The sequence below is a fragment of the Bradyrhizobium sp. GW821-FHT13H05 genome, from assembly GCF_058804065.1.
The window spans coordinates 1-56,813 of sequence record NZ_JBXAPO010000010.1; the positions used below are offsets into that span (position 1 = coordinate 1).

A 56,813-nucleotide genomic window follows, 5' to 3' on the forward strand; every position below is an offset into this window, starting at 1 on the left:
CGCCCGCACCCGCACCCCATCCTGCGCCAAGGTATCCAGGTCGACGAGGCCGGCCTTGGCCAGCGCCGCCAAGTGTTTGGCGAGCAGCCGGTCAAGCAGAACGGAGTGTTCAATCCGGAAGTCCGCCAGCGTATGGTGGTTCACCGACACGCCCCCACACAGCCAGCGGTACACATCGTGGCTCCCGCAAAGCCGCTCCAGCGCACGCCCGCTGCCGACGCCCTCGCTGGTGGCATAGAGCCACAGCGCCAGCAGAAGCCGCGGCGAGGTGGCGGGATGACCGGGGTGCTCATCCCGCGCCTTGATCCGATCCTCAAGTTCGCTCAGATCGAGGTTTTCGACATAGGCCCAGATCACGCGCGCCGAATGCTCTTCCCCGATCAGGCTCTCGATATCCACTGCCCGCAACTCGATCTGGTCGCGCTTCGGTTCGCGCAGGCGCGGTGCTCCCGAAGGCCTCGCATCAGTCCGCGGCGTCGGCTGCTCAGGCAGTTCTCCAAAAAGCTTGTCGTCAGCCATCCCGCGCCCCCTCCAAATCAACCCTTGCAGGGAATCACACCAGGACAGCAACGGCTACGGTCTGCGCCGAAAAAATTCACACCCTCTGAGGTGGCCGCTCCTTCAGCGGCCCTCGAAGGGCGACGGCCCGGCTGCGCATCTCGGCCGTTCATCCTTCGAGGCTCCGCATGCGATGCCTTCGCATCGCCTGCCTCGCACCTCAGGATGACGGATCAAGTTCCAGCGGTCTCGGGAAGCTGCTACGGCCGCCATGATGACACCCTACACCTGTTTTGCCCGACGGGTCAAATGGAATTCGAAAAATCAGCAATTGCGCGACGTGTCGTCCTCAAGTCGTTGATTTCGCTGGTCCTTGCTACTGTGCATGGGGTTGTTTTCGCATTTTGTGTTTTGAGCGCCGTTTACTCCGCCGCTTTTTCCCTTAAGCGCTGCGCATAGACGTTGATGATCAGCGCCGCCAGCAGGATCAGGCCGCGGATCAGGATCTTCAGGAAGCTGTCGATGTTGACGTGGTCGAGGCCGTTGTTGAGGACACCGAGCACGAACAGCCCGACGATGGTGTTGCCGATGCCGCCGCGGCCGCCGAACAGGCTGGTGCCGCCGACGACGACGGCGGCGATGGAGTCGAGCAGATAGGTGTCGAACTCGTTCTGCTGCGCGCTGCCGAAATGGGCGACACCCAGCATGCCGCCGATGCCGGAGCACACGGCCGAGATCACCATGACGCTGCCCAGGATGAGCTTGACGTTGAGGCCGGAATATTCGGCCGCCTCGCGGTTGCCGCCGACCATGTAGACGTAGCGGCCGAAGCGCGTGTAGGTCAGCACCAGATGTCCGCCGAGCAGCATGATGGCGGCGACGATGACGATCCAGGGAATGCCGCCGATCGAGCCGGAGCCGAGCGTCGTGATCACATCAGGTACCTTGTAGGCGATCTGGCCGCGCACCAGCAGCGCCGAGATGCCGGCCGCGATCTGCATCATCGCCAGGGTCATGATGAAGGAGGGGATGCCGATCACGGTCAGCCCCAGCGCATTGACGAGTCCGAGAGCTGCGCAGAGCAGGATGGCGAGCAGGATCGCGGCGACGCCGGGCAGGGGGATGTTGGGAATGTTGACGTAGGATTCCTGCAGCGTGAAGTAGGCGACGGCGATGCCGGTGACGTTGGCGATGCCGGCGATCGAGAGGTCGATCTCCGCGCAGAGGATCACGAAGGTGAGGCCGACGGCGATGATGCCTGTGACCGACACCTGCGTCAGGATGTTGCCGAGATTGTCGAGCGTCGCAAAGGAGGGGCTGGCGAGCGCGAAGAAGGCGGAGAGGAAGATCAGCGTCAGGAACGGTGCGATGTTGCGCATCTGTGAGCGCAGGAAGGGTGCGAGGCCGCGCGCCCGCGCACCCGTCGCTGGAACTGTCTCACTGCTCGCCATGGTGCTTCTCCGTCACGCCGCTTCCAGCAGGCGGTCCTTGCTGACCGGCTCGTTCCTGAATTCCCGCACCACTTCGCCGCGCTTGAGCACGAGGATGCGGTCGGCCAGCGACAGCACCGTTTCCGGCTCGGTCGAGAGCACGATGATCGCAAGCCCCCTGGCGCGGAGATCGCGGACGATGTTGATGACGTCGTTCTTGGCGCCGACATCCATGCCGCGGGTCGGCTCGCACAGCACCAGCAGCTTGGGCGGATAAGTCAGCCATTTTGCCAGCGCAACCTTCTGCTGGTTGCCGCCCGAGAGCATGCCGAGATCGAGGCCGACCACGGGCGGCCTGATCTGCAATTGCTCGACCTGGCGCTGTGCGATATCGCGCTCCCGCGCCGGCTTGAGCAGCAGCGACGAGATGCGGTCGAGAATGCTGATCGAGATGTTCTTGTAGACCGGCTCCTGGTGGAACAGCATGTCGCGCCGGCTCTCCGGCACGAGCGCGACGCCCGCGCGCCGCGCCGCGGCCGTGCTGGCGAAGGTCTTGGGCGTGCCGTCGACGGCGAGCGTGCCACTATCAGGCTTCAGCTTGCCAAACAGAATGCGCGACAGCTCCTGCTGGCCGCAGCCCATGAAGCCGTAGATGCCGAGCACCTCGCCGGCACGGGCCTCGAAGGAGATGTCCTTCAGGCTGCGGGCCAGCGAGAGCTGATCGACCTTCAGGATGACGGAGCTGTCGCTCGGCTGCGGCAGCATCAGATCGTCGCTATAGCTGTGCTCGAGCACTTCGCCGCCGCGGCCGATCATGGCCTCGATCAGCGCGCCCTTGCTGGTGGCTGTGCTTGCGGTCTCCGCAACCTTTCGGCCGTTGCGGAACACGGTCACCGTGTCGGACACGCGAAGAATGTCCTCGATGAAATGCGAGATGAAGACGATGGCGGTGCCTTCCTCGCGTAATCGTCGAAGGGTCGAGAAGAGGCGCTCGACCTCGGGCGGGGAGAGCGCGGAGGTCGGCTCGTCCAGGATGACGATGCGCGCGCCGGAGAACAGCACGCGGGCGATCTCGATCAACTGCTGAAGCCCGATGGGTAAGTCACCCAGCCTGCTCATCGGATCGACGTCGATGCCGAAGCGGGCGAGCTGCTCGCCGGCCTCGCGCGCCATGCGCCGCCATTGCACGAGGCCGAGGGCGTTGGTCGGCTGGTTGCCGAGGAAGACGTTCTCGGCGACCGTGAGGTCGGGCGCGACGCTGAGCTCCTGATGCACCATGGCGATGCCGGCCGCATGCGCGTCGCGGGCCGAGCGGAAATGGGTCTCCTTCCCGTCGACCAGGAAGCGGCCGGAGAATTCGGTGTGCACGCCGGCGATGATCTTCATCAGCGTGCTTTTGCCGGCGCCGTTCTCGCCGACGAGGCCATGGATCTCGCCGGGGCGGAGCGCGAAGTCGACACCACGAAGCGCCTCGACGCCGCCGAAGCTCTTCGTGATGCCCTGCAGTTCCAGGATGGGCGAACGATCCTCGCGCATGGAGGCTCAGATCAGGAAATGATCCTGCATCCACTGCATCCCGGCGGCGTTGGCCTTGGTCACGACAGGACCGTCGGTGACGACGTTCTTGGGAATGCCCTGTCCGCTCTTCTCGCCGCCGACCACGGCGGAGACGCCCGCGATGATCGCGCCGCCATGGATGCGGCAGGACGGATTGCGGACGGTCGCGAACATGCGGCCTTCGCTCACCGCCTGGATCGCGGGCGGCATAGCATCGACGCCGCCGATCAGGATGTTGGTGCGGCCGCGCGCCTTCATGATGTTGGCGGCGGCGAGCGCCATGTCGTCATTGTGGAAGAACGCCGCGTCGATCTGGGGATATTTCGTCAGGTACGTTTCCCAGAGGCGGGCGGTCTTGGAGACGTCCCAATCGGCCGGCTGGGTGTCGAGCACCTCGATCGCCGGGAATTGCTTCACGACATTGTTGAAGCCCTTCGCGCGCCCTTGTGCGCCGGTGTGGCCGAGTGCGCCCTGGGTCATGATGATCTTGCCCTTGCCGCCCATCGCATTGCACAGCGCCTGCGTGACCGAGGCGCCCATGAACTCGTTGTCGGGGGCGAGGAAGGAGTGGACGTTGATCTGGTCGAGCGGCGCAATCAACGTGTCCATGTCGATCACGGGCGTGCCGGCGTCGATCATCTTCTGCACGGGCTGGGTGAGGGTGCCGATGCCGAACGCCTGGATCGCGACGAAGTCCCATTTCTGCGAGGCCATGTTGTCGATCGCCGCGCGCTGCTTCACGGCGTCGAGCTGGCCGTCGAACCAGGTGACCTCGACATTGAACAGCTTGCCCCAGAACTCGGCGGCCTGCTTGCCTTGCGCGCACCAGGTCGCCTGAAGGCCCGCATTGGAGAACGCCGCCTTCAGCGGCTTCTCGCTGCGTCCGACTTCGGCTGCCAATGCGGGGTTTATGCCCATGCTGCCAAGAATGGCAGCCCCGGCGCCGGCGGTTGCTGCCGCCTGAAGAAGATCGCGCCTCGTCGTCGAGAAATCTTTCGTCCCGGACATCGCTCGCTCCCATGTATTTTATCGTCGGCGCGTCATTGCTTGCGCGACCGATACGGAAAGTCTCTCACAATCGAAGAGTTCACGCCACCCAATCTGCAATCGCGCGCGGCATCGCCGCGGGCGCGTTGGTGCAGCGCAAAGCGTTACGCTGCGATGCCAGCGAAGGCGTCGATATCCGCGAGCAGTTGGTCCCATGTTCGCGCAATCTCGGCTGACCATTCATCGCCGAGCAGGTCGCGCAGTGTATCCCTGATGATTGCGAAGAAGGCGATAAACAGCTCGCGCGGCGTGCCATAAGCATCGTGTGAGACGACCTCGCAGGCGATCAGCCGGAAATGTCCGCGACGTTCGCCCGCGAAATCGAGAATCGCCTCGATCGTCATCGCCAGCATCGATCCCTTCACGAGCTCGCTGCCCTGCGAGCGGAACATCGCCCGCGTTTCCGGATGCTGTTCGAACAGTCGCTGATAGACCAGCGGCGTGAGATCGGCGCAGCGCGCTGCCGCAAGCTCGAAACTGTGTTCGATCGGATGAGGGGAGGCGTTCATCAGCGCATCAGTCACGCAGACAAAAAAAGAGCGGGGCCCTAGCCCCGCTCGAAAATTGTGTCGACCCTATTATCCCCGATTCTAAGATTTGCTCTTGATTGACGGGGCGACGCTGCGTTTTGCGCGCCAGGGGCTCCTCCCGAGACTTGGACCACCAGACTTCGACCTCGCGGTCACGTCTGAGCAAGAGGGATGCTAGATCAACTTTTCTCACTTGTCATCATTTTCGGCAACGATTGTTCAAAATAAGAGCAGTTAACGAAATGATCGGGCTTTTAGCCATGTAAGCATATGACAAATATAAGAAATCTGTGGATGGGCGGGGCGGTTGGGCTGCCTCAAATGCCGAACCTGGCGCCGCGGTGGGGCGCTCCGACCACAGTTTTCGAGAAATTTGCGCTGGGCCAAGCGGGCGGCGGAACTGACCTCGACTCAGGTCCCGGCGAGGTGTTTAGTTAGCGCACGAACGAATGGTTCGGTGGATGCGCGGACGGCTGCAAAAATTCCTACCGCTGGTCCTGCTTGCTTTGGCGATGCAGGTGCTGGCGCCGATTGCCGCCTGTCTGGCGGCCGGCCAAGCCGTGGCCGATCCGTTGTCTGCCGCCGTCATCTGCCACAGCGCGAGCGAGCAGGGTGGTCTGAACGACCAGACCGGCACGCCGACCGCACATGGCGCTGCGTGCGCGCTGTGTTGCCTGGCGCAGGCGGCCGCCTCGCTCGATTCGCCGCCGCACGTCGCGCCCGCTATTCCGGTCCGCCACGCCGAACGTGTGGTGTGGCACACGGCGGATGCATCCAGTGTGTCCGTGCACAAGGGCTCAAACGCCCAGGCTCGCGCGCCTCCTCGAATTTCCTGACGACCCTCAGTGTCGCCGCGGTCCGTCCGCTGGCGATCGATGCCGTCGAGCAGCCGGGAAGAAAGCCGGCGTCAGGAATGCCCCATGTTACGTTGTCATGCCCGCCGTGGCGTGAGCGTCGTTGCCGTTCAGGCCGCGCTGCTTGCGTCGTCGAGCGGAGTGCTCGCCCAAAGCAGCAGCGCAGTGCTGCCACCGGTCACCGTCGATGCGCCCGCCATGGCGAAACCCAAGCCGCGCAAGCCGGCGGTGAATACGGCTGCCACCAGAAGCCGGTCGACAAGTCCCGCCAGCGAGCGGGCGGCGCCCGCCGTCGTCCGCGAACAGGGGGCGGGCAGCACCCGCCCGTCGCTGGATCCGCCGGCCGCCGTCGCGCGCTATCAATTGCCGCAGCGCTCCTTCAGCATCACGGCGAAGGAGGTCGACGAGACGATCAATCTCAAAGATCCCGAGGACGCGGTCAAATACATGCCGAGCCTGTTCGTGCGGAAGCGCAACGACGGCGATAACCAGGCGGTGCTGGCGACGCGAAGCTGGGGCCTGAACTCCAGCGCGCGCACGCTGATCTATTATGATGACCTCCTCATCTCGGCGCTGATCGGCAACAACAACACGAACTCCTCGCCGCGCTGGAACCTGATCTCGCCGGAAGCGATCGGGCGGGTCGATTACCTCAACGGCCCGTTCGCGGCCGCCTATCCCGGCAACTCGATCGGCGGCGTGCTGCTGATCACGTCAAAAATGCCGGACAAGCCGTTCGCGGTCGCCAAGGAAACGGTCTCGGTGATGCCGTGGAATCAATACGGCACCAAGGATACGTATGTGACGAGCCAGACCAGCGCGGCCGCGGGCAATCGCGACGGCAAGCTGTCCTGGCTCGTCAGTGCCAATTATCTCGACGGCTATCAGCAACCGCTGACCTATACGACGAGCAGCACGATACCGGCCGGCACGACCGGAGCGTTTTCCGCGCTGAACAAGCAGGGCGTTCCCGCCAACGTGGTTGGCACAGGTATCCTCGCGCATTCGCAGCAGACGTCAGGCAATATCCGCCTCGCCTATGACGTGACGGCGCAGGTGCAGGCGACTTATTCATTCGGGATATGGAATAACCACCAGGTCTCCGATCCCCAGACCTATCTGCGGTCGACGGCAACCGGGCTGCCGACCTTCAACAACATCACGACCTTCGCGAACGCCAAATATATCTGGGACGAAACCCATGTGAGCAACGCGGTCGCGATCAAGAGCGACACCAAAGGCATATTCGATTTCGACCTGTCCGCCTCGAGCTACAACTATCTCGAGGATACCCAGCTCAATCCCTACACCGTAACTCCTACCGGCGTCGGCTTCTCGCAGAACGGCAAGATCCAGCGCATGGATGGCACCAACTGGCAGAACGCCGATGCCAAGGGCATCTGGCGTCCGCTCGGTTACGGCGGCGCGCATGAGATCAGCTTTGGCATCCACGGCGACCGGTACCGCTTGGAGAACCCGACATATGGCTCGACGGTCTGGTATCAGGCCTCGACCGGCACGGGACAGCTTTATGCAAACAGTCAGGGCGAGACCCGCACCGGCGCGCTGTGGCTGCAGGATGCCTGGAAGATTGAGCCCAATCTGAAACTGACGCTGGGCGGGCGGCTGGAGACCTGGCAATCGCTCGATGGTCAGAACGTCGTGACCCTGGCCAATGCGGCAGGTGTCATCACCTCGTCGTTCACGGGCAACCAGCCGGGCCTGGCATCGACCAATTTCTCGCCAAAGGCCTCGCTCTCCTACGATCCGAACAAGGATTGGAACATCACGGTCAATTTCGGCGAGGCCTATCGCTACCCGACGGTTCTCGAACTCTATCAGAACGTGACCGTCGGCAATACGATCACGGTGGCCAACCCCTTCCTGAAGCCCGAGCAGGACTTTACCGGCGAGCTCAACATCGAGCGTCACTGGAATGACGGCCGCATCAGGTTGACCCTGTTCAGGGAGCGGACCAACAACGCGATCATCGCGCAGACCAACATGATCAATGCGACCCAGAGCGCGACCACATTCAGCAATGTCGATGCGATCAGGATGCAGGGTGTCGAGTTGTCCGCCGACAAGGACAACGTTCTCGTCAGCGGTCTACAGCTGTTCGGCAGCGTGACTTATGTCGACTCGCGAATCCTGGCTGACGCGGGCTGGGCCGGCTTTGATCCTCTGACGGGCCTGGCTACGGCCGCGGTCGGCAAGCGCGTCCCTTACGTCCCCGACTGGCGCGCCAAGTTCGGCGTCACCTATCGGCCAAACGAGAACTGGGCCTATACCGTCGCCGCACGCTACAGCGGCAAGCAATATTCGACGCTGGACAACACCGACAGCGTCTCCCACGTCTATGGCGCGTTCGATAACTTTTTCGTTGTGGACTTGAAGTTGCACTATAACGCGACGAAGAATTTCGCGTTCGACTTCGGCGTCGATAATCTCTTCAACGAGCAGTATTTCCTGTTCCATCCGTTCCCGGGGCGAACCTTCGTCCTCGCCGGCAAGTATACGTTCTGACGGGTGGAATAATGTTCACGACGACAAGAAAGGCAAACGACATGAACAAGCTCTCACGCATCCTCGCGCTCGCAGCGCTGTCCACCGCAATGCTTGCAGCCCCGGTGCGCGCCGACGACGTCAAGGCCGGCGATCTCGTCATCTCGCAGGCGTGGAGCCGGGCGACGCCTGGTGGCGCCAAGGTCGCGGGCGGCTATCTCACCATCGAGAACAAGGGGACGGCGGCGGACAAGTTGGTCAGCGTTTCCGCCGATATCGCGGGGAAGGCCGAGGTTCACGAGATGGCGATGGACAATGGCGTGATGAAGATGCGCCCGCTCGACAAGGGCCTCGTGATCGACCCCGGAAAGACGGTGAAGCTCGCGCCCGGCGGCTTTCATCTGATGCTCCAGGAGCTGAAGGGGCCGTTCAAGGAGGGCGAGAAGGTGCCGGTGACGCTGGAGTTCGAGAAGGCCGGCAAGGTCGCCATCTCTCTGGACGTGCAGGGCGTCGGCGCGCAGGCGCCCGGCGGCGGTGCAGGCATGATGAAGAAAATGCCTGACCATTCGGGAATGAAGATGTGATGCGCATGATCTGGACCTTCGGGAGACCGAATATGGCGAAGCGAGCCGGGCTGATTCTTCTGGGCGTACTTGCGGCAGCGCCGGCGAGTGCGCACGTCTTCCTCGAAGGCAAGCAGGCGACGGTCGGCGCATCCTACAAGGCCGTGTTCGCCGTGCCGCACGGCTGCGCCGGCTCGCCGACGGTGAATATCCGCGTGCAGATTCCGGAAGGGGTGATAGCAGTGAAGCCGATGCCGAAGACGGGTTGGAACGTCGATGTCGTCGAGGGCAAATATGCCAGCGAATACGACTATCACGGCAACAAGCTCTCCTCCGGCGTCAAGGAGGTCGCGTGGTCCGGCGGCAAGCTGCCGGACAAGAACTACGACGAGTTCGTCATGCACACAGTGCTGACCGATACGCTCAAGCCGAACACGACCCTGTACTTCCCCGTCGTCCAGGAATGCGAGACCGGCGTCAGCCGCTGGATCGAAATTCCGGCCGAAGGGGCAGGGCATTCGCATGAGGGCAAGTCGCCGGCGCCCGGCGTGAAGCTATTGCCCAAACCCTGATGCGCCTTCTCGCCGCGCTCGCGACGTTGCTGCTCGTCGCCGGCCTCGCGACCGGCGCGTCGGCGCATGCGGCGCTTGTCACGGTCGAGCCGGCAAGCGGCAGCATGCTCGTCAGTGCGCCGAAGGCCGTGGAGTTCCGCTTCAACGAGACGGTGACTCCCGGCGCGATTCTGTTGATCGACGGTGCGGGCCGGGCGCGGGACGACGCGCGCGTCACCGCATCGGGCGAGACGATTTCGGTCGTGATGCCGCCGGAGCTGCCGCAGGGAACGGCTGTGGTCAGCTATCGCGTGATCTCGCAGGACGGTCATCCGGTCTCGGGATCGGTGATCTTTTCGATCGGGACGCCGACTGCGACAAAGCCTCCGGTCACGGCGGATGCCGGGTTGAACGTGCTGATCTGGCTTGCGCGGGTCGGCCTCTATCTCGGTCTGTTTGTCGGCGTCGGCGGCGTGTTCTTTGCGCGCTGGATTGCGTGGTCGATGATCGGGATGACCGTTCCGCGCTTAGCGCTCGCCGCCGGTATTCCCAGCGCCGCGGCCTCCGTTGGCGCGTTGGGCCTCGATCTCCTCGGGCTGCCGCCGTCGGCTCTCACGACGGCTGCCCCCTGGAAGGTCGCGTTCGCGACCAGCGCCGGCCCCGCGCTGGTGTTTGCCATCATTGCGATGCTGTTCGCGTTGATGGCACTGCGCAGTGCGCGGTATGCGCGCGCTCTTGCGGTCATCGCGCTCGTCGGCGTTGGTCTGTCGCTCGCCATGACCGGGCACGCTGCAACCGCCCCGCCGGAGGTGTTGACCCGGCCGTCGATCTTTCTCCACGGCCTCGGCGTTGCGATCTGGATCGGTGCTCTCGCGCCGCTGGTCGCGCTGGTGTCGAAGCCGACGATCGCGACACGCCCCATCGTGAACCGCTTTTCGCGCATCGCCGCGCTGGCGGTCGGCGTGCTGGCCTTGACCGGCCTCGCACTCGCGATCATCCAGCTCGAAAAGCCGGCAGCGCTGGTCGAGACCCGCTACGGACTGATCCTCTCGACCAAGCTCGCATTGGTCACAGGATTGCTCGCGCTTGCCGCACTCAATCGGTTCCGGCTGACACCGGGCCTGGCTCGGAGTGAGAAAGGGGCGCCTGCACTCAAGCGCTCGATCCTGCTGGAAGGTGCGATCGCGCTCACTATCCTCGCAATCGTCGCCGGCTGGCGCTTCACGCCGCCGCCGCGGACGATCGTTCCGGAGACACCGCTGGCAATCCACATCCACACCGACAAGGCGATGTTCCAGGTCCTGGTCTCACCGGGCAAGGCGGGTGTCGACGACTTCGTGCTCCAGCTCATGACCGGCGAGGCGACACCGCTCACGGCCAAGGAAGTGACGCTGACCCTGAGCCTGCCCGAGCGCGGCATCGAACCGATGGAGCGGGGCGCCTCCCTCGGGCCCGACGGCTACTGGCATGCGCGCAAGGTCGAGCTGCCCTTTGCCGGCCGCTGGCATGTGCGGATCGATGCGCTGGTGACCGATTTCGACAAGATCACGCTCGAGGACGACCTTGAAGTGGCGCCGCCTTAACGCGCACACGGTTCAAGTCGAACCTGAAGGCAACGGAAAAATGACAGGAATTTCGTCGCGTTAGCGGCTTTTCCTCATTCCCGGTCTTGTGTTTTCGCTCCCAATCCGGTTTCACTGCAGGCCATCACTGATTCCTTGAGTATTGCCATGCGGTTGTCGCGGTTCTTTCTGCCCATCCTGAAGGAAAATCCGAAAGAGGCGGAGATCGTCTCGCATCGCCTGATGCTGCGCGCCGGCATGATCCGGCAGGAGGCCGCCGGCATCTATGCCTGGCTGCCGCTCGGCTTTCGCGTGCTGAAGAAGATCGAGCAGATCGTGCGCGAGGAGCAGGACCGCTCGGGTGCGCTGGAGCTGTTGATGCCGACGCTCCAGCTGGCCGACCTCTGGCGCGAGAGCGGCCGCTACGACGCCTACGGCCCGGAGATGCTGCGCATCGCCGACCGCCACAAGCGCGAGCTGCTGTACGGGCCGACCAACGAGGAGATGATCACCGAGATCTTCCGCGCCTACGTGAAGTCCTACAAGAGCCTGCCGCTCAATCTCTATCATATTCAATGGAAATTCCGCGACGAGCAGCGTCCGCGCTTTGGCGTGATGCGCGGCCGCGAGTTCCTGATGAAGGACGCCTATTCCTTCGACCTCAACGAGGCCGCGGCACGCGTCGCCTACAACAAGATGTTCGTCGCGTATTTGCGTACCTTCGCTCGGATGGGGCTGAAGGCGATCCCGATGCGCGCCGAGACCGGCCCGATCGGCGGCGATCTCAGCCACGAATTCATCGTGCTGGCCGAAACCGGCGAATCCGGCGTGTTCATCAATCGCGACGTGCTGGACCTGCCGGTGCCGGACGAGAACGTCGACTATAACGGCGACCTCACGCCGATCATCAAGCAGTGGACCTCGGTCTATGCCGCCACCGAAGACGTCCACGACGCCGCGCGCTTCGAGCAGGAAGTGCCGGAAGAGAAGCGGGTGAATACCCGCGGCATCGAGGTCGGGCAGATCTTCTATTTCGGCACGAAGTATTCCGACGCCATGAAGGCCCTCGTGGCGGGACCGGACGGCGTCGACGTGCCGATCCATGGCGGCTCCTACGGCGTCGGTGTCTCGCGCCTGCTGGGTGCCATCATCGAGGCCTGCCATGACGATGCCGGCATCAAATGGCCGGAGGCGGTGGCGCCGTTCCGCGCGGTGGTGCTCAACCTCAAGCAGGGCGATGCGGCGGTCGATGCGGCCTGCGAGAAGCTCTATGCCGAGCTCACCGCCAAGGGCGTGGACGTGCTCTACGACGATACCGACCAGCGCGCCGGAGCCAAATTCGCTGCCGCCGACCTGATCGGCATCCCCTGGCAGATCATGATCGGCCCGAAGGGGCTGGCCGACGGCAAGATCGAGCTGAAGCGGCGTGCCGACGGCTCCCGCGAGAATCTGTCGCCTGCGGACGTGGTTGCCCGGCTGGTCGGCTGAATAGTGTTCATCGCGCGATAATGGGCCGGCAATCCGGCCACAATTGACCCCGAATCATGGGATTATCAAGCGATGGATGAAACCATGACCGAGACCAAGCCAACCGCGCCTTTTGCGCCCTTCGAGTGGATGCTGTCGGCGCGCTATCTGCGCGCGCGCCGCAAGGAGGGATTCATCTCGGTCATCGCCGGGTTCTCGTTCCTCGGCATCATGCTGGGCGTGGCGACGCTGATCATCGTCATGGCGGTCATGAACGGCTTCCGGAAAGAGCTGCTCGACAAGATCCTGGGGCTGAATGGCCACATCCTGGTGCAGCCGCTGGAATCGCCGCTGACGGACTGGAAGGACGTCGCCGACCGCCTCAGCCAGGTCCAGGGCATCCGCCTTGCGGCACCCGTGGTGGACGGCCAGGCGCTGGCGTCATCGCCGTGGAACGCCTCGGGCGTCCTTGTGCGCGGCATCCGCTCCGACGACCTCAACAACCTCACCTCGATCGCCAAGAACATCAAGCAGGGCTCGCTGGAGGGCTTTGACGACGGGCAGGCCGTCGCGATCGGCCGGCGCCTCGCCGACCAGCTGTCGCTGCACGCCGGCGACAGCATCACGCTGGTGGCGCCGAAGGGCGCCGTGACGCCGATGGGCACGACGCCGCGCATCAAGCCCTACAAGATCGCCGCCGTGTTCGAGATCGGTATGTCCGAATATGATCTCGGCTTCGTGTTCATGCCGCTTGCCGAGGCGCAGGCCTATTTCAACCGCAGCAACGACGTCACCTCGATCGAGGTGTTCACCACCAACCCCGATCGCATCGCAGCATTTCGTCAGGCGGTGACGGAGGCCGCGGGCCGCCCGGTGTTCCTGGTCGACTGGCGGCAGCGCAACTCGACTTTCTTCAACGCGCTCCAGGTCGAGCGCAACGTGATGTTCCTGATCCTGACCATGATCGTGCTGGTCGCGGCGCTCAACATCGTCTCCGGCCTGATCATGCTGGTGAAGGACAAGGGCAGCGACATCGCGATCCTGCGCACCATGGGCGCCTCGCAAGGCTCGATCATGCGCATCTTCCTGATCACCGGCGCCTCGATCGGCGTGGTCGGCACGCTGGTCGGTTTCATCGTCGGCCTCGTGATCTGCCTCAACATCGAATCCATCAGGCAATTCCTGTCCTGGCTGACCAGCACCGAGCTGTTCTCGCCGGAGCTCTATTTCCTGTCGAAACTGCCTGCCGAAATCGACGTCGGCGAGACTGCGGCGGTTGTCATCATGGCGCTGACACTGTCGTTCCTGGCGACGCTCTATCCGTCCTGGCGCGCCGCGCGCCTCGATCCGGTCGAAGCGCTCCGGTACGAGTGAGGGGCTGATGGAGCGGCAGCAGGGGGCGGAAGATGTACCGGTCATTTATCTCCACGAGATAAAGCGGCAGTACTTGCAGGGCGAGGCGGCGCTGACGATCCTCGACAACGCCAAGCTCGCGCTGTGGGCGGGCCAGTCGGTCGCGCTGGTCGCGCCGTCCGGTTCGGGCAAGTCGACACTGCTGCACATCGCGGGGCTATTGGAGGCGCCGGATTCCGGCGAGGTCTACGTCAACGGCGCGCCGACATCGCAACTGCCCGACATCGAGCGCACCCAGCTTCGCCGCACCGATATCGGCTTCGTCTACCAGTCGCACCGGCTGTTGCCGGAGTTTTCCGCGCTGGAGAACGTGATGATGCCGCAGATGATCCGCGGCCTGAAGAAGTCCGAGAGCGTCAAGCGCGCCAAGGAGATCCTCGGCTATCTCGGCCTCGGTGACCGCATCACCCATCGCCCGGCCGAGCTGTCGGGCGGCGAGCAGCAGCGCGTCGCGATCGCGCGTGCGGTTGCCAATGCACCGCGCGTGCTGTTTGCGGACGAGCCGACCGGCAACCTCGATCCGCACACGGCGGATCATGTGTTCCAGGCCCTGATGCAGCTCGTGAAGGCGACACAAGTCTCGATGCTGATCGCGACCCACAACATGGAGCTCGCCGGCCGGATGGACCGGCGCGTCTCGCTGTCGAACGGCCAGGTGGTCGAGCTCGACTAAAAACTGCGAAAACAACCCCATGCACAGTAGCCGGCCCTTGTCGGCGCTGGTCGGGGGTGACACGTCTCAGCCCTTTGACATGTCATGCAAACCCGCTGCGACGGCGCATCGCGCAGCGGGCAGGCCGATTACGGCCTGATCACCGTCAATTTGAACGGCCCGCCATTGGCCGCGGCGTGCGCCACGGCGTCGTTGGCATGGTCGAGGTCGAAGGCCGTGGTCTCGTACTCCTCCAGCCGCAATAGCCCTGATCGCACCAGCGCGATCAGGCGGCTTGCGGCATCCGGCGGATACATCCAGACGCCGTGGATGCTGATGCAGTTGCGCATGATCCAGGGGTAGGGCAGCTCGAGGCCCGCACCGCCGGCCATGCCGACGCCGCCCATCAGCACGACGCGGCCGTAAGCGCGCACCGTCATGATCGCCGCGCGCACGACAGTCGCGCTCACCGAGGGCGGCATGATGTCGAACACGCAGTCGATCGGCCCGGGCGCGGCGCGCTTCATCGCTTCGCGGTCGTCGTCCTCGTTGCCGGTGAGCCTGACCGGCTTCACGCGGTTGCCGAAGCGGCGGACGAGATCGGCCAAAATCCTCTCGTTGCGGCCCGGCGTCACCACGCAGGCCGCTCCCATCGCCAGCGCAACCGACACCGCCGCGCTGCCAAAGTTGCCGGTGGCCCCGCTCACCAGCACGGTCTCGCCGGGTTGCAGATTGGCGGCGAGGAAGCCGCCATAGGGCACCAGCAGCGTCCCCAGTGCGCACCATTGCGTGGCCTGCTCGGACGTGATCGTGCCGAGGCGTTTGACGTTCTCGGTCGGCACCCGCATCTGCTCGGCGAACGAACCGTGGCGAAAGTGCTGTTGCAGGCGCATGCCGCCGGGACCGGCGGCGGTGAGGCCTTGCAGCGCGATATCGGGCGCAACGGCATCGTCGCGCGAACGCACCGTCGGGTCGCAGAACACCCAGTCGCCGACGCTGAGCTTGGTCGCGTCCGGACCGATCGCGCGCACCCGGCCGATGCCGCCCGGGCCGGGGATAACAGGCAGGTCGAGCGCGTAGTTGCGCATCCCGCTGAAAACCTCGTTCATGTAGGAGAGGACGCGCGTGGCGACGACATCGACGATGACCTCGCCGGTGCCGAGCACCGGTTCAGGGGCAGTCTCGATCACCAGCGGTGATCCCAGGGTTTTGAGTACGGCAGCTTTCATGTGTTCACCTCAAGGTCGGGTGAAGCTCATATGCGCCGCCCTTGAAAGGACAAGAAGGCCTGGTATTATCCTAGTATTCCCCAAACCCTCCATCGTGGGAGTGAGCCATGGCCGATCCTCGCCGCGTCGAATTCGGCGATTTCCTCAGATCCCGCCGCGAAAAGCTGTCGCCGAAGACCGTCGGGCTTCCTGCAGGGGCACGGCGGCGCACCGCGGGCCTGCGCCGCGAGGAGGTCGCCCAGCTCGCCGGCATTGGGGTGGACTGGTACATCCGGCTCGAGCAGGGCCGCACCGTCAGCCCGTCGGTCACCACCGTCGATGCGCTGGCCCGCGCGCTGCGCCTCACGAAGACCGAGCACGCTCATCTCAAGGCACTGGCGCGCGACGGCGACAAGCGCGCATTCACGCGCGAGATCGTGCCGCCGCCCATTCGGCGGATGATCGAGAGCCTGAAGCAGCCGGCCTACATTGTCGGACGGCGCTGGGACGTGCTGGCCTGGAACGACGCAGCCGAGGAGGTGTTTGCGTTCGGGCAATTGCCGGAGCAGGACCGCAATACGCTGCTGCTGGTGCTGACCAACAAGCAGACGCGAAAATTCTACGGCGCGGGCTGGGCGGACGTGGCCAAGAGCATGGTCGCGATGTTTCGCGCCACCCACGACGTCTGGGCCGGCGATCCCGCCTTCGCCGAATTGCTGACGCGGCTGCGGCAGGGCAGCCCCGAATTCGTCAAATGGTGGGAGGCGCACGAGATCCGCAGCACCTCGTCGGGCCTCAAGACCATGAACCATCCGACCAAGGGCCTGCTTCGGTTCGAACACACGAGCTTTCAGGCCAATGACGATCCGGCGCTGAAGCTGGTGATCTACACGCCGGTCTAGGTAGTTCGAAGGCTCGGTCTGACTTGCGTCAGGGCCACGCCGGAGATCGCGAGCAAGCCGCCGGCAATCAACTTCGGGGTCACGCGGTCGCCGAGGAACAGCACGCTCGACATCAGGGCGAACACCGGAAGCAGCAGACCGAAGGGCGCGACGCGGCCCATTGAGCAGCGGGCGATCAGCCAGAACCAGAGGCCAAACCCGATGATACCGCCGATGAAGATCGTGTAGGCGAGTGCCAGCCAGCCACGTCCATCCGCCGTGGCGAGGCTCGCCAGTTGGCCGTATTCGAGCAGCAACGACATCACCATGACTTGCGGCACTGTGAGCAGCGACGACCACCCCATCAACATCAGGGGATCGAAAGGGCCGTAGCGTTTTGTCAGCACGTTCGAGACCGCGAATGCGAAGGCCGCGCCGACCACCAGCAGCAGCGGAAGCGGTTTTGCCGACAAGCCGGGCTCGGCGGCCAACACGACCACGCCGACGAACGCAAGCACCACACCGGCGGACGTGGTGAGAGACGGCTTCTCCGCGAGCAGCGGCCAGGCGAGCAGGACGGTGAAGGGTGTGGCGAGTTGATAGGCGATCGCCGACATGCTTCCCGAGCCGAGCCCAAGCCCAACATAGAACAGCCCGAAGTTCAGCCCTCCCAGGAAAATCGAGATCGCTGCGACGGGGCCGATCTGTTGACGCGTGGGCCTCTTGACGAACGGCACGAGCAGCAGCGCGATGGCCAGGAAGCGCAGCGCCAGGAAGAAGAGCGGCGGAAACTCCGTGACGCCCACCTTGATGGCCACGAACTGATAGCCCCAGAGCAGGGGAACGGCCATCGCGCAGACGATCTGGATCGCAGACATGGCATTGTTCCTTTCAAGACCGATCAGTCCAAATATCGGCGCGCGCCAATGGCGCCGGGCGCCCGTGGGGTGGTTACCTCATGAAGCGGTCGAGCAGTGCGTCAGCGGTGGCTTGCGATGCGGTCCGCGCCGGTGCCGTCTTGCCGACCACGCGCAGCCCCTCGACGAAGCAGACGAGAATTCGGGCGGCGCTTGAAGGCTCGACGCCATCGGCCAGCTTTCCGGCCGTCTTCGCCCGGGACAGTGCATTCGTCAGTTTGGTTTCCATGGCCTTGAAGAAACCCGCGACGCGACGGCCGACTTCGGCATCCTGGCCAGCCAGCTCCATGGCGGTGGCCACCAGCAGGCAACCGCGCCGGCCATTGGCACCGCCGGTGCGGTCGACATAGCCGGCCAGGAAGGCTCGGAGGCCGTCGATCGGTTCTTTGGCGGGAGCGAGTTCGCTATCCATTCGGGCCACGGCATCGGCAATGTAGCGATCAAGCGCAAGCAAGAAGAGCGAGTGCTTGTCGCCGAACGCAGCGTAAAGGCTGCCGCGCGAGAGCTTGGTCGCGCGAAGCAGGTCCGGAAGCGCCGTAGCGTGATAGCCGCGCGACCAGAACACGCCCATCGCGCGTTCGACGGCGGCGTCCATGTCGAAACTTCGGGGGCGGCCGCGGGGGGACGGCGCTGGGGTTTGACGGCTCATTGCTCATATATAGACCGATTGGTCCTTAAATCGCAAGGAATGGTTTTGGGGCGCGTTCGAGGAAACTCAAGGCTATTGCGTATGAAGGAAAAAGCGGCGAGGAGCTCGCTTGCGGCGCATCCTTCGAGACGCCCGCCTACGGCGGGCCCTCAGGATGAGGTCGCGTTTTGCGGCGGGATTTTTAGACCCTCATGGTGAGGAGCCCGCCAAAGCGGGCGTCTCGCCTACGGCGCCGGCACGGCCGGGGGCGTTGGGCTGACGTTCGGCACCGTGGCCGGCCAGGGGCTGATCGGGTTCAGCGCGGACAGCGCGCAAGATGATTTGAGCTGCGTCCACGTAGACGCCAGGCCCGTCAAGTCGATGTCGAATCTCGTCGTGTTCGTCTTGTCGTCCTGTAGCGTCGTGGTCTGGCGGACATGCATGGCGCGGGACGCCAATATCGCCTTGATCGTGTCGGCATCGATGCTGCCGCGCCAAAATTCGTACTTGCCGGACCGTATTGCAGACCCTCCGGTCTCGTTGCCGGCCTCGGCATCCGCCGTCATCAGGATCATGCTCTTGCTGGCGGACGCCTCGTCGATCTCGCCTGTGAACGTCAGCGGCACGCGCTTGTTGCTTTCGCAAGACAGGCGCCACTCCATCATGCGGAACGACGTGCCGCTGTCCTGCTTCATGACCGCGAATTTGCGGACGAACGGCCGCGCCTCCTTCTCCAGCGTCCACATCGTTTCGGCCAGCGGGCGGGTGTCAATGCCGAAACGATAAAGCTCGGCGCGCGTCAGCATGTGCAGGTTCTCGAACTTCACTGTCCGGATCAGTTCATCGAGTTCGTGGCTGATCCCCATCGCCGCGATGAACGCGGTGCGGTCGCGGTCGCCGCTGGCTATGCGGCGCCGCCGGGCTTCGGCGACCACCTGTGGAGGCGGATTGCCGCGAAACTGGAGGATCAGCCTGGAATTATGCACCGCCAGCACCGCGTCGGGGGCCACCTCGCGGGATGTCGCCCCGATAAATACAAAGCCGCAGGCCGAGTTGCACATGGCGTGGTAGGTGGTGAGCCTGGCCTCGATCTCGCCGCCTGCGTTCTTCACCTTGAGGCACGCCGTGTCGATCTGCGTGCCCGCGGCGCACGCCGTCACCATCGTTCTGCCGACGCGCGCGATGGCCTTGCGGCTGCGCAGCAGCCGTCCGATCTCGTAGGACGGGTCGACGCTGCCGCCGGGCGAATACAGGTAGATCGGACGCTGCGTGTCCTTGACGCCGGCCAGGAAACGGCGAACGCGCGGCGCGGCGTCCCGGTCGATCTGGCCCTCGATGGCGATCCAGCGGTCGCAGCCCGGTCCGCACGCGTCGGGCGCTCCCTTGGCAAGATAGATGATCAGCGTGGAGGCAAATCCGGCTTTCTCGGCCGGGGTTTCTGCGCGCAAGGCGCCGGCGCCGGGAAGCAAGAGCGAGGCAATGAGAAGCAGGATACGGACGAGCATGAAGCGATCGGCTACGCGCAGTGAAGACCGATCCTGACGCTATACGATGATCGACGTGGTCACAACTTGCAGTGGCATGCCGGAGTCTGTTTTATTTCGCCGGCGTCCAGATCGGCATTTCCGCTTGCGCGCAATTGCTGCAATCGGCGCCGCCAGAAATGGGGGACGGCAGCATGCTGGAGGTCAGCGTGCGTCTCCTTGTTCCGCTTTGCTGACACACGACTGACATGCCTGATGATTTTGCGTGTGTCGCCGGTACGATGCTCTTGTCAATTGAGAGGGGGCGGGTAGAGTTTGCTGCGCCTGCACTGCGAGGACATCGCCATGAGGTCTTTGTCTAGCCTAGCCGCTGCTTGTTCATGCATCGTCCTGATCGGCGGCACGGCGGTCTCGCAAGCGGCGACGTCGCCGGCCAGTCCCGCCGGTACGCTTCCCAGCATCACGGTCGAAGCGCCGAAAGAAGTCCCCAGGCACAGTCAGCCGAGGCAGCGCGGAGTTGGCAGGGCCGTGCCGCGCCGGACATCGCCGGCCAGTGAACCCTCACTGACAACAACATTGGCGGCACCGACGTCGGTCATGGCGAAGCTTGCGAGCCTCGAACGGATCTCGGGCAGTTGCGTCGACGGCTGCCAAACGAGCTTCAGGACCGGCAATGCACCTTGGCGCGGATGCTCGTCTTCCGGCTGGCCTGCGTTGTCGTCAACGTGCAGAAACATCTACCATTTCAAGACCTACGCCGAGTGCACGGGAACCGGAATGTTGCTGGGTTGGCAAAGCCGAGAACTCACCTGGTACTGCACCAGCCTGGCCTTGAAGTAGTCCGTGACCGAACTCGCGACGTCCGACGCTTACACCAGCCAGAGCGTGTTCACCGGTCCCGGCGCTTACGCGGCCCTGATCGGCGGACTGCCGCAGGATATTGCAGCGTTGTGCCGCGCCTTGCAGGGCCTGTTGATCCACGAAGCATGGATCGAGAGGCAGGGATTGGACCCCGCTGAGTTCTCGGGTCAAAGCCGCGCCACGTTGCCTGTGGCCCGGCGCCTGGAGCAACTTCTGGCGATCGACCCGAGGCCGCTGAGCATCGCCCGGCCGGGCGCGTCGCGGGCGCTGGCGACGTGCCGGGACTTTGCATTGATGTTGTGTGCTGTGCTGCGGCATCACAGCGTGCCTGCTCGCATACGCTGCGGTTTCGGCAGGTATTTTGCCGGGCATTCCTTCGACGATCATTGGGTGTGCGAGTATTGGGCGAGGTGTGAGCAACGCTGGGTGCTGGTCGATGCTCAGCTCGACGAGCTGCACCGCAGTCTCCTCAAGTTCGATTTCGAGCCAACGGATGTGCCTCGTACCGAGTTCATCACGGGCATCGAGGCGTGGAAGCGATGCCGAACCGGCGCCATCGACCCGGCGCAGCTCGGTCACGGGGCGACGACCGGCCTGTTCTTTGCCCGCGTCAACCTGGCGCGCGATCTCTTGGCGCTCGCTGGGATCGAGACCTCGCCATGGGATAGTTGGCGCGCGGCGCGCGAACCGCATCGCGCCTTGGATGATGCTGCTCTGTCGTTCTGTGACGGCATGGCGGAGCGTGGCGAGGAAGCGGCCATCAACATTGCGCCATCGCTACGCGCACCACCCTGGCAGTAAACGGTTCAAGGCCGGTGCCGGGCTGCTTTTCGGCGCGTGCTCGCCCGTTTGCAAGCCGGCCTCACAAGCGTTATGTCCGGCTGTTTCGATGAGAGCCCTGACATGACGATCTCTGATGACAATGACCTCGCGCGCCTGAAGGAGATCGGCCGCATCGTCGCCAACACCCTGGAGGCGATGGGCAAGGCGCTCGAGCCGGGCATGAGCACGGCCGAGCTCGACCAGATCGGACGACAGCTCCTGGAAGCGGCCGGGGCCCGTTCGGCGCCGGAGCTGGCCTACGACTTTCCGGGAGCGACCTGCATCAGCGTGAACGAGGAGATCGCTCACGGCATTCCGGGGGAGCGGCGGATCGCGCGCGGCGATCTCGTCAACATCGACGTTTCAGCCGAGAAGAACGGCTTCTTTGCGGACACAGGCGCCTCGTTCGCCGTTCCGCCCGCCACCCGTGCGATCGAACGCCTTTGCAGGGATGGCCGGCGGGCGATGTGGACGGGCCTGCAGCAGGTCGGCGCCGGCAAGCCGATTGCCGGCATTGGTAACGCCATCGGGACGTTTGCGCGGAAGAACGGCTACAGCCTGGTCAGGAATCTCGCCAGTCATGGTGTCGGCCGCTCGCTCCACGAGGAGCCGACGGAGATCGCGACATGGCCCGATCGCTCTGAACGCCGCGTGATGAGCGACGGCCTGGTGTTTACCGTCGAGCCGTTCCTGTCCATGGGCGCCGAGTGGGCCCAGGATGGTGGCGATGATCCATGGACCCTCTACAGCAGCCCCGAAGCGCCGACCGTTCAGTACGAGCACACCGTGATCGCGACCCGAAACGGACCTTTGATCGTAACACTGGCCGGCTGAGGTATCCCGGGCCAGAACTCCGGACGTCTTACGCGTCGCGCGACCAGTGCTGACATCATGCCACCGGATCGCTGGCCGAATCCGAGCGGCTTCGGTCATCCGGGGCAAGCGGCGGGGATCGTCTTGCGGGAGCGCTCTCCGGTGAAGCAGCCGCGCGGGGCGAGGTGATTTCGGCCGGAGCAGGTCCGGCGTCGCGCCAGGCGACGATCCAGATCAGGAAGCCGAGCAGCGCGAGCGCCGCGCCGACGGGACCGGTGGAGGTCCAGCCCAGCCCCTCGCGAATGGCAAGGCCGCCCAGGAACGGGCCGAGCGCATTGGCGGTGTTGAAGGCGGAATGGTTCAGCGCGGCGGCGAGCGCCTGCGCATCGCCGGCGACGTCCATCAGCCGGGTCTGGAGGATGGCGCCAAGCGAGACGCTGGCGCCGATGGCGAAGATGTCTGCCGCAAGCAGCCAGGGATTGCCGGCGGCAAGCGGAAACACCAGCAGCGCAACCGCAGCAAACAACAGGATGATGCCCGCCGTCGGCATCAAGGCCCGGTCGGCAAAGCGCGGCACGAACAGATTGCCGAGCGTGGCGCCGACGCCGAACACGGCCAGAAAGAACGGGATGACTGCGGTGCTTACCCTGGTGACCTCGATCAGCGTCGTTGCGAGATAAGTGTAGACGGCAAACATGCCGCCAAAGCCGATCGCACCGATCGCAAGCGTGATCCAGACGCGGCCGCTCTTCAAAGCGCCGAGCTCGCGCAGCGGATCCGATCTGCCGGCCCGGTCGCGTGGCGCGAACAGGGCGCACAGCAGAACCGTGAACAGCGCCAGCACCGACACGAGACCGAAGCTCGCGCGCCAGCCGACCGCCTGGCCAATCAGATTGGCCAAGGGCACGCCGATGATGGTGGCGCAGGTCAGGCCGAGCATCACCTGGCCGATCGCCTGCGAGCGGCGCTGTTGCGGAACGAGGGAGGCCGCGACCAGCGCGGCAATGCCGAAATAGGCGCCGTGCGGCAATCCCGACAGGAAGCGCGCTGCGATCATCCAGCCAAAGCCGGGTGCAAGCGCGGTGAGTGCGTTGCCGAGCGCAAACACGGCCATCAGGACCAGGAGCTGCGTGCGCCGCGCGAAGCGCGCGCCCAGCACGGCGATCAGCGGCGCGCCCAGCACGACGCCGAGCGCATAGGCGCTGATGGCGTGTCCCGCGGTCGGCTCGTCGATATGGAGGTCGGCGGCGAAGAACGGCAGCAGGCTCATCGATGCGAATTCGGTGGTTCCGATCGCAAAGCCGCCCATCGCGAGCGAGATCAGGACGATGGCGAGGTGAGGGGGCGCCGAAGCCACGGTCGAATTGGCGCGGGGCGCGGTCGCGTGAGGCGAGGTCGTCATGTGTCCTGCATTGGTGGCGTCAACGGGAACCAGCCCAGCGAACGTCGCCACCCCTGCAAGATTTGTCTGTCGTACTTAAACCCGGATCAGTCCGCGTCAACACTGAAGCTGCGCAGCAGAGCGGTTGCATATCAGCGTCCCGCCTGCGCCACCCCTAATCAGCGCGCCGCGATGAACGCGCGGGTTTCTTCGCCGCGAAATACGGGTTCGCAACACAGCTCGCCGAACGACCAACCGCGAGAAATCTGCACTGCGCGAGCGAGGTGTAGCGGCAATCGAAATAGCCGACCTGGCCGTAGATCTGCATGCAGACGGGATAGCTCGGATCATAGGTCTGCGCACGCGCAGGCGCGCTCGCCTGAAGCAGGCTGATCGCAACCAGCGCGAGGCAAGCGCTGCGCATCTCAGCGCGGCAGGTAGGTGCTTGGTGAATAACCCGGCACCTGCGCGCGGGGACGATTCTGATACGCGTAGGGATCATCGCTCTGGCCTGCGAAATACGGGTTGGCGATGCAGGTCAGCGCGCGGCCCGACGAGCTCGCCTGACACTGTGCGTAAGTGTCGAATGTGCAATTGCTCAGCCCCGGCCATTCATCGCCGGTCAGGCAGAACGCATGATGCGTACCGAATGCGTGTGCGGGCGTGCTTGCGCTCAGCGTGAATGCGAATGTGGCGAAGGCGAGCGAAAATGTGGCGACAATGAGGGAGGCAATTCGTTCACGCATTTCGATTCTCCAATCACGCGATCGTGCGCGCGACGATGTTACGCGCGCATGCACTGCATCTCGTGTAGTCGACATTGGAATTGCTGAAAACTCTTGTTTCAAAGGGTTTCCAGCGCGCCTCGCTAAATCTTCATTAATGAAGCGCGGCCCTTTGGAGTGAACTGTTGCGTCGAGGTTACAGCAATTCCGTCGATCGCTGGTATGACGACGCCACGGCCCGGGGGCCTACTGAAGAAACTGGAACGGGATTCAAATGAAGAAGAACTTGTTGCTTGCCGCTGTGAGCCTCGTCGCGCTGAGCGCGGCTGCACCGGCGCTGGCTGCTGATCTCGCGGCGCGGCCTTACACCAAGGCTCCTGCGATGGTCGCCACGATCTATGACTGGAGCGGCTTCTACATCGGCATCAACGGCGGCGGCGGCTCCTCGCACGCGACCTGGGATCTGGTCGGCTTCGGCCGCGACGGTTCGCACGATGCGACCGGCGGCACGGTCGGTGGCCAGGTCGGCTATCGCTGGCAGTCCGGCCAGTGGGTGTTCGGCGTGGAAGGCCAGGGCAACTGGGCCGACTTCTCCGGCAGCCACGTCGGCGCGATCTCCGGCTTCACCAACAACACCAAGATCGACTCGTTCGGTCTGATCACGGGTCAGGTCGGTTACGCCTGGAACAACGTGCTGGTCTACGTAAAGGGCGGTGCGGCTGTGGTCGGCACCAAGTACGACGCCTCGTTCGCCGGCGTGTCGCTTGCTTCGGCCAACGACACCCGTTGGGGCGGCACGGTCGGCGCAGGCCTCGAATACGGCTTCGCTCCGAACTGGTCGGTTGGCGTCGAGTACGACCATATCTTCCTGGGTGGCAAGGATCAGACCCTGACCGGCGGCCTCGGTGCTCTGGCGATCCATACCAAGCAGGACGTCGACATGGGCCTCGTCCGCGTGAACTACAAGTTCGGCGGCCCGATCATCGGTCGTTACTGATACAGATCGCTCATTTCGAGCGGTTGCGGAAAGCCCCGGCCTCGTGCCGGGGCTTTTTTGTTGCGTGAATTCAGCGAGTTAACCATCGCATTTTGATGTGGCCGAGAGTGCTTGACTCCCGAGAACGAAATGAGAACAATGTTCTGCATACGTTCCAGAAAGGGAGCAAACCATGTTCAGGATTTTCGTGGAAGAAGCCGCCGCACTCGCCTCGATCTCGCTGTTCGTCGGGATGATCGCAATCTGGGCGCAGGTGATTCCGCAGCTCTAGTGCGGCGACTGATGATGTTCCCCTCAGTACCCCCTGGGGAAAAGCGGGACGACGCGGCCGTTCCGTAGCTCCGGCGTGGACTCTCGCGGCCCGACGCCCCACCATTGTGAGGCGAGTCGGCCGAGCAAGCGCAGGATGCGTTGAGGAGCCGGCGACCGCTCCATCTCATCTGCAAGAGGCCGTCACGCGACCATGCCGAGCGCCGGATTTGTCCACCTTCACGTTCACTCGGCCTATTCGCTGCTCAAGGGCTCGATCAAGATCGCCAAGCTCGCCGAGCTCGCGAAGAAAGACCACCAGCCGGCCCTGGCGCTGACCGACACCGACAATCTGTTCGGTGCGCTGGAATTCTCCGACAAGATGGCGGGCTCCGGCATCCAGCCGATCGTCGGCTGCGAGCTTGCGATCGATTTCGGCGATCAGGATCCGAACGCGCGCAATGCGATGGGGCCGTCGCGCATCGTGCTGCTGGCCGCGCAGGAACGCGGCTATCGCAGCCTGATGCGGCTGAATTCACGGGCATTCCTCGAATCGCCCGACAGCCATGCCCCGTTCATCAAATTCGACTGGTTCGACGGCGAGACCGAGGGGCTGATCGCACTGACCGGCGGACCGGACGGCCCGATCTCGCTGGCGCTTGCCGGCGGCATGGCCGAACTTGCGGCGACGCGCTGCGAGCGTCTCGCTCATCTGTTCGGCGACCGCCTCTACATCGAATTGCAGCGCCACAACATCGACAGGGAGCGGCGCGTCGAGAGCGGCTTGATCGACATCGCCTATGCGAAGGGCCTGCCGCTGGTCGCGACCAACGAGCCGTATTTCGCCGCGACCGACGATTACGAGGCGCATGACGCGCTGCTCTGCATCGCCGGCGGCCGGCTGATCGCCGAGACCGATCGCGTTCAGCTGACGCCCGATCACCGCTTCAAGACCCGGGCCGAGATGGCGCTGCTGTTCGCCGACATTCCGGAGGCGCTGGCCTCCACGGTCGAGATCGCCGAGCGCTGCTCGTTCCGCCCGATGACGCGCAAGCCGATCCTGCCGTTCTTCACGGTCGGCGCCGCCGCGAGCTCCGATGCCGCTGCGGTCGAGTCGGCCGAACTGAAGCGCCAGGCGGAGGAGGGGCTCGCCAACCGTCTGCGCGTGCACGGCCTGTCGCAGGGCACGACGGAGGAGGACTACAACAAGCGCCTGGCGTTCGAGCTCGACGTCATCATGCGCATGAAATACGCGGGCTACTTCCTGATCGTGTCGGACTTCATCAAATGGGCGAAGTCGCAAGGCATTCCGGTCGGGCCGGGCCGCGGCTCCGGCGCAGGCTCGCTGGTCGCCTGGGCGCTGACCATCACCGATCTCGACCCGATCAAGTTCGGCCTGCTGTTCGAGCGCTTCCTCAATCCGGAACGCGTCTCGATGCCGGACTTCGACATCGACTTCTGCCAGGACCGCCGCGGCGAGGTGATCAAGTACGTCCAGGAGCGCTACGGCCGCGACCAGGTCGCGCAGATCATCACCTTCGGCACGCTGCAGGCGCGCGGCGTGCTGCGCGACGTCGGTCGCGTGCTGCAAATGCCCTATGGCCAGGTCGACAAGCTGACCAAGCTGGTGCCGCAGAATCCGGCCGCACCGGTGACGCTGGCGGCTGCGATCGAGAGCGAGCCGAAGCTTCAGGCCTTCCGCGATGAAGACCCGGTGGTGGCGCGCGCCTTCGACATCGCGCAGCGCCTCGAAGGCCTGACACGCCACGCCTCGACGCACGCGGCCGGCATCGTGATCGGCGATCGCCCCCTGAGCGAACTCGTGCCGATGTACCGCGATCCCAAGTCGGACATGCCGGTGACCCAGTTCAACATGAAATGGGTCGAGCCGGCCGGCCTCGTCAAATTCGACTTCCTCGGCCTGAAGACGCTGACCGTGCTCGATGTCGCGTGCAAACTGCTCAAGCCGCGCGACATCCATGTCGATCTCGCGACGCTGCCGATCGACGATGCCGAGAGCTACCAGATGCTGGCGCGCGGCGAGGTGGTCGGCGTGTTCCAGGTTGAAAGCCAGGGCATGCGGCGTGCGCTGGTCGACATGCGCCCGGACCGTTTCGAGGACATCATCGCGCTGGTGGCGCTCTATCGCCCCGGCCCGATGGCGAACATCCCGACCTATTGCTTGCGCAAGCACGGCGACGAGGAGCCGGAATATCTCCATCCGGTGCTGGAGCCGATCCTGAAGGAGACCTTCGGCGTCATCATCTACCAGGAACAGGTGATGCAGATCGCGCAGGTGATGTCGGGCTATTCGCTCGGCGACGCCGACCTCTTGCGCCGTGCCATGGGCAAGAAGATCCGCGCCGAGATGGACAAGCAGCGCGACATCTTCGTCGCCGGCGCGGTGAAGAACGGCGTGCCGAAGGCGCAGGCCGAAACCATCTTCGAGCTGCTGGCCAAATTCGCCGACTACGGCTTCAACAAGAGCCACGCGGCGGCCTATGCGCTGGTGTCCTACCACACCGCCTACATGAAGGCGCATTATCCGGTGGAGTTCATCGCGGCGTCGATGACGCTCGATCTGAACAACACGGACAAGCTGTCCGAATTCCGCTCCGAGGCGCAGCGTCTCGGCATCAAGGTCGAGCCGCCGAACATCAATCGCTCCGGTGCGACCTTCGAGGTCGGCGAGAAAACCATCTACTACGCGCTCGCAGCCCTCAAGGGCGTCGGCATCCAGGCGATCGACCAGATCATCGAGGAACGGACGAAAAACGGTCTGTTCACCTCGCTCGCCGATTTCGCCGCGCGGGTCAGCCCGCGCGCGATCAACAAGCGCATCATCGAGAGTCTCGCCGCCGCCGGCGCCTTCGACACGCTGGAGTCGAACCGCGCCCGCGTCTTTGCCGGTGCGGATGCGATCCTCGCCGCCTGCCAGCGCGCGCATGAGGCTGCGACCGTCGGCCAGAACGACATGTTCGGCGGCTCGGCCGACGCGCCGACGATCATGCTGCCGCAGATCGAGCCATGGCTGCCCGCCGAGCGCCTGCGCCGCGAATATGATGCGATCGGCTTCTTCCTGTCGGGCCATCCGCTCGACGACTACGCCACCGTCCTGAAGCGCCTGCGGGTGCAGAGCTGGGCCGAATTCTCGCGCGCGGTGAAGACCGGCGCCACCGCCGGCAAGGTCGCGGCGACCGTCGTGTCGCGCATGGAGCGGCGCACCAAGACCGGCAACAAGATGGGCATCATGGGGCTTTCTGATCCCACGGGCCATTTTGAGGCGGTGCTGTTCTCCGAGGGCCTTGCGCAATATCGCGACGTGCTCGAGCCAGGCGCCGCCGTGCTGCTTCAACTGGGGGCCGAGCTCCAGGGCGAGGATGTGCGCGCGCGCGTGCTGCATGCCGAGCCGCTCGACGATGCCGCCGCCAAGACGCAGAAAGGCCTGCGCATCTTCGTGCGCGACACCAAGCCGCTCGACTCGATCGCCAAGCGTCTCGCCGGCCCCGACATGGCGGCGTCGAACGGCGCCGCGCCAAAAGTCGGCAGCCCCGGCATCGCGCCGCGCGGAAGCGGCGACGGCGAGGTCTCGCTGGTGATGATGCTCGACCTCGAGACCGAGGTGGAGATGAAGCTGCCCGGCCGCTTCAAGGTCTCGCCGCAGATCGCCGGCGCGATCAAGGCGGTCGCGGGCGTCGTGGACGTGCAGCAGCTCTAGCCGCCGCGCTGCGGCCGTCCCGGCATTTCATCAGGTTGTCTTACTGGGGCGGTTGCAACTTTTCGCTGTTTCCGGTTAGCATGCTCCCGGGGAAGTTTGAGGGGCGTTTGATGTTTCTGCGTGGGCTGGTGCTGCTGATGGCGGCGGCATTGCTGTGTGGCTGTGAGACCGCGAGGAGCGGGCTGGATTATTCGGAGACCTTGCGAAAGGTCGGGCCGCCAAGGGCGGGGCAGGCACGCATCGTCGTGCTGCGCGAAAAAGGCTATGGCGGCCTCGCCGATGGAGCCTTCGACTTCACCCTCGATGGTGCGCCGCTCACGGGCCTCAGGACCGGGACCTATGTCTACGTCGATCGCCCGGCCGGCCCGCACCAATTCTTGGCGCAGGAGATGGGTTTCCCGGGCGTCACGCGCGTCGATTTCGCAGCGCAATCGGGGCAGACGCTGTTCTTTGTGGCGCGCTTCAGCGATCGCAAGAATGCCGTGATCGCCAATGCCAGCACGGGATTGCTGGGCTATGGTCTCACGCTCGCGATGACGGCCGGCTACAAGAATCAGGGGCCGATGGATTTCCTGGCGCTCGATGACACGGCCGCGCGAACGACGATCGCGGAGTTGCGGCTGGCGCAGTAAAGGCGCATCAAGGCACCTCGTTTCGTGACGCTGTCGCAGCCTGCAGATCTGTGCTGATCGTCCAACCACCGAGGCGAGGAGCGTACCATGTGCGCCAAGTGCTCTGAAAGTCCGTTTGATTGTCGCAGTCCCACGCGGCGGTCGGCCTTGTTTCTCGCCGCCTCCGCTCTCAGCGTGGCCTTTGCCGGCGAGGCCCTTGCCAAGGATACCAAGTCACCGCCCAAGCCGCAGAACGTGCTGTCGCCCGATGCGGCGTTGAAGCGGCTGATGGAGGGCAATGCGCGCTATGTCGACGGCGTGTCGCGCCGTCATGATTTCAAGCATGAGCGTGAGGCGCTGGCCGGTGGGCAGAACCCGTTCGCAGCCGTGCTGAGCTGTGCCGATTCACGCATCGCGCCGGAATACGCCTTCGACACCGGCCGCGGCGATCTCTTCGTCTGCCGCGTCGCCGGAAATTTTGCCGGCACCGAAACCATCGCGAGCATGGAATATGCGGTGGCCGTGCTGAACGCGCCGCTGATCCTGGTGCTCGGCCATGACAGTTGCGGCGCGGTCGATGCGACGCTGAAGGCGATCAAGGACAACAAGCCGCCGCCGGGACACATTCCCTCGCTGGTCGATGCGATCACACCCGCTGCCAAGGCTGCGATGCAGCAGGGCGGCGAGGTGCTCGACAAGGCGATCCGGCAGAACGTGATCGACAACGTCGCCAAGCTGAAGTCGGCCGCGCCGATCCTCAATGCGGCGGTGGAGCAGGGCAAGCTCAAGGTCGTCGGCGGCATCTACCGGCTCACGACGGGAACGGTCGATCTGATCGCGCAGGGCTGAACGAGCCGACTGGTCTTTCGCTCGTCTGCCGCCGCGAAGCTTACGCGGAGCTGACGCAACAGGCTGGGGTCGGAGGGTGCCATGCCACCGCCTCAATCCAAGCCTTTCGTGACAAAGTGTTTCGTTCAAGTGTCATTCAGCTGGCCGCGCGTTTCATGCGTGTTGGCACCTCAACAACAAAAGCGGGCAAGCAAGCCATGCGTGGGACGCTCAGAATCTTCATCTGCCTTCTCTTGCCGATTGTGGCCCTTGCCGCGAGCGCGCCGGATTCGGCGCGTGCGCAGCAGCAGGAAAAGCGCATCGCGCTCGTGGTCGGCAACGGCGCCTATGCCAAGTCGCCGCTGGCGACGACCGCGAACGATGCCGGCCTGATCGCGCAGACGCTGCAGGCGGCGGGCTTCGATGTCGTCGGCGCGCGCGATCTCGACGGCGACACGCTGCGCAAGAGCTTTCGCGACTTCATCCAGAAGGCGCAGGCCTCCGGCCCAGGCACCGTCGCGATGATCTATCTTGCCGGCTATGGCGTGCAGCTGGCCGGCGAGAACTATTTCATCCCGGTCGATTCCAACATCAGCCGCGACACCGATATTCCGACCGAGGCGTTGCGCATCAGCGACTATGCGCGCCAGCTCGCGTCCATTCCGCTCAAGGCCAACATCGTCGTGCTCGATGCGGCGCGCGCGCAGCCCTTCGTCGAGGGCGGACAGCCGATCGCGAGCGGGCTCGCGCTGGTCGAGCCTGACCCGAACATGCTGATTGCATTCAATGCGGCGCCGGGCACGGTGGCGCCGGAGGAGCCCGGACCCTACGGCATCTACGCGCAGTCGCTGGCCGAGATGATTCGCACCGGCGGCCTGCCGCTGCCTGATGTGTTCGACCGCGTTCGCCTGCGCGTCAACGAGGCCAGCAAGGGCGCCCAGGTGCCGTGGAACGAGCAGAAGATATCCGCGCCATTCTCGTTCTTCGAGCGCGGGCCCGACGCGCCGCCACCGGAGAACACACCCGACCAGGTCGCTGCGGTCCGCGACAAGCCGATCCGTGATCTCGGCGTGCAGGATGCCTATGCCGCTGCGCTCCAGCGCGACACGCTGCCGGCCTACGAGGAATTTCTCGCCGCCTATCCGAACGATCCGATGTCGAAGCGCGTGATGGCGATCGTCGCGGCGCGCCGTGAAGCCATCACATGGCGGCGGACTTATCGCACCGACACGCCCGAAGCCTATTGGTCGTATCTGCGCCGCTATCCGCGCGGCCCGCATGCGGGCGATGCGCGTCGTCGCCTCGCCATCCTGACCGCGCCGGTCGAGCCGCCGCCGACTTTTGCGATGATCGACTATGACGTGCCGCCGCCGCCGCCGGAGGAGATCGTCTATGTCGATCGTCCGGTGCTGCTGTTCGGCGATCCCGTGTTCGGCTTTGCGCCGCCACCGCCGCCGCCGGTCTACTATCTGCCGCCGCCACCACCCGACTTCGTCGTGCTGGCGCCACCGCTTGCCGTGGTCGGCCTGTTCGTGCTGCCGCAGCCGGTGTTCGTGCCGATCCCGGTTTTCGTCAGGCCGCCGGTCTATGTCGCGCCGCCGCCGAACAACATCATTTATGCCAACATCCATAACACCACGGTCATCAACACCGTGATCAATCGCCCCATGTCGCCTCCGCCGGGGCCTGGCGCGGGACCGGGTAATCTGGCGCCCGCCGTTGCCGGCCGCGCCAACGCGGTAGGGCCGGCCGTGCCGCAGGCGGTCGCGCAACGCGCGGCCCTGATCCAGCAAGGCAAGGCGCCGATGCCGCCGAGCGCGGCGATCCAGCCGACGGCGAGGCCCGGGACACCGCCGGTGACGCCGGCCAATGTCGCGCCCAATGCGGGACCAGGAGCAGGACCCGGTGCCGTCCCAGGTGCAGCTCCAAGTGCCGTTCCAAGTGCGGCGCCGACCGCTGCGCCGCAGACCAAATTGCCCGCCGCCAACACGTTGCCGGTTCCAGGAACCCATGGTGGCCCGCCGGTGCCGCCAGCGGGGGCGGGGCCTTTGCCGGGCGGCAGGCCCGCGCCGACGGCGACGGCCCCTGGTGCAACGCCGCCGGGCCATCCGGTTGCACCGACCGCGGCGGCTCCGGCAATTGCCGCGCCCAATGCGACAAATCCGGCCGCTGTGCCTGGCCAGCCGCCGAAGCCGCCGGTCGCACAGACACCGCCTGGGGCCGGACCTGCCGGTCGCGCCAAGTCCGCAACGCGTGAGCCGGCCGGCCCGCCGCCCGCCGCCGCGGGAAAACCGGTTGCCCAGCCGCCGTCAGCTGCGCATGAGCCGATCAGGCCGCAGGCCAGGCCGTCGGCCCCGCCGCAGGCGGCAAGACCAGCTGCACCGCCGCCGCCGCGGCCCCAGGCTGTGGCGCGGCCGACGCCGCCGCCTCCACCGCGGGTGTCGGCGCCGCCGCCCCGGATGGCTGCGCCTCCGCCACGACCGGCCCCGCCGGTCGCTGCGGCCCGGCCCGCGCCACCGCCTGTCGCTCGGCCGGCCCCGCCACCGCCGCCACCCCGGGTGGCCGTCGCCCCACCGCGGCCGGCAGCACCGCCGCCACGCCCCGCGGCGCCGGCGCCCAAGAAGTGTCCACCCAACCAGCCCAGGTGCTAGGGGGAGGGCGAGGGGGCAGGGTATTTACGGAAGGGGCCTCTCGCGGGCGAAAACCGCCCCCGAAAGGCCCTTATTTCCTTGCTTCTGGCGGCAATGGCGCTATATAGCGCCGCATCTCACACGGAAGCATGGCTCACAAGGCCGTCCGGTGGCAGCCGGGGCGACAACGCTCCGTCTTGCTCACACGCTTCCGGAGGAACAACCGGAGAATTAGAACGATGGCGCTACCCGATTTCACCATGCGTCAGCTGCTTGAAGCTGGCGTGCACTTTGGTCACCAGTCTCACCGCTGGAATCCGAAAATGGCTCCGTTCATTTTCGGCGCCCGCAACAACATCCACATCGTCGACCTCGCGCAGACCGTGCCGTTGCTGCACACCGCCTTGCAGGCGGTCAGCGACACCGTCGCCAAGGGCGGCCGCATCCTGTTCGTCGGCACCAAGCGCCAGGCGCAGGACGGCGTCGCGGACGCTGCCAAGCGCTGCGCGCAGTACTTCGTCAATTCGCGCTGGCTCGGCGGCACGCTGACCAACTGGAAGACGATCTCGGCCTCGATCAAGCGCCTGCGTCACCTCGACGACGTGCTGGCCGGTGGCGAAGCCAATTCCTACACGAAGAAGGAGCGCCTGACGCTTCAGCGCGAGCGCGACAAGCTCGACCGCTCGCTCGGCGGCATCAAGGACATGGGCGGTCTGCCCGACCTGATCTTCGTGATCGACACCAACAAGGAAGACATCGCGATCCAGGAAGCCCAGCGGCTCAACATCCCGGTCGCCGCGATCGTCGACACCAATTCGGACCCGAAGGGCATCACTTATGTGGTCCCGGGCAATGACGACGCCGGTCGCGCCATCGCGCTGTATTGCGACCTGATCGCGCGTGCCGCGATCGACGGTATCTCGCGCGCCCAGGGCGATTCGGGCATCGACATCGGTGCCTCGACCCGTCCGCTGGCCGAAGAGCTGCCGGCGGCATCGTCGAGCGGCTTCCAGGGTCTTGCCGGTCCGCGCGGCACCGCCGACGACCTCAAGAAGCTCCCGGGCGTGTCGGGTGCGATCGAGAAGAAGTTCAACGACCTCGGCATCTTCCACTACTGGCAGCTCGCCGAGCTCGACCACGACACCGCGCACAAGATCGGCGAAGAAGTCGGTCTGCCGAGCCGTGCGGATGCCTGGGTGGCCAAGGCCAAGGCGCTGACCGCGGAAGCGGAATAGTCAAAACGGGCGATCGGTTGGCCGGATACGATCCGGCCACCATTTCATTCAGTTGACGCGAATTCCTGAGATGGACCGCGGCGGGGCGATTGGAGCCACGCCGCGGCAAACCGGCAGGCAAGAAGGATTTTCAACGATGGCAACGATCACAGCTGCGATGGTCAAGGACCTGCGCGAGTCGACCGGCGCGGGCATGATGGACTGCAAGGCCGCGCTGACCGAAAACGACGGCAACATGGAAGCGGCGCAGGATTGGCTCCGCAAGAAGGGCCTGTCGAAGGCCGCCAAGAAGTCGGGCCGCGTCGCGGCCGAGGGCCTGATCGGCGCGCTCACCAAGGGCAACAAGGGCGTCGTGGTCGAGGTCAATTCCGAGACCGACTTCGTCGCGCGCAATGGCCAGTTCCAGGGTCTGGTCAAGATGATCGCCCAGGTCGCGTTCGACGTCGGCGCCGACGTCGAGAAGATCAAGGCCGCCAAGGTCGGCGACGTCACGATCGAGACTGCGATCAATGATGCGATCGCCACCATCGGCGAGAACATGTCGCTGCGCCGCGCCGCTTCCCTCGAAGTGAGCCAGGGCGTGGTGTCGCACTACGTCCACGGTGCCGTCATCGACGGCGCCGGCAAGATGGGCGTGATCGTGGCGCTGGAATCGCCGGGCAAGGCCGACGAGCTCGCCGCGCTCGGCCGCCAGATCGCGATGCATATCGCGGCCACCAACCCGCTGGCGCTCGATCCGTCCGGTCTCGATCCGGTGGTCGTCAAGCGCGAGAAGGACGTGCTCGCCGACAAATATCGCCAGCAGGGCAAGCCCGAGAACGTGATCGAGAAGATCGTCGAGTCCGGCCTCAAGACCTACTACAAGGAAGTCTGCCTGCTCGAGCAGGCCTTCATCCACGACACCGGCAAGTCGGTGGCGCAGGCGGTGAAGGAAGCCGAGGGCAAGGTCGGCGGCGCTGTGAAGATCGCGGGCTTTGTGCGCTATGCTCTCGGTGAGGGAATCGAGAAGCAGGAAAGCGACTTCGCGGCCGAGGTCGCGGCGGCCAGCGGCAAGAAGTAAGCGCCGGAACGTTCCTTCCGGCGCGCCGCCGGAAGCGGCGCCCGGATAAGGAAAAGTGCTCATGACTGATCCGGTCTATCGTCGCGTGGTGATCAAGCTGTCCGGCGAATATCTCGCGGGATCGCAGGGTTTTGGCATCGATCAGCCGACCATCGACCGGGTTGCAGACGATCTGATCGCCGCCCGCCATCTCGGCACCGAGGTTGCGGTGGTGATCGGCGGCGGCAACCTCTTTCGCGGCGTCGAGGTCTCCTCGCGCGGCGTGTCGCGCCCGACCGGCGACACCATGGGCATGCTCGCCACCATGATGAACTGCCTCGCGCTGGAAGCGGCGATCGAGCGCAAGGGTACGCCGGCGCGCACGCTGTCGGCCTTCGTCATGCCCGAGATTTCCGAGCTGTTCACCCGCACCGCGGCGCACAAATACCTCGCCGAGGGCCGGATCGTGCTGCTCGGCGGGGGAACCGGCAATCCGTTCTTTACCACGGATACGACCGCGGTGCTGCGCGCCGCCGAGATCGGTGCCGAGGCGGTGCTGAAGGCGACCAATGTCGACGGCGTCTACTCGGCCGACCCGAAGAAGGATCCGACCGCGACGCGGTTCGACCGTCTGACGCATTCGCAGGCAATCGAGGGCGGTTACAAGGTGATGGATGCGACCGCCTTCGCGCTTGCCCGCGAGACGTCGCTGCCTATCATCGTGTTCTCGATCGCCGAACCGGGTTCGATCGGGGCGATTCTGCGTGGCATCGGCCACGGAACCATCGTCGCCGGCTGACGGCTCATCAGGCGCGCGCCCTTAGGGAGGGCGGGGTGAGGTCGCCGGGATTTTGAAGGAGAAACGTGATGGCCACGGGTAATTTCGACCTCAACGAAGTGAAGCGCCGCATGCAGGGCGCCATTCAGTCGCTCAAGCACGAGCTTGGCGGCCTGCGCACGGGCCGCGCGTCGGCCTCGATGCTCGATCCGGTGCAGGTCGAGGCTTATGGCAGCCATATGCCGCTCAACCAGCTCGCCACCGTCAGCGTGCCCGAGCCGCGCCTGATCTCGGTGCAGGTCTGGGACAAGTCGATGGTCAAGGCGGTGGAGAAGGCGATCGTCGATTCCAATCTCGGCCTGTCGCCGGCGACCGAAGGCCAGGTGCTGCGCCTGCGCATCCCCGAGCTCAACGAGGAGCGCCGCAAGGAGCTGGTGAAGGTCGCGCACAAATACGCTGAAGCCGCCAAGGTCGCCACGCGCCACGTGCGCCGCGACGGCCTCGACGTTCTCAAGAAGCTCGAGAAGAATCACGAGATGTCGGAGGACGATCAGAAGCGTCACGCCGACGACGTGCAGAAGGCGACCGACGGCACCATCACCGAGATCGACCAGCTGCTGGCCGCCAAGGAAAAAGAAATCCTGACTGTTTAAGGCCGCCTCCATGTCCAACGCCGCCGCGCCAGCAACGGAAGGACCCGATCGGTCCGACGCGCCTGCGCATGTCGCCATCATCATGGATGGCAACGGGCGTTGGGCGGCCGCGCGCGGTCTGCCGCGTGCGGAAGGGCATCGCCGCGGCGTTGAGGCGCTGCGCCGCGTGGTGCGTGCTTCGCACGAGCTCGGCATTCGCTATCTCACCATCTTCTCCTTCTCTTCGGAGAACTGGTCGCGCCCGGCGAGCGAGATCGGCGATCTGTTCGGTCTGCTCCGCCGCTTCATCCGCAACGACCTCGCCAGCCTGCACCGCGACGGCGTCAAGGTGCGCATCATCGGCGAGCGCGACGGGCTCGAGGGCGACATCTGCGCGCTGCTGAATGAAGCGGAAGAGCTGACGCGCGACAACACGCGCCTCACGCTGGTCGTCGCCTTCAACTACGGCTCGCGGCAGGAGATCGCGAAAGCGGCGCAGAAGCTCGCGCGTGAGGTCGCGGAGGGCAAGCGCGATCCCGACACGATCGACGCGGAGACGCTGGGCGCGCATCTCGACGCGCCCGACATTCCCGATCCCGATCTGATCATCCGCACCAGCGGCGAGCAGCGCCTGTCCAACTTCCTGATGTGGCAGGCGGCCTATAGCGAGCTCGTGTTCGTGCCGATCCACTGGCCCGATTTCGACAAGGCGGCGCTGGAAGGCGCGATCGCCGAATTTGCCAGGCGCGAGCGCCGTTTCGGCGGCCTCGTCGCGAAAACCGCCTCGTGAGCGAACCCGACGCCGCACCGGCGGGCGCCAAGCCTGCCCCGAGCAATCTCGTGATGCGAGTCCTCGCAGCGCTGGTGCTGGCGCCGCTGACCATTGCGGTCGCTTACGCCGGCGGCTGGCTGTGGGCGCTGCTGGTCACCCTGGTGTCGATCGGACTGTTCGCCGAATGGCTGATGGTGGTGGGCGCGGGCTCGACCGCGCTGACCGGGGCAGGGACGATCGTCATTGCCACGATGGGCTTGTGCGTTGCTTTCGGCGCGCTCAAGACCGCCGTCGTCACCGGCCTCATCGGCGGCGCGATCGTGACGCTGATCGCGCGCGGCAAGTTCGTCTGGGCCGCCACGGGATTCGCCTACGCATCGGCGGCGCTGCTGGCCTCGATCCTGGTGCGGAAGGATCTCGTCAACGGCTTCGCCGCGCTGATGTTCGTCCTGCTGGTGGTGTGGGCGACCGATATCGGCGGCTATTTCGCCGGGCGCAGCATCGGCGGTCCGAAACTATGGCCGCGCGTGAGCCCGAAGAAGACCTGGTCCGGAGCGCTCGGCGGCTTTGTGGCCAGCCTTGCGGTCGCGGCCGGCTTTGCGGCTTCCGGGATCGGGAAGGCGGTTCCGCTGCTGCTGGTGAGCGCTGCCCTCTCGGTGGTGTCGCAGCTCGGCGATCTCTTCGAATCCGCGGTGAAGCGGCGCTTCGGTGTCAAGGATTCCAGTCACTTAATTCCCGGCCATGGCGGTCTATTGGACCGTCTGGACGGCTTTGTTGCCGCCATCCTGATGGCATGGATTATCGGCTTCCTCCGCCATGGTGTGCATAGCGCCGGAAGCGGTCTTATGGTTTGGTGAGAATATGAGCGCGGTCCCATTGCGTAATAACAAGGCTGCGGCGTCTGCCGTCCGCAGCGTCACAGTCCTCGGCGCCACCGGCTCGATCGGCGACAGCACGATGGATCTGCTGCGTGCTTCGCCCGAGCGCTATCGCGTCGAAGCCTTGACCGCGAACAGCAATGTCGAAGCGCTGGCAAAGCTCGCGAAGGAGTTTTCGGCGCGCTTCGTTGCGATTGCCGACGCCTCAAAGCTCGCAGACCTGAAGGCCGCGCTTGCGGGCACGAGCACCGAATGCGGCGCCGGCGAAAGTGCGGTCATCGAGGCCGGCGCACGTCCGGCCGATTGGGTCATGGCTGCCGTGAGCGGCGCTGCCGGTCTGAAGCCGGCGCTGGCTGCGGTCGATCGCGGCGCGCATGTCGCGCTCGCCAACAAGGAATGTCTCGTCTGCGCCGGCGATTTCTTCATGCAGCGCGCGGCGAAGGCGGGCGCCTGTATTTTGCCGGCCGATTCCGAGCACAACGCGCTGTTCCAGGCGCTCGCCTCGGGCAATCGCGACGAACTCGTCCGCGTCATCATCACGGCCTCCGGAGGCCCGTTCCGGACCTGGAAGCCGGCCGATATCGAGCAGGCGACACTCGCGCAGGCCCTGAAGCATCCGAACTGGAGCATGGGCCAGAAGATCACGATCGATTCCGCCTCGATGATGAACAAGGGCCTCGAGGTGATCGAGGCGTCCTATCTGTTCGCGCTCTCGCCCGACGAGATCGACGTGCTCGTGCATCCGCAGTCGATCATTCACGGCATGGTCGAGTTCTCCGATCGCTCGGTGATGGCCCAGCTCGGCTCGCCCGACATGCGCACGCCGATCGCGCACTGCCTCGGCTGGCCCGATCGCATCAAGGGGCCTGCGGCCAAGCTCGATCTCGCCAAGATCGGCCAGCTGACCTTCGAGGCACCGGATTTCGAGCGGTTCCCCGGGCTGCGGCTGGCTTACGATTCGCTCCGGACCGGGAAGGGGGCAACCACGGTCTACAACGCCGCCAACGAGGTCGCGGTCGCCGCCTTCATCGCCGGCAAGATCCGGTTTGGAGCGATCGCGCGGCTGGTCGAGGCGACGCTGGACGATTGGATCCGCGGCGGGAACCAGGCCCCCATGACCTCAGCGGATGATGCAATATCCGTTGACCATGTTTCGCGAAATAGAGCTGCCGCCCTATTGCCTCAAATTGCCTTAAAGGCATCCTAGTTAGTTCGGGGCCAGGGCCTAGCGGCACTGGATGAGGGAATTCGATGATCGACTTTTTCGTCCATAGTTTCAATACGTTGAGCCATGGGCTCCTCGGCTACGCAATTCCCTTCCTGTTCGTCCTGACGATCGTCGTGTTCTTCCATGAGCTCGGCCATTTCCTGGTCGCGCGCTGGGCGGGCGTGCGCGTGTTAACCTTTTCGCTCGGGTTCGGACCGGAGCTGGTCGGCTTCAACGACCGCCACGGCACCCGCTGGAAGATCTCGGCGATCCCGCTTGGCGGCTACGTCAAGTTCTTCGGCGACGAGAGCGAGGCCTCGACCCCGTCGCCCGAGACTCTCGCGGCGATGACGGCTGAAGAGCGCGCCGGCAGCTTCCACCACAAGAAGGTCGGCCCGCGCGCCGCCATCGTCGCGGCCGGACCGATCGCCAATTTCATCCTGGGTGCGCTGATTTTCGCCGGCATGGCGCTGTATTACGGCAAGCCGAGCACGATCGCGCGCGTGGACGGCGTCGTCGCCGAGGGCGCAGCGGCGGCGGCCGGCTTCAAGGTCGGGGACGTCGTCGTGCAGATCGACGGCAAGCCGATCGAGAGCTTTGCCGATATGCAGCGAATCGTTGCGATGAACGCCGGTTCGGCGCTTGCCTTCCAGGTCAAGCGGGACGGCGCCGTCGTGTCGCTGACCGCGACCCCGGCGCTGCTGGAGCGCAAGGATCCGTTCGGCAACAGCCATCGTGTCGGCGTGCTCGGCGTCGAGCACAAGTCGCAAGCCGGCGAGGCCTCGACCGCGCCGGTCGGCATCGGCGAGGCGCTCAAGATCGGGGTCGAGCAGGTCTGGTTCATCATCACCAGCACCTTCAAGTTCCTGGGCTCGCTGTTTGTCGGAAACGGCAATCCCAACGAGGTCAGCGGCGTTCTCGGCATTGCCAAGATGTCGGGGCAGGCCGCCAGCGCCGGGTTCCAGTTCGTGATCAACCTCTGCGCCGTACTGTCGGTGTCGATCGGCCTGTTGAACCTGTTCCCGATCCCGCTGCTCGATGGTGGTCACCTTATGTTCTATGCCGCCGAGGTGGTCCGGGGCCGGCCCTTGTCCGAGCGGACCCAGGAGATGGGGTTCCGAATCGGCCTGGGCCTGGTGCTGATGCTGATGGTGTTCGCCACCTACAACGACATCCTGCGGATGGCGGCTTCCTGATAGGGGCTTTTTTGTGGCGTGGTTTAGGGCGTTGCTGATCAGCAACGTCTTGGAATGAAATTGAAATTACGGTGTCTGCTGCCGTTTGCGGCACCGAGGAAATTGGCTACAAGCGGCTTCGAACTTGGGGAATCTCCGGACCGGCGTTGGGGTTGGGTCTGGCACGGAATGATAAGGGCGCGTTGCGCATGAAGTTTGGACTGCGACTCCGGGGGGGCTTGCTTGCAACCCTGATCATGTTCGGCGCGCCGGTGCTTGCCCCGGTTGGGGCTGCCTTTGTGTCTTCGTCTGCGCTTGCTCAGACTGTCCAGTCGATTTCCGTCGAAGGGAATCGCCGTGTCGAGGTGGAGACGATCCGCTCCTATTTCAAGCCGGGTCCGGGCGGCCGCCTGGATCAAGGCGCCATCGACGATGGCCTCAAGGCGCTGATCGAGACCGGCCTGTTCCAGGACGTCAGGATCAACCGCGGCGCCGGTGGCCAGATCGTCGTCTCCGTGGTGGAAAACCCGGTGATCGGCCGCATCGCCTTCGAGGGCAACAAGAAGATCAAGGACGAGCAGCTCACCGCTGAAGTCCAGTCCAAGGCGCGCGGCACCTTCTCCCGCGCCATGGTGCAGTCCGATACGCTGCGAATCGCCGAGATCTATCGCCGGTCCGGCCGCTACGACGTGCGCGTCACCCCTGAAATCATCGAACAGCCGAACAATCGTGTCGACCTCGTCTTCACGGTCGAGGAGGGCGCCAAGACCGGCGTCAAGTCGATCGAGTTCGTCGGCAACAACGCGTTTTCGTCCTATCGCCTGCGCGACATCATCAAGACGCACGAATCGAACCTGCTGAGCTTCCTCGCCAGCAGCGACATCTACGATCCCGATCGCGTCGAGGCCGACCGCGATCTGATCCGCCGCTTCTATCTCAAGAACGGTTTCGCCGACGTCCAGGTCGTGGCCGCGCTCACCGAATACGATCCGGAGAAGAAGGGCTTCAACGTCACCTTCAAGATCGAGGAAGGCTCGCAGTATCGCGTCGGCGCGGTCGATTTCCGCTCCAGCATTCCGAATTTCGATCCGTCTTCGATGCGCGCCTATTCGCGCGTCAATGTCGGCTCGCTCTACAACGTCGAATCGGTCGAGAAGTCGGTCGAGGAGATGCAGATCGAGGCTTCGCGCCGCGGCTATGCCTTCGCCGTGGTCCGTCCCGGCGGCGACCGCAATTTCGAAGCGCACACCGTCGCCGTCGTGTTCAACATCGACGAGGGCCCGCGCACCTATATCGAGCGCATCAACCTGCGCGGCAACACCCGCACGCGCGACTACGTGATCCGCCGCGAGTTCGACATCTCCGAGGGCGATGCCTACAACCGCGCGCTGGTCGATCGTGCCGAGCGGCGCCTGAAGAACCTCGATTACTTCAAGAGCGTCAAGATCACGACGGAGCCGGGCTCCTCGAGCGACCGCGTCATCCTGATCGTCGACATGGAAGAAAAGTCGACCGGCGACTTCTCGATCTCGGGCGGTTACTCCACGACCGACGGTGCGCTCGCCGAAGTCTCGATCTCGGAGCGCAACCTGCTCGGCCGCGGCCTGTTCGCCAAGGCGTCGGTGACCTATGGCCAGTACGCACGCGGCTACTCGCTGTCGTTCGTCGAGCCGTATTTGCTCGACTACCGCGTCGCGCTCGGCCTCGACCTCTATCAGCGCCAGCAGCTGTCCAACAGCTACATTTCCTACGGCACCAAGACGCTCGGCTTCTCGCCGCGCCTTGGCTTCTCATTGCGTGAAGATCTCTCGCTCCAGCTGCGCTACTCGATCTACCAGCAGGAAATCACGCTGCCGTACTACCTGGCGAACTGTAACAACATCCCTGGCGCGGGCTTCAACCCGAGTCCGGCCTATGCCAACGCAAATGGCCTTGCGCTGGATCCGTCGACCAATGGCCTTGGCTGCTACAGCGACGGCGAAGCTTCGTTGCCGGTCCGCAAGGAGCTTGCCAGCGGCAAGACCCTGACCTCGGCGCTCGGCTACACGCTGACCTACAACACGCTGGACAACAACAAGAACCCCTCCGACGGTCTGCTCGTCGACTTCCGTCAGGACTTCGCCGGCGTCGGCGGCGACGTCTCCTACCTGAAGTCGGTCATCGACGCGAAGTACTACACCCCGCTGGTGTCTGACATCGTCGGTCTCGTGCACGTGCAGAGCGGCATGCTGAACAAGATCGGCAGCAACGACCTGCGCATGCTCGATCACTTCCAGATGGGCCCGAATCTCGTCCGCGGCTTTGCCCCGAACGGCATCGGCCCGCGCGACATCAACCCTTACGACACGCAGGACGCGCTGGGCGGCACCAAGTACTGGGGCGCTTCGCTCGAATTGCAGATGCCGTTCTGGTTCCTGCCGAAGGAAGTGGGTCTGAAGGGCGCGGTCTATGCCGATGCCGGCGGCCTGTATGACTACAAGGGACCGACGACGTGGGGTGTGACCGGCGAAACGACCACGCCATCCAACTCGAACTGTATTGCGTCGACCGCCAATCCGGCGACGCCCGGAACCTGTACCGGCCTGATCTATGACGACAGCAGGGTGATCCGGTCGTCGGTCGGTGTCGGCCTGATCTGGCAGTCGCCGTTCGGTCCGCTCCGCTTCGACTACGCCGTGCCGCTCAGCAAGGGCAAGTACGACCGCACCCAGGAATTCCGGTTCGGCGGCGGCACCACGTTCTAATTCGATCAGCAGGGCATGATCCGGCCCCTTGAATTTCCCTTGGGGCCGGACACCAAAAAGATCGTGTTCAATCCATGAGATAAGGCATGATGCGGCCTGACCGCTTCATGCCGAAGCCGGACCGCGACGGGGTGGAATGGCGCAGCCGACCTTCTTCAAGAAACCGCCTGCCACAGCGCTGGCCGATATCGCCTCGCTGACCAAGGCGCAGCTGGTCGACCCCGCGAGGGGCGGCCAAATCGTCACGGGCCTAGCCTCGCTCGACGAAGCTGGCCCGATGCATCTGGCGTTCTTCGACAACCTCAAATATGCCGACGAGCTGAAGGCGACCAGGGCGGGCGCCTGCCTGGTAAGCCCGCGCTTCGAGGCCCAGGTGCCGGCGCATGTGGCGGTGCTGCGGGTGGCGCAGCCGTTCCGCGCCTTCGTCGGGATTGCCCGGGAATGGCACGGCGATGCGCTGCGCCCGCAGTCCTGGTTCGGCAATGACGGCATTGCGCCGTCGGCCATCATCGATCGCTCGGCCCGGCTCGAGGACGACGTCGTCGTCGAGCCGCTGACCGTCATCGGTCCGGATGTCGAGATCGGCAGTGGTACCGTGATTGGAGCCGGCGTGGTCATCGGTCCCGGCGTCAAGATCGGCCGGGACTGCAATGTCGGTGCCCGCACGGCGATCCAGTGCGCGCTGATCGGCAACAATGTGCTGATCCATCCCGGCTGCTCGATCGGCCAGGACGGCTACGGCTTCATCTTCTTTGGCCCTGAGGGCCATCTGAAGGTACCCCAGACCGGCCGCGTGCTGATCCAGAACAATGTGGAAGTCGGCGCCGGCACCACCATCGACCGCGGGTCCCTGCGCGACACCGTGATCGGCGAGGGGACCAAAATCGACAATCAGGTCCAGATCGGCCACAATGTGACCATCGGACGGAACTGCCTGCTGGCGGCCCAGATCGGGCTCGCGGGCAGCCTGACGATCGGCGACAACGTGGCGCTGGGAGCAAAGGTTGGTATCAACAATCACCTCAAGATTGGCGACGGGGCCCAGGTGACCGCGATGAGCGGCGTCAAGGACGACATCCCGCCGAACGGACGCTGGGGTGGCTTTTTTGCCAAGCCGACCAAGCAGTGGTTCAAGGAAATTATCGCGGTGGAGCGCCTGGTACGCGACAGCAGGGCCGATCCGAAGGACGAGGGACGGGAATGACGGAGGAATCGCCTATCAAGTTCGAGCTGGTGGATATCAACGCGATCCTCCAGACGCTGCCGCACCGCTTTCCCATGCTGCTGATCGATCGCGTGATCAACATCCGCGCCGATTACAGCGGCATAGGCATCAAGAACGTCACCTTCAACGAGCCGGCCTTCCAGGGGCATTTCCCCGAGCGCCCGGTCTATCCCGGCGTCATGATGATCGAGGCGATGGCGCAGACGGCGGGCGTGATCGGCATCAAGTCGGTCGAGGGCACCGAGAAGCCGCGCGCGGTCTACTTCCTCACCATCGACAAGTGCAAGTTCCGCAAGCCCGTGCTGCCCGGCGATACCATCGAGTATCACATGCGCTCGCTCGGCCGCCGCAAGACCATGTGGTGGTTTCACGGCGACGCCAAGGTCAACGGTCAGGTCGTCGCGGAAGCCGACGTCGGCGCCATGCTGACCGACTGAGCGGGCCAGCTCCACTGGACGCGCTCCCGTGTCCCGCAGGCGTAGTGACCAGCTGTGACATCGCGCTTGAAGTTCTGGTTGAAGAACTGGCCCATGGACGGTGCGCCCAGGAGGCGCTCGACCGTGTCCGCCGTCACGCCGCAATAGCGGTCATATGCGCCATTAAGAGCGACGATGAGGTCCTGCTGCGCGCGGTCGTAGCAGACCCGCTGAAGCACCGTGCTGCGGGTGATGTCGCGGCACTCGAATGTCTTGAGATCGACGAGGTGGTGTTCGCCGGTCTCGACCGTCTCTGAGACGATCGGGGTCGCCGCGAGCTGTGCGAGCAGGATTGCCAGGGCCCTGACCACGATGGCTTCAAGCTCCACATGAACGCATTGACGCGTCAGGACGGCCGGCTTATCCGGCGTCTGAAATACGCCGAGATGATACGTCACTGGACAGATCGGGCATAGTCGCGCTAACCACCGGAAAACAAAGCGACTTCAACACTTAACCAGACCTTCTTGATGAGCCAGATTGCTTGATGAGTAAGATTGATCCCACCGCACGGGTCGAGGACGGCGCCGTGATCGGCGAGGGCACCGAGATCGGACCCTTTTGCATCATCGGCCCGAATGTGGTGATCGGCCAAAACTGCAAGCTGATCGGCCAGGTCACAATCATCGGCCACACCTCGGTCGGGGACGGCTGCGTGATCTCGCCGTTCGCGGTGCTGGGCGGCGCGCCGCAGGATCTCAGCTATAAGGGCGAGCCGACCCGGCTCGAGATCGGCTCGGGCTGCACCATCCGCGAAGGTGCAACGATGAACGTTGGCACCATCAAGGGCGGCGGGCTGACGCGCGTCGGGAGTGGCGGCTACTTCATGAACAACAGCCATGTCGGGCATGACTGCATGGTCGGCGACAACGTGATCTTCGCGACGTCGGCGACGCTCGGTGGCCACTGCGAGATCGGCGATGCCGTCTATATCGGTGGCCTGTCCGCCGTGCACCAGTTCACCCGCATCGGCCCCTATGTGATGGTTGGCGGTGTTTGCGGCGTGCGCGACGATGTCATCCCGTACGGGCTGGTCAACGGCCAGTACGCGGTGCTGGAGAGCCTCAACCTGATCGGCATGAAGCGGCGCAAGTTCACCAAGCAGCGGCTCGCGACCGTGCGCGCGTTCTACCAGAAGCTCTTCCACGGCCCCGGCATGTTCGCCGAACGGCTTGTGGCGGCCCAGCCGCTCGCCGGTGAAGATCCCGCGATCGCCGAAATCCTCGATTTCATCGGCAAGGGCAAGCATCGTCCGCTTTGTCTTCCCGCCATCGAGAAGTGATTCCGGAATGGCCGCGGACATGACATCGGCGGCTCCTGAGATTTCATCGCCGGTCGGCGTGGTCGCCGGCGGCGGTGCCATGCCGTTCGCGGTTGCCGATTCGCTTGCCGCGCGCGGCATCTCGCCGGTACTGTTTCCGCTGCGCGGCGCCTGCGATCCGGTGCAGGTCGAAAAATTCCGCCACCGCTGGATCTCGGTCGGCCAGCTTGGCCGTGCGATGCGGCTGTTCCGTGAGGAGGGTTGCCGCGACCTGATCTTCATCGGCACCCTGGTGCGGCCCTCGCTCTCGGAGATCCGGTTCGACTTCACGACGTTGCGGCTGCTCGGCAATGTCATTCGCGCCTTCCGTGGCGGCGACGATCATCTGCTGTCGGGCGTCGGACGCATTCTCGAACAAGGCGGCTTTCGCATGGTCGGCATCAAGGATGTCGCGCCTGATCTGTTGATGCCCGAGGGCTGCATCAGCCGCGCCTGGCCGAGCGACAACAGCAAGACCGACATCGAGCGCGGCCGCGCGGTCCTGACCGCGCTCGGGCCGTTCGACATCGGCCAGGCTGTGGTGGTGATCGACGGACATGTGGTAGCGGTCGAGGACATCGAGGGCACCGACGCGCTGCTGGCGCGCGTGGCGCGGCTGCGCGAGGAGGGGCGTATCCGCGCCGCCACCGGCCGTGGCGTGCTGGTGAAGGCGCCCAAGAGCAGCCAGGATCTGCGCTTCGACCTGCCGACGATCGGCGCTCGCACCATCGAGGGCATCGCCAACGCCGGCCTGGCCGGCATCGCCGTGATCGCCGGCAACACCATCGCCGCCGAGCCGCAGGCGATGATCGCGCTCGCCGACGCAAAATATCTCTTCGTCATCGGTTTGCCGGCGTGATGCAGGGGCGCGATCCCAAGCGGAAGATCTTTCTGATCGCAACGGAGGAATCCGGCGACCGGCTCGGCAGCGCGCTGATGAAGGTGCTGCGCCAGCGGCTCGGTGACGGCGTGCAGTTCGAGGGCGTCGGCGGCACCACCATGGCGCGTGAGGGGCTGAACTCGCTGTTTCCGATCGAGGAACTCTCGATCGTCGGCTTCGCCGCGGTGTTGCAGCAACTGCCCAAGATCCTGCGGCTGATCCGCGAGACCGCGGACGCAGTGACCGAGGCAGCCCCCGACGCGCTCGTCATCATCGATAGTCCGGATTTCACCCATCGCGTCGCCCGCCGCGTCCGTGGGCACAATCCCGCGATCCCGGTTGTCGATTACGTCTCGCCCTCAGTCTGGGCGTGGCGGCCGGGTCGCGCTCGCGCCATGCTCGGCTATGTCGATCACGTGCTCGGCCTGCTGCCGTTCGAGCCGGAGGAGTATCGCAAGCTCCGGGGACCGCCGTGCAGCTATGTCGGTCATCCCCTGATCGAGCAATTGCCGTCGCTGCGGCCGAATGCCGAGGAGCAGAGGCGCCGCGGTGCCGAGCCGCCCGTGCTGCTGGTGCTGCCCGGCAGCCGCCGCAGCGAGATCAGGCATCATCTCCATGTGTTCGGCGCAACGCTCGGCCGGTTGCAGGCCGAGGGCCACGCCTTCGAGCTGATACTGCCGACCATGCCGCATCTCGAAGCAACGATCCGCGAGGGCGTTGCGACCTGGCCGGTCAAGCCGCAGATCGTGATCGGCGAAGCCGAGAAGCGCGCCGCCTTCCGCATCGCCCACGCCGCGCTGGCGAAATCCGGCACGGTGACACTGGAGCTCGCACTGGCGGGCATTCCGATGGTGACGGCCTATCGCGTCGGTGCGATCGAAGCTTTCATTCTGCGCCGCGCGGTCCAGGTCTCCTCCGTGATCCTCGCCAATCTCGTGATCGGCAGGGACGTCATTCCGGAGTTCTTGCAGGAGGACTGTACGCCGGAGAAGCTGGCGCCGGCGCTGTCCGAGGTGCTGGCGGACAGCCCCATGCGCCGGCAGCAGGTCGAAGCCTTCGCCCAGCTCGACGCCATCATGTCCACCGGCAACAAATCGCCGAGCGTGCTCGCCGCCGACGTCGTGCTCGCGACGATGCGCAAGGGGCGGCGGGCGCCCTAGCCAAGACCACCGTCGACCTGAAAGCACTGGCGCGTGATGCGCTGACTCTCGTCGGAGGCGAGAAACAGCGCCATGTTCGCGATGTCCTCGGGCGTCACCGCGTCTGGGACAGCCTGTCGCGTGCGGCGAATCTCGGCGATAGCCTGCTCGTCCGGATACCACAACCGGCGTTGCCGCTCGGTGATCACCATGCCCGGCGCGATGGCGTTGACGCGGATGCGGTCGGGGCCGACCGACCGGGCCAGCGAATTGGTGAAGCCGACGATCGCGGCCTTCGCCGCGGCATAGACCGGCAGCGCCGGCGCGCCGCGCATCCAGGCGATCGACGACATGTTGATGATCGAGCCGCCGCCGCGCGCCTGCATCTGCGGCACCACGGCTTGCGCGGCAAAGAAGACGTGCTTGAAATTGACGCCGATCATCCAGTCGAACTCGGACGGCGTCACTTCGGCCAGCACCTGGCGCTGGTCGTTGGCGGCGTTGTTGACGAGGACCGCGGCATCGCCGAGTGCTCCGTGAATCCGAGCCATCGCGGCGCGCAAGGCATCGATATCAAGGAGATCGCAGGGCACGAAAAGCGGTGCGGTGGCCGATGCCGCCGCCACTTCCGCGACGAGCGCCGCACCCGCCGCCTCGTCGATATCGAGGAAGGCGACGCGCGCACCCTGGCCTGCGAAAGCGTGCACGAAGGCGGCGCCGATGCCGCTGGCGCCTCCCGTGATCAACACCACGCGGTCCGCGAGGCCGGCATAGCTGGTCTGGGTCATGCGATCAGTCGCTCCGTCTCGGGGTCGAACAGGCAAAGGCGGCGGGTGTCGAGCGCGAAGGGCGCCATGGCGCCCGGCGCGGGGCGGACGTCCGGCGAGATGCGCGCCTGCGCCGGCTCGCCGCCAAGCCGCAGCAGGACGATGGTCTCGGCCCCGGTGGGCTCAACCAACTCGACAGGCGCGGTGACGATGACGGGCGCACCCGTTGCACCGGAGAACACGCGGTCCCCCTCGGCGATGCATTCCGGCCTGATCCCGAGCACCACCTCGCGGCCGACATAGGACGCCGCCGCGTCATAACCCTGGAGGCGGAGACGGACCTCGTCCGGGCGTCCCGCGCCGATCACGGCCACCGGCCCGCCGGAATCGGCCTCGAGCCGCGCCGGCATCGTGTTCATCGGCGGCGAGCCCATGAAGCGGGCGACGAACAGATTGGCGGGATAGCGGTACACGGTGTCGGGGTCGGTGAATTGCTGGACCACGCCGCGATGCATCACGGCGATCCGCGTCGCCATCGTCATTGCCTCGATCTGGTCGTGGGTGACATAGACGATGGTGGCGCCGATGCGCTGGTGCAGACGCTTGATCTCCATCCGCATCTCGACGCGCAGCTTGGCGTCGAGATTGGAGAGCGGCTCGTCGAACAGGAAGAGCAGGGGATCGCGCACCAGCGCCCGGCCCATCGCCACGCGCTGGCGCTGGCCGCCGGACAATTGCGACGGCTTGCGACCGAGCAGGGGCTCGATCTGGAGCAGCCTGGCTACATTCGCCAGTGCTTTCTCCTGCTCCGCCTTCGGCACATGCCGGCATTCCATGCCGAAGGTGATGTTCTGGCGCACCGTCATCGACGGATAGAGCGCGTAGGACTGGAACACCATGGCGATGTCGCGGTCCTTGGGCGGGACGTCGTTGACGACGCGCCCGCCGATCTCGATCGTCCCGTCGCTCGCGCGATCGAGCCCGGCGACGATGTTGAGCAGCGTAGACTTGCCGCAGCCGGACGGCCCGACCAGCACGGTGAACTCGCCGCTCTCGATGTCGAGGTTGATGCCCTTCAGCACCTCGAGATTGGCGTAGCGCTTGGATAGGGCGCGAATGCTTAGCGCTGCCATGACAACCCCATCATTTTACGGCTCCGGCGGTGAGGCCGCGTACGAAGTACCGGCCGCCGAAGAGGTAGATCAACAGAGTGGGCAGCGCTGCGATGATCACCGCGGCGCTCTGCACGCCATGCTGCGGAATATCCGCGATTGCGGCGGAGAGCGCGATGAGCGCGGCCGTGACGGGCTGTTGCTGGCCGGTGGTGAATGTCACGCCATAGAGGAACTCGTTCCAGATGTGCGTGAACTGCCAGATCACGGTGACGATCAGGATGGGCGCCGAGAGTGGCAGGATGATGCGCCAGAAAATGCGGAAGAACCCGGCGCCGTCGATGCGCGCGGCCCTGATCAATTCATGGGGAATGGCGATGTAGTAGTTGCGGCAGAACAGCACGGTGAACGAAAGCCCCTGGATGGTGTGGATCAGCACCAGACCGGTCAGCGTGTTGATGAGGCCGGTGTCCCGCAGCACGATGGTCCAGGGCAACAGGCGCATCTGCTGGGGCAGGAACAGGCCGAGCGTCACGATGCCGTAGATCCAGTTGTCGCCGCGAAAACGCCAGAGCGACACGGCGTAACCGGCGACAGCCCCGAGCAGGGTCGATAAAATCGTCGCGGGGATCGTGATGAGCGCGGAGTTCAGCATGTATGGCCGGATGCCGGCGCAGGTCTCGGCGACGCAGAAACCGCTCCAGGCCGCGAGATAGTTGCGCCAGGCCCATTGCTGCGGCCAGCCGATCATCGAACCCTGCGCGATCTCCTCATTGGTGCGGAGCGAGTTCAGGACGACGACAGCCAGCGGTGCGAGATAGGCTGCTGCGAACAACAAAACGACGAGATAGATCAGAATGCGGCTCGGCGCGAATGATCGGTCACGCATGGGTGGCCTGCCGTCGCTGGACATAACGCCATGCCGCATAGGGCAGCAGCACCGCGAGCAGAATGAGCAGCATAAGCACAGCCGCCGCCGCACCCCGGCCGAGCTGGCCGCGCTGGAACATGAGGTCGTAGACGACAAGGGCCGGCAGCTGGGTCGCAATTCCAGGGCCGCCATTGGTGAGCGCGCGGACGAGATCGAAGGCCGAAATCGCGAACTGCAATTGGACGACGACGACGGTGATGGTGATCGGCCAAAGCGTCGGCAGGATGACGCGCCAGTAGGTTCGGATCGGTCCAGCGCCGTCGATCTGCGCGGCCTTGATGATGTCGCCGTCGACGGAGCGAAGGCCGGCCAGGAACAGCGCCATCGCGAAGCCCGAGGATTGCCAGATCGCGGCGATGACAATCGTCCAGATCGCCATGTCGCGGTCAATTAGCCAGTCGAACCGGAAGGAGGTCCAGCCGAGGTCATGGACGAGCTTCTGGATCCCGATGCCGGGGTTGAGCAGCCAGCTCCAGACCGTGCCGGTGACGACGAACGACACCGCGAGCGGATACAGGAAGATCGATCGCAGCACATTCTCGCCGCGAATGCGCTGATCGAGCAGGATCGCAAGCATGAGGCCGGCGATCAGGCTCAGCAGCACGAAAGCGCTGCCGAACAGCAGCAGATTGTCGAAGGCGATCTGCCAGTTTCGCGACGCAAGGACAGCATTGTAGTTGCGCAATCCCACCCAGCCCGTAACAGGAATAAGGGTGGAGGGCGTGAACGAAATCCAGATCGTCCACAGCGAAAACGAAATGAGATGCGCGGCCGATAACAGCAGCGGCACCCAGATCATCAGATATTCGGGTAGACGACGCGCGACGTCGGACGTCGCCCGCCGGCCCGGCCGCGCTGCTGTGGAGACGACGTCGGTCAACGCGAACCCTCGACGGCCTCGGCAAGGCGGGTGACCGCTTGATCCGGCGTGATGGTCTTGTTCTTCACGTACTCGGTAAACACGTCGATCATCGCAGCGGTCAGGCCGTTTTCCTGGGCCATGTTGTGCGCAAGGCTCAGGACGGCCTGGTTGTTGGCGACCGCGTCCTTGAGGGCGGCTGCGGTTCGCCGTTGACCGTCCGACCAGCCTTCACCGGACAGATCGACGTCGGTGCGTACGGGGATCGATCCCGTGATCTGCGAATACATGGTCTGGATCGCCGGATCCATGACCAGCTGAGCCATCAGCGCCTGACCGGCTTGCAGATCTGGCTCCTTGCGCTGCCAGAAGATGAAGGCATCGGCATTCAACAGGAACACAGGCTTGCTGTTGTCGCTGGGGCCCGGCGCGATGATGAAGTCATCGAACTTGAAACCGGCGTTGCGCAATACGCCCTGCGCCCATCCGCCCATGATCATCATGCCCATGTCGCCGTCGACGAAGCGCTTCAAATTGGTGGCATAGGGTTGGGCGCCGACATTGGGGTCCATCCAGTTGGTGATCTTGCGCAGTTGCGCGAAAGCAGCCTTGATCTCGGGACCTTCCAGGGCCTTCTTGTCGAGATTCATGATCGCTGCGCGGTATGCCGCGGGACTGATGCCAGCGAGCGAGGCCTCGAATTTTTGACCATCGTCGGCGCGGGTGCCGCCGTTGGCGACTGGAAAAGTGATGCCGCCGGCTTTCATCTTCTCGGCAAGATCGTTGAAGTCAGCCCAGGTGACGGGGACCTTGTCGGCCTTGGCCTTGTCCATGGCGCGTTTGGAGAGAAACAGCATGTTGGTGCTGTAGATCTGTAGCGGCAGGGCAATCCACTTGCCTCCCGGCTTGTGCAGTTTTGCAAGATCTGGCGCGACGACCTTCTCATAGCCGGCGGCCGCGACGACGGCGTCGAGATCGACGGTCGGGGCAATCTTCGACCAGGCCGCGATCTCGGGGCCCTTGAGCTGCGAGCAGGCCGGCGGATCGCCCGCGATGATCTGGGCCCGCAGCTTGTTCATCATCTCGGTGGTGAAGCCGGGGACGGGCGAGTGCTGCCAGACCCCGCCTTTCTCCTCGAATTTCTTGCCGAGCGCCGTGATGGCCGCCCCGTCGCTGCCTGCGGACCATTGCGAGATCGCGGTGAGCCGCGGCTTGACTGCGCCTTGCGCGCGGGCAAAGGCCGGCAGCGCAAGCGCGGCCGCAGATCCAGCGAGCAGACGGCGCCTTGTTGTCGTGATCGGCATGGCAAGTTCCTCCCGGTGTGAACTCTTTTGTTTGCGCGAGGGCCGCGCGGCTCAGGGCATTTCAGGCGGCCTCCGTCGATGCGGCCGGCATGCCGCCGCGGCAGGCGAGGCAGAAAGCCGCGAAGGCCAGCGCGGCCTGCGGATCATTGCCATTCGACGGCGGCACGAAAGCCAGCGAGGCCTGCGCGTGCTTGCGGCCGCCGAGCAGGCTGGCATCGACGCCGTCGACCAGCGCTTTCCGATCGTCCTCCGCAAGCAGCGACGGCCAGCCGGAGATGGCAACGCCGTGACAGGGCTTGACGTTCAGCGTGTTGCCGATCGCAAGGCCAAGGCGATAGAGCCGATGCCGCAGCTCCTGCCGCACGCGCGAGGAGATCGGGATCGCGGTCACCCAATCGCTGCCAAGCCGGAGCAGCTCCGGCTCCGGCACGCCGAGCAGCCCGGCGAGCGCCGGCAGCGAGGTATAGGCCTCGACGCAGCCATGATGGCCGCAGCGGCAACGCGGTCCGTCGGCTTCGAACACCATGTGGCCGAGCTCGACCGGTTGCAGGGCATCGGCCTCGATCGGATCGTCCATCCAGGCGCCCGCGACGCCCTGGCCGACGAAGACGAACAGATGCGCGCCACTGAACGGATAGTCTTCCGTGCGGCAGCGGTGAAAAATGGCGTGCGCCACCACCGAATTGGTGAACTCGACCGGGACGTTCGCAAACATCTCGCCTAGCATGTCGCCGATATCTTGGACATCGCAGGGAATGATTGGGTTGCCGAACTCGCTCAGGCGGCCGAGGCCGGGAATGGTGATGCCGATCTGCGCGAGCCTGACCCGTCGCCGCCGCGTCCAGTCGCGCAGCAATGTCAGCGCTTCGCGAAACGCCCGGCCGACCGAGTCGGTTATTGGCTTTGCCGGCAGCGGTACGCGCTCGGTGTAGTGAAGCTCGCCCGACAGGCTGCCGACTCCGACACTGAGCCACTGGCCGGTCAGCTCGAGCGCCGCGAGCGCCACCGAACCATCGAGCGAGACAAGGCCCGTCGGACCGCCGACATAAGGGGCAGGGCGCCTGACTTCTTCGATCAGGCCTTCGGCCTTCAGGTCAAACAGGATGCGCGACAGGCTCGCTTCCGACAGGCGCACGGCCTTGGCCAGCGGCGGCCGGAACGAGCCGCCCGACTGAAGCAGATGAGTCAAAATGGCAGCACGCGTCTGCCGCCGACTTCTCGGCTGCTCCGGCATTTCCATCCCTGTCGTCATTCTTACTTAGTGTAAGAATGCGCGCGGAGCATTTCGGCTGTCAAGCGATCGCCGGTGCGATCGTTCGACTTGTTGTTGTGCGAGGCAGCAAGATGAGGCGTGTGCGATAACCCTCAGGAGAGACGCGCGACGTCGACGATGATCCGCTTGCGGTTGTCCGGGTCGACGAGGACAGGCAGTTCGACGCCGGCGGCGGTGCGGATCTCGCGGCGGCTCGGGCTGCTGAACGACATCCGCGTGACGGCTTCCCAACCCGGTCCGCCGTTCGGGTCGTTCACTGCGACGGCAATGTCCCACGTCCCGCCCGGTGCGCTGCTCGGTTGCACCTCGTGCGCGCTCAAGACCTTCGCCGTCGTCGGAACGAGGCCGAGGGCGGCGCCGCCGCCGGCCAGCGCAATCTCCGTCTGCTGCGGCGTCAGGCCATTGACCAGCGCCGGCGACGATGCGGCATGCTCCACCTCGCGCCAGATGCGGGGGAACGGGTGGTGGCCGGGCGTATCAGCCTGCTGCTCGCCGCGCACATGCGACGCGATCTGTTCGGCGGCTTCTCGCCCGCTCGGCATCCGATCCCATTCGATCCTGAATCGCGAGGGATCAGCGAGGTCAACGGTGACAGGAAGCATCATCCCGGAGCGCGGCCATTTCGGCTTGGGCACGTCGTAACCGTTGTATTGCACGGCGGTCGCCGCGAGGCGCTCCGCGGTGATCACCCCGTCAATGTCGCATCTCGGACGAAGCACCATCTCGCCGGCCGCATCGGGAAACGGCGAGCAGGTCACGACCTGCAACCATCCGTCCACCGGGTTCATGATCCGCATCCGCTCGCCCTTGCGCTTTGCTCGCTCTGCGGGATCCTGCCAAACAAAAACGGCGCCATCGTGAGATGGCGCCGTTTCGAAAGCCGTGTTGGCTGAAGACTTACTTGCGATCCTTGATCGCGACGTAGTCGCGGCGGGTCACGCCGGTGTAGAGCTGGCGCGGACGGCCGATCTTCTGCTGCGGGTCCTCGATCATCTCGCTCCACTGGCTGATCCAGCCGACGGTGCGGGCGACCGCGAACAGCACGGTGAACATCGAGACCGGGAAGCCCATCGCCTTCAGCGTGATGCCCGAATAGAAGTCGACGTTCGGGTACAGCTTGCGGTCGATGAAGTACTGGTCGCTGAGCGCGATCTTCTCGAGCTCGAGCGCCACCTTCAGCATCGGATCATCGCCATGGCCGGTCTCCTTGAGCACGGCGTGACACATCTTCTGCATGATCTTGGCGCGCGGATCGTAGTTCTTGTAGACGCGGTGGCCGAAGCCCATCAGGCGGACTTCGCTGTTCTTGTCCTTCACCTTGGCGATGAATTCCGGAATCTTGTCGACCGAGCCGATCTCCGCGAGCATCGCAAGCGCAGCTTCGTTGGCGCCGCCATGCGCCGGACCCCACAGGCAGGCGATGCCGGCGGCGATGCAGGCGAACGGGTTGGCGCCGGAGGAGCCGGCGATGCGCACCGTCGAGGTCGAGGCGTTCTGCTCGTGGTCGGCGTGCAGGATGAAGATCTTGTCCAGCGCGTCAGCCAGCACCGGGTTGATCTTGTAGTCCTCGCACGGCACGGCGAAGCACATGTTGAGGAAGTTCTCGGCGAAGGAGAGCGAGTTCTTCGGATACACGAAGGGCTGGCCGACCGTGTACTTGTAGGCCATCGCCGCCAGCGTCGGGATCTTCGCGATCATGCGCATG

General features: G+C 64.9%; 52 protein-coding genes (1 of these 52 running past the window's edge). 30 read left to right on the plus strand and 22 right to left on the minus strand.

The features are described 5' to 3' along the window. The 5 genes from AC1RR3_RS26270 to AC1RR3_RS26290 form a co-directional block, all read right to left on the minus strand. Positions 1-519 (minus strand): transposase (locus tag AC1RR3_RS26270; protein ID WP_492826072.1); only part of this gene is annotated, 519 nt, incomplete at its 3' end. Positions 520-920: 401 nt separating this feature from the next. Next, positions 921-1,949: an ABC transporter permease gene (locus AC1RR3_RS26275; RefSeq protein ID WP_492826074.1), complete on the minus strand. Its 1,029-nt coding sequence runs from the start codon at positions 1,947-1,949 to the stop codon at positions 921-923. A 12-nt stretch (positions 1,950-1,961) separates the two neighbouring features. Beyond that, positions 1,962-3,464, minus strand: coding sequence for a sugar ABC transporter ATP-binding protein (locus AC1RR3_RS26280; RefSeq protein WP_492826076.1), 1,503 nt, complete (start codon positions 3,462-3,464; stop codon positions 1,962-1,964). Positions 3,465-3,470: 6 nt separating this feature from the next. After that, entirely contained in the window at positions 3,471-4,493 is a 1,023-nt protein-coding gene (locus tag AC1RR3_RS26285; RefSeq protein WP_492826078.1) for a sugar ABC transporter substrate-binding protein, read from the minus strand. 143 nt (positions 4,494-4,636) lie between these two features. Continuing rightward, on the minus strand, positions 4,637-5,041 hold the full coding sequence (locus AC1RR3_RS26290; protein WP_492826080.1) for a globin: 405 nt from the start codon (positions 5,039-5,041) through the stop codon (positions 4,637-4,639). 482 nt (positions 5,042-5,523) lie between these two features. On the opposite strand from AC1RR3_RS26290, the gene AC1RR3_RS26295 reads away from it, so the two are divergent. The 8 genes from AC1RR3_RS26295 to AC1RR3_RS26330 all read left to right on the plus strand — a co-directional run bounded on the left by AC1RR3_RS26295 (position 5,524) and on the right by AC1RR3_RS26330 (position 14,650). Continuing rightward, the gene (locus tag AC1RR3_RS26295) at positions 5,524-5,898 is read left to right on the plus strand and encodes a DUF2946 family protein (protein ID WP_492826082.1); all 375 of its coding nucleotides are present in this window, start codon (positions 5,524-5,526) and stop codon (positions 5,896-5,898) included. An 84-nt stretch (positions 5,899-5,982) separates the two neighbouring features. Beyond that, positions 5,983-8,442, plus strand: coding sequence for a TonB-dependent receptor (locus AC1RR3_RS26300; RefSeq protein WP_492826084.1), 2,460 nt, complete (start codon positions 5,983-5,985; stop codon positions 8,440-8,442). Between the two features lie 41 nt (positions 8,443-8,483). Beyond that, the gene (locus tag AC1RR3_RS26305) at positions 8,484-9,005 is read left to right on the plus strand and encodes a copper chaperone PCu(A)C (protein WP_492826086.1); all 522 of its coding nucleotides are present in this window, start codon (positions 8,484-8,486) and stop codon (positions 9,003-9,005) included. Between the two features lie 32 nt (positions 9,006-9,037). Then, the gene (locus tag AC1RR3_RS26310; RefSeq protein ID WP_492826088.1) at positions 9,038-9,556 is read left to right on the plus strand and encodes a YcnI family copper-binding membrane protein; all 519 of its coding nucleotides are present in this window, start codon (positions 9,038-9,040) and stop codon (positions 9,554-9,556) included. Next, entirely contained in the window at positions 9,556-11,118 is a 1,563-nt protein-coding gene (locus tag AC1RR3_RS26315; RefSeq protein ID WP_492826090.1) for a copper resistance CopC/CopD family protein, read from the plus strand. The genes AC1RR3_RS26310 and AC1RR3_RS26315 overlap by 1 nt, the downstream gene beginning before the upstream one ends. A 147-nt stretch (positions 11,119-11,265) precedes the next feature. After that, on the plus strand, positions 11,266-12,585 hold the full coding sequence (gene proS, locus AC1RR3_RS26320; protein ID WP_492826091.1) for a proline--tRNA ligase: 1,320 nt from the start codon (positions 11,266-11,268) through the stop codon (positions 12,583-12,585). Positions 12,586-12,657: 72 nt separating this feature from the next. Continuing rightward, positions 12,658-13,938 carry a lipoprotein-releasing ABC transporter permease subunit gene (locus tag AC1RR3_RS26325; protein ID WP_492826093.1) on the plus strand — a complete coding sequence of 427 codons (1,281 nt, stop codon included), beginning with the start codon at positions 12,658-12,660 and terminating at the stop codon, positions 13,936-13,938. Positions 13,939-13,945: 7 nt separating this feature from the next. After that, positions 13,946-14,650: an ABC transporter ATP-binding protein gene (locus tag AC1RR3_RS26330; RefSeq protein WP_492826095.1), complete on the plus strand. Its 705-nt coding sequence runs from the start codon at positions 13,946-13,948 to the stop codon at positions 14,648-14,650. A 128-nt stretch (positions 14,651-14,778) separates the two neighbouring features. Here the strand turns inward: AC1RR3_RS26330 and AC1RR3_RS26335 are convergent, their stop codons facing one another. Then, positions 14,779-15,858 (minus strand): zinc-binding dehydrogenase, encoded by a 1,080-nt coding sequence (locus AC1RR3_RS26335; RefSeq protein ID WP_492826097.1) that lies wholly within the window; start codon positions 15,856-15,858, stop codon positions 14,779-14,781. A 107-nt stretch (positions 15,859-15,965) separates the two neighbouring features. Here AC1RR3_RS26335 and AC1RR3_RS26340 point away from each other — a divergent pair, with 107 nt between their 5' ends. After that, positions 15,966-16,739, plus strand: coding sequence for a helix-turn-helix transcriptional regulator (locus AC1RR3_RS26340; RefSeq protein ID WP_492826099.1), 774 nt, complete (start codon positions 15,966-15,968; stop codon positions 16,737-16,739). On the opposite strand, the gene AC1RR3_RS26345 is transcribed toward AC1RR3_RS26340, so the two are convergent. From AC1RR3_RS26345 to AC1RR3_RS26360, 4 genes are all read right to left on the minus strand, one after another. After that, a complete protein-coding gene (locus tag AC1RR3_RS26345; RefSeq protein WP_492826101.1) occupies positions 16,736-17,596 on the minus strand; it encodes a DMT family transporter in 861 nt (286 codons plus the stop codon). The two genes, AC1RR3_RS26340 and AC1RR3_RS26345, sit on opposite strands and share 4 nt — an antisense overlap. A 73-nt stretch (positions 17,597-17,669) precedes the next feature. Further along, positions 17,670-18,284, minus strand: a complete 615-nt coding sequence (locus AC1RR3_RS26350; protein WP_492826103.1) for a TetR/AcrR family transcriptional regulator — start codon at positions 18,282-18,284, stop codon at positions 17,670-17,672. Between the two features lie 224 nt (positions 18,285-18,508). Beyond that, positions 18,509-19,768: a hypothetical protein gene (locus AC1RR3_RS26355; RefSeq protein ID WP_492826105.1), complete on the minus strand. Its 1,260-nt coding sequence runs from the start codon at positions 19,766-19,768 to the stop codon at positions 18,509-18,511. 476 nt (positions 19,769-20,244) lie between these two features. Next, the gene (locus AC1RR3_RS26360) at positions 20,245-20,484 is read right to left on the minus strand and encodes a hypothetical protein (protein WP_492826106.1); all 240 of its coding nucleotides are present in this window, start codon (positions 20,482-20,484) and stop codon (positions 20,245-20,247) included. 106 nt (positions 20,485-20,590) lie between these two features. Here AC1RR3_RS26360 and AC1RR3_RS26365 point away from each other — a divergent pair, with 106 nt between their 5' ends. Together AC1RR3_RS26365 and map are read left to right on the plus strand one after the other, a co-directional pair. Continuing rightward, positions 20,591-21,409 (plus strand): transglutaminase domain-containing protein, encoded by an 819-nt coding sequence (locus AC1RR3_RS26365; protein WP_492826108.1) that lies wholly within the window; start codon positions 20,591-20,593, stop codon positions 21,407-21,409. Between the two features lie 102 nt (positions 21,410-21,511). Beyond that, complete coding sequence (map, locus tag AC1RR3_RS26370; protein ID WP_492826110.1) at positions 21,512-22,264, plus strand: type I methionyl aminopeptidase; 753 nt, start codon at positions 21,512-21,514, stop codon at positions 22,262-22,264. A gap of 55 nt (positions 22,265-22,319) precedes the next feature. Here the strand turns inward: map and AC1RR3_RS26375 are convergent, their stop codons facing one another. From AC1RR3_RS26375 to AC1RR3_RS26385, 3 genes are all read right to left on the minus strand, one after another. Then, complete coding sequence (locus AC1RR3_RS26375; protein ID WP_492826112.1) at positions 22,320-23,645, minus strand: MFS transporter; 1,326 nt, start codon at positions 23,643-23,645, stop codon at positions 22,320-22,322. 154 nt (positions 23,646-23,799) lie between these two features. Then, positions 23,800-24,048 (minus strand): DUF3551 domain-containing protein, encoded by a 249-nt coding sequence (locus AC1RR3_RS26380; protein ID WP_492826114.1) that lies wholly within the window; start codon positions 24,046-24,048, stop codon positions 23,800-23,802. A gap of 1 nt (position 24,049) precedes the next feature. Further along, positions 24,050-24,370: a DUF3551 domain-containing protein gene (locus AC1RR3_RS26385; RefSeq protein WP_492826116.1), complete on the minus strand. Its 321-nt coding sequence runs from the start codon at positions 24,368-24,370 to the stop codon at positions 24,050-24,052. Between the two features lie 253 nt (positions 24,371-24,623). Here AC1RR3_RS26385 and AC1RR3_RS26390 point away from each other — a divergent pair, with 253 nt between their 5' ends. From AC1RR3_RS26390 to fabZ, 16 genes are all read left to right on the plus strand, one after another. Next, positions 24,624-25,346 (plus strand): outer membrane protein, encoded by a 723-nt coding sequence (locus AC1RR3_RS26390; protein ID WP_492826118.1) that lies wholly within the window; start codon positions 24,624-24,626, stop codon positions 25,344-25,346. Between the two features lie 463 nt (positions 25,347-25,809). Further along, positions 25,810-29,313, plus strand: a complete 3,504-nt coding sequence (gene dnaE / locus AC1RR3_RS26395) for a DNA polymerase III subunit alpha (RefSeq protein ID WP_492826120.1) — start codon at positions 25,810-25,812, stop codon at positions 29,311-29,313. A 110-nt stretch (positions 29,314-29,423) separates the two neighbouring features. After that, positions 29,424-29,945, plus strand: coding sequence for a hypothetical protein (locus AC1RR3_RS26400; RefSeq protein WP_492826122.1), 522 nt, complete (start codon positions 29,424-29,426; stop codon positions 29,943-29,945). An 87-nt stretch (positions 29,946-30,032) separates the two neighbouring features. After that, positions 30,033-30,773, plus strand: coding sequence for a carbonic anhydrase (locus AC1RR3_RS26405; RefSeq protein ID WP_492826123.1), 741 nt, complete (start codon positions 30,033-30,035; stop codon positions 30,771-30,773). A gap of 197 nt (positions 30,774-30,970) precedes the next feature. Continuing rightward, positions 30,971-33,403 carry a caspase family protein gene (locus AC1RR3_RS26410; RefSeq protein ID WP_492826125.1) on the plus strand — a complete coding sequence of 811 codons (2,433 nt, stop codon included), beginning with the start codon at positions 30,971-30,973 and terminating at the stop codon, positions 33,401-33,403. A 218-nt stretch (positions 33,404-33,621) separates the two neighbouring features. Then, the gene (locus AC1RR3_RS26415; protein ID WP_492826127.1) at positions 33,622-34,617 is read left to right on the plus strand and encodes a 30S ribosomal protein S2; all 996 of its coding nucleotides are present in this window, start codon (positions 33,622-33,624) and stop codon (positions 34,615-34,617) included. Positions 34,618-34,753: 136 nt separating this feature from the next. Next, positions 34,754-35,677: a translation elongation factor Ts gene (gene tsf, locus AC1RR3_RS26420; protein WP_492826129.1), complete on the plus strand. Its 924-nt coding sequence runs from the start codon at positions 34,754-34,756 to the stop codon at positions 35,675-35,677. A gap of 61 nt (positions 35,678-35,738) precedes the next feature. Continuing rightward, positions 35,739-36,455 carry a UMP kinase gene (gene pyrH, locus AC1RR3_RS26425; protein WP_492826130.1) on the plus strand — a complete coding sequence of 239 codons (717 nt, stop codon included), beginning with the start codon at positions 35,739-35,741 and terminating at the stop codon, positions 36,453-36,455. Between the two features lie 68 nt (positions 36,456-36,523). Then, complete coding sequence (gene frr / locus AC1RR3_RS26430; RefSeq protein WP_492826132.1) at positions 36,524-37,087, plus strand: ribosome recycling factor; 564 nt, start codon at positions 36,524-36,526, stop codon at positions 37,085-37,087. Between the two features lie 10 nt (positions 37,088-37,097). Then, positions 37,098-37,856, plus strand: coding sequence for an isoprenyl transferase (locus AC1RR3_RS26435; RefSeq protein ID WP_492826134.1), 759 nt, complete (start codon positions 37,098-37,100; stop codon positions 37,854-37,856). Further along, the gene (locus tag AC1RR3_RS26440; RefSeq protein WP_492826136.1) at positions 37,853-38,695 is read left to right on the plus strand and encodes a phosphatidate cytidylyltransferase; all 843 of its coding nucleotides are present in this window, start codon (positions 37,853-37,855) and stop codon (positions 38,693-38,695) included. Before AC1RR3_RS26435 ends, AC1RR3_RS26440 begins: the two co-directional genes overlap by 4 nt. Positions 38,696-38,699: 4 nt before the next feature. After that, positions 38,700-39,923 carry a 1-deoxy-D-xylulose-5-phosphate reductoisomerase gene (gene dxr, locus AC1RR3_RS26445; protein WP_492826138.1) on the plus strand — a complete coding sequence of 408 codons (1,224 nt, stop codon included), beginning with the start codon at positions 38,700-38,702 and terminating at the stop codon, positions 39,921-39,923. A gap of 44 nt (positions 39,924-39,967) precedes the next feature. After that, complete coding sequence (rseP, locus tag AC1RR3_RS26450) at positions 39,968-41,119, plus strand: RIP metalloprotease RseP (RefSeq protein WP_492826140.1); 1,152 nt, start codon at positions 39,968-39,970, stop codon at positions 41,117-41,119. A gap of 188 nt (positions 41,120-41,307) precedes the next feature. Then, complete coding sequence (bamA, locus tag AC1RR3_RS26455) at positions 41,308-43,842, plus strand: outer membrane protein assembly factor BamA (protein WP_492826142.1); 2,535 nt, start codon at positions 41,308-41,310, stop codon at positions 43,840-43,842. Positions 43,843-43,978: 136 nt separating this feature from the next. After that, complete coding sequence (gene lpxD, locus AC1RR3_RS26460; protein ID WP_492826144.1) at positions 43,979-45,046, plus strand: UDP-3-O-(3-hydroxymyristoyl)glucosamine N-acyltransferase; 1,068 nt, start codon at positions 43,979-43,981, stop codon at positions 45,044-45,046. Continuing rightward, positions 45,043-45,504 (plus strand): 3-hydroxyacyl-ACP dehydratase FabZ, encoded by a 462-nt coding sequence (fabZ, locus tag AC1RR3_RS26465; protein WP_183238958.1) that lies wholly within the window; start codon positions 45,043-45,045, stop codon positions 45,502-45,504. The genes lpxD and fabZ overlap by 4 nt, the downstream gene beginning before the upstream one ends. Here fabZ and AC1RR3_RS26470 read toward each other — a convergent pair. Continuing rightward, positions 45,459-45,854, minus strand: coding sequence for a KTSC domain-containing protein (locus AC1RR3_RS26470; protein ID WP_492826449.1), 396 nt, complete (start codon positions 45,852-45,854; stop codon positions 45,459-45,461). The genes fabZ and AC1RR3_RS26470 overlap by 46 nt on opposite strands. A 176-nt stretch (positions 45,855-46,030) precedes the next feature. Here AC1RR3_RS26470 and lpxA point away from each other — a divergent pair, with 176 nt between their 5' ends. Genes lpxA through lpxB form a run of 3 tightly spaced genes read left to right on the plus strand, consistent with a single transcriptional unit; the run spans position 46,031 to position 48,883 of the window. After that, positions 46,031-46,825 (plus strand): acyl-ACP--UDP-N-acetylglucosamine O-acyltransferase, encoded by a 795-nt coding sequence (gene lpxA / locus AC1RR3_RS26475; RefSeq protein ID WP_492826147.1) that lies wholly within the window; start codon positions 46,031-46,033, stop codon positions 46,823-46,825. 19 nt (positions 46,826-46,844) lie between these two features. Continuing rightward, positions 46,845-47,702: an LpxI family protein gene (locus tag AC1RR3_RS26480; RefSeq protein ID WP_492826451.1), complete on the plus strand. Its 858-nt coding sequence runs from the start codon at positions 46,845-46,847 to the stop codon at positions 47,700-47,702. Further along, a complete protein-coding gene (lpxB, locus tag AC1RR3_RS26485; RefSeq protein ID WP_492826149.1) occupies positions 47,699-48,883 on the plus strand; it encodes a lipid-A-disaccharide synthase in 1,185 nt (394 codons plus the stop codon). Before AC1RR3_RS26480 ends, lpxB begins: the two co-directional genes overlap by 4 nt. Here the strand turns inward: lpxB and AC1RR3_RS26490 are convergent. The 8 genes from AC1RR3_RS26490 to gltA form a co-directional block, all read right to left on the minus strand. Continuing rightward, positions 48,880-49,650, minus strand: coding sequence for an SDR family NAD(P)-dependent oxidoreductase (locus AC1RR3_RS26490; protein ID WP_492826151.1), 771 nt, complete (start codon positions 49,648-49,650; stop codon positions 48,880-48,882). The genes lpxB and AC1RR3_RS26490 overlap by 4 nt on opposite strands. Beyond that, entirely contained in the window at positions 49,647-50,762 is a 1,116-nt protein-coding gene (locus tag AC1RR3_RS26495) for an ABC transporter ATP-binding protein (RefSeq protein ID WP_492826153.1), read from the minus strand. The genes AC1RR3_RS26490 and AC1RR3_RS26495 overlap by 4 nt, the downstream gene beginning before the upstream one ends. A gap of 10 nt (positions 50,763-50,772) precedes the next feature. Beyond that, on the minus strand, positions 50,773-51,630 hold the full coding sequence (locus AC1RR3_RS26500; RefSeq protein ID WP_492826155.1) for a carbohydrate ABC transporter permease: 858 nt from the start codon (positions 51,628-51,630) through the stop codon (positions 50,773-50,775). After that, on the minus strand, positions 51,623-52,552 hold the full coding sequence (locus tag AC1RR3_RS26505) for a carbohydrate ABC transporter permease (protein ID WP_492826157.1): 930 nt from the start codon (positions 52,550-52,552) through the stop codon (positions 51,623-51,625). The genes AC1RR3_RS26500 and AC1RR3_RS26505 overlap by 8 nt, the downstream gene beginning before the upstream one ends. Further along, positions 52,549-53,835 (minus strand): ABC transporter substrate-binding protein, encoded by a 1,287-nt coding sequence (locus AC1RR3_RS26510; protein ID WP_492826159.1) that lies wholly within the window; start codon positions 53,833-53,835, stop codon positions 52,549-52,551. The genes AC1RR3_RS26505 and AC1RR3_RS26510 overlap by 4 nt, the downstream gene beginning before the upstream one ends. A gap of 61 nt (positions 53,836-53,896) precedes the next feature. Beyond that, the gene (locus AC1RR3_RS26515; protein WP_492826453.1) at positions 53,897-55,075 is read right to left on the minus strand and encodes an ROK family transcriptional regulator; all 1,179 of its coding nucleotides are present in this window, start codon (positions 55,073-55,075) and stop codon (positions 53,897-53,899) included. Between the two features lie 125 nt (positions 55,076-55,200). Then, on the minus strand, positions 55,201-55,896 hold the full coding sequence (locus AC1RR3_RS26520) for a hypothetical protein (RefSeq protein WP_492826161.1): 696 nt from the start codon (positions 55,894-55,896) through the stop codon (positions 55,201-55,203). 109 nt (positions 55,897-56,005) lie between these two features. After that, a protein-coding gene (gene gltA, locus AC1RR3_RS26525) for a citrate synthase (RefSeq protein ID WP_492826163.1) crosses the window boundary here: on the minus strand, positions 56,006-56,813 show its 3' portion. Its footprint extends 497 nt past the window's final position; the window shows 808 of its 1,305 coding nt (coding positions 498-1,305); the start codon falls outside the window, past its right edge — the gene reads right to left on this strand; its stop codon occupies positions 56,006-56,008.

Excerpts from the sequence above, each read along its gene's own strand:
- AC1RR3_RS26295 (WP_492826082.1), top strand. The coding sequence starts at position 5,524 with ATGCGCGGACGGCTGCAAAAATTCCTACCGCTGGTCCTGCTTGCTTTG.
- bamA (WP_492826142.1), top strand. The coding sequence starts at position 41,308 with ATGAAGTTTGGACTGCGACTCCGGGGGGGCTTGCTTGCAACCCTGATC.
- AC1RR3_RS26275 (WP_492826074.1), bottom strand. The coding sequence starts at position 1,949 with ATGGCGAGCAGTGAGACAGTTCCAGCGACGGGTGCGCGGGCGCGCGGC.
- AC1RR3_RS26350 (WP_492826103.1), bottom strand. The coding sequence starts at position 18,284 with ATGAGCCGTCAAACCCCAGCGCCGTCCCCCCGCGGCCGCCCCCGAAGT.
- AC1RR3_RS26380 (WP_492826114.1), bottom strand. The coding sequence starts at position 24,048 with ATGCGCAGCGCTTGCCTCGCGCTGGTTGCGATCAGCCTGCTTCAGGCG.
- AC1RR3_RS26385 (WP_492826116.1), bottom strand. The coding sequence starts at position 24,370 with ATGCGTGAACGAATTGCCTCCCTCATTGTCGCCACATTTTCGCTCGCC.
- AC1RR3_RS26360 (WP_492826106.1), bottom strand. The coding sequence starts at position 20,484 with ATGTTTCTGCACGTTGACGACAACGCAGGCCAGCCGGAAGACGAGCAT.
- AC1RR3_RS26495 (WP_492826153.1), bottom strand. The coding sequence starts at position 50,762 with ATGGCAGCGCTAAGCATTCGCGCCCTATCCAAGCGCTACGCCAATCTC.
- AC1RR3_RS26310 (WP_492826088.1), top strand. The coding sequence starts at position 9,038 with ATGGCGAAGCGAGCCGGGCTGATTCTTCTGGGCGTACTTGCGGCAGCG.
- tsf (WP_492826129.1), top strand. The coding sequence starts at position 34,754 with ATGGCAACGATCACAGCTGCGATGGTCAAGGACCTGCGCGAGTCGACC.
- dxr (WP_492826138.1), top strand. The coding sequence starts at position 38,700 with ATGAGCGCGGTCCCATTGCGTAATAACAAGGCTGCGGCGTCTGCCGTC.
- AC1RR3_RS26305 (WP_492826086.1), top strand. The coding sequence starts at position 8,484 with ATGAACAAGCTCTCACGCATCCTCGCGCTCGCAGCGCTGTCCACCGCA.
- AC1RR3_RS26285 (WP_492826078.1), bottom strand. The coding sequence starts at position 4,493 with ATGTCCGGGACGAAAGATTTCTCGACGACGAGGCGCGATCTTCTTCAG.
- AC1RR3_RS26490 (WP_492826151.1), bottom strand. The coding sequence starts at position 49,650 with ATGACCCAGACCAGCTATGCCGGCCTCGCGGACCGCGTGGTGTTGATC.
- AC1RR3_RS26375 (WP_492826112.1), bottom strand. The coding sequence starts at position 23,645 with ATGACGACCTCGCCTCACGCGACCGCGCCCCGCGCCAATTCGACCGTG.
- AC1RR3_RS26405 (WP_492826123.1), top strand. The coding sequence starts at position 30,033 with ATGTGCGCCAAGTGCTCTGAAAGTCCGTTTGATTGTCGCAGTCCCACG.
- AC1RR3_RS26315 (WP_492826090.1), top strand. The coding sequence starts at position 9,556 with ATGCGCCTTCTCGCCGCGCTCGCGACGTTGCTGCTCGTCGCCGGCCTC.
- AC1RR3_RS26280 (WP_492826076.1), bottom strand. The coding sequence starts at position 3,464 with ATGCGCGAGGATCGTTCGCCCATCCTGGAACTGCAGGGCATCACGAAG.
- AC1RR3_RS26510 (WP_492826159.1), bottom strand. The coding sequence starts at position 53,835 with ATGCCGATCACGACAACAAGGCGCCGTCTGCTCGCTGGATCTGCGGCC.
- AC1RR3_RS26480 (WP_492826451.1), top strand. The coding sequence starts at position 46,845 with ATGACATCGGCGGCTCCTGAGATTTCATCGCCGGTCGGCGTGGTCGCC.
- lpxD (WP_492826144.1), top strand. The coding sequence starts at position 43,979 with ATGGCGCAGCCGACCTTCTTCAAGAAACCGCCTGCCACAGCGCTGGCC.
- AC1RR3_RS26500 (WP_492826155.1), bottom strand. The coding sequence starts at position 51,630 with ATGCGTGACCGATCATTCGCGCCGAGCCGCATTCTGATCTATCTCGTC.
- AC1RR3_RS26355 (WP_492826105.1), bottom strand. The coding sequence starts at position 19,768 with ATGCTCGTCCGTATCCTGCTTCTCATTGCCTCGCTCTTGCTTCCCGGC.
- map (WP_492826110.1), top strand. The coding sequence starts at position 21,512 with ATGACGATCTCTGATGACAATGACCTCGCGCGCCTGAAGGAGATCGGC.
- AC1RR3_RS26340 (WP_492826099.1), top strand. The coding sequence starts at position 15,966 with ATGGCCGATCCTCGCCGCGTCGAATTCGGCGATTTCCTCAGATCCCGC.
- AC1RR3_RS26520 (WP_492826161.1), bottom strand. The coding sequence starts at position 55,896 with ATGAACCCGGTGGACGGATGGTTGCAGGTCGTGACCTGCTCGCCGTTT.
- AC1RR3_RS26325 (WP_492826093.1), top strand. The coding sequence starts at position 12,658 with ATGGATGAAACCATGACCGAGACCAAGCCAACCGCGCCTTTTGCGCCC.
- AC1RR3_RS26415 (WP_492826127.1), top strand. The coding sequence starts at position 33,622 with ATGGCGCTACCCGATTTCACCATGCGTCAGCTGCTTGAAGCTGGCGTG.
- lpxA (WP_492826147.1), top strand. The coding sequence starts at position 46,031 with ATGAGTAAGATTGATCCCACCGCACGGGTCGAGGACGGCGCCGTGATC.
- AC1RR3_RS26330 (WP_492826095.1), top strand. The coding sequence starts at position 13,946 with ATGGAGCGGCAGCAGGGGGCGGAAGATGTACCGGTCATTTATCTCCAC.
- fabZ (WP_183238958.1), top strand. The coding sequence starts at position 45,043 with ATGACGGAGGAATCGCCTATCAAGTTCGAGCTGGTGGATATCAACGCG.
- rseP (WP_492826140.1), top strand. The coding sequence starts at position 39,968 with ATGATCGACTTTTTCGTCCATAGTTTCAATACGTTGAGCCATGGGCTC.
- AC1RR3_RS26435 (WP_492826134.1), top strand. The coding sequence starts at position 37,098 with ATGTCCAACGCCGCCGCGCCAGCAACGGAAGGACCCGATCGGTCCGAC.
- AC1RR3_RS26515 (WP_492826453.1), bottom strand. The coding sequence starts at position 55,075 with ATGGAAATGCCGGAGCAGCCGAGAAGTCGGCGGCAGACGCGTGCTGCC.
- AC1RR3_RS26290 (WP_492826080.1), bottom strand. The coding sequence starts at position 5,041 with ATGAACGCCTCCCCTCATCCGATCGAACACAGTTTCGAGCTTGCGGCA.
- AC1RR3_RS26335 (WP_492826097.1), bottom strand. The coding sequence starts at position 15,858 with ATGAAAGCTGCCGTACTCAAAACCCTGGGATCACCGCTGGTGATCGAG.
- AC1RR3_RS26390 (WP_492826118.1), top strand. The coding sequence starts at position 24,624 with ATGAAGAAGAACTTGTTGCTTGCCGCTGTGAGCCTCGTCGCGCTGAGC.
- proS (WP_492826091.1), top strand. The coding sequence starts at position 11,266 with ATGCGGTTGTCGCGGTTCTTTCTGCCCATCCTGAAGGAAAATCCGAAA.
- AC1RR3_RS26410 (WP_492826125.1), top strand. The coding sequence starts at position 30,971 with ATGCGTGGGACGCTCAGAATCTTCATCTGCCTTCTCTTGCCGATTGTG.
- frr (WP_492826132.1), top strand. The coding sequence starts at position 36,524 with ATGGCCACGGGTAATTTCGACCTCAACGAAGTGAAGCGCCGCATGCAG.
- dnaE (WP_492826120.1), top strand. The coding sequence starts at position 25,810 with ATGCCGAGCGCCGGATTTGTCCACCTTCACGTTCACTCGGCCTATTCG.
- AC1RR3_RS26345 (WP_492826101.1), bottom strand. The coding sequence starts at position 17,596 with ATGTCTGCGATCCAGATCGTCTGCGCGATGGCCGTTCCCCTGCTCTGG.
- AC1RR3_RS26400 (WP_492826122.1), top strand. The coding sequence starts at position 29,424 with ATGTTTCTGCGTGGGCTGGTGCTGCTGATGGCGGCGGCATTGCTGTGT.
- AC1RR3_RS26300 (WP_492826084.1), top strand. The coding sequence starts at position 5,983 with ATGTTACGTTGTCATGCCCGCCGTGGCGTGAGCGTCGTTGCCGTTCAG.
- pyrH (WP_492826130.1), top strand. The coding sequence starts at position 35,739 with ATGACTGATCCGGTCTATCGTCGCGTGGTGATCAAGCTGTCCGGCGAA.